Here is a 57,671-nt window from a genome sequence, read left to right on the forward strand (position 1 = left end):
TTGCTGTTTGAGAATCTCGTTGATGGTCTCTTGAAGGATCTTGTCCTGGTTCGCTTCGTTCTGCTCTATTTCGGCCTTGGCTTCTTTCCAGGTTGTCCAAGATTCTTCGCCGCTGTGCCAGACCAAAGTAGAATTCGTTATCTTGCCTTCCTTGACAAAATTCTGGATTTCCTCGATGGAAAAAGGGCCTTGCCTTCGTTCGCCGTCAGTTATGCTTTCGTCTATGTAAAACCATTTCATATTCTGCGTATAATTTAGCATTTCCAACGTCGGGGGTATGCCGAAATTACCAAAAAAAACTAAATTGGGGCAATATGATAGTATTTGTGCCCGGCCAGCGTTTTATTAGCCAACTGGAACCCGATTTAGGATTAGGAATTGTCACCGAAATTCAGGGAAGGACCGTCAAGTTTAATTTCCCCGCAGTAAATCAATGCCGTATGTACAGGACGGATAGCGCTCCTGTCGACAGGTACGTGTTGCAACCGGGAGAGACCGCCAAGAGTGAAAAAGGCGTGTCGTTCGCGGTGGAGTCTGTTCGCGAAGCGGGCGGACTGATTGTCTACGTGGGCCGTGCCGGTCGCGAGATGAAGGAATCCGAACTGAATCCCAAGGTCACGACTAGGCCAGCAGACTTTTTCAGGGCACTCGCCAACAGCGAAACCTATTCTTGCAAGGAATTTGCCCGCCGCGAAAGTGCTATGAAGCTTTCGTGCAAGTGGCAGTCTTCCATAGTGCGCGGAATGATTGGCCCGCGTGTGGACATGATCCCGCACCAGTATTACTTGTGCTACCGAGCCTGTTCAAGTTCCAGCCTGCCGAGGCTCATGCTCTCCGACGAAGTCGGCTTGGGCAAGACTATCGAGGCCGGTATGATTTGGCATGCGCTCCGGGCCCGCAATAGGGTTTCCCGCACGCTGATTATTGTTCCCGAAACCCTGAAGCACCAGTGGATGATCGAAATGAAGCGCCGCTTCAACCAGTTGTTCACCCTGGTCGACGAAGGTTACGTCCGTGGCCTGTTTATTTCTGTGGACAAGGAAGACGAGAAGCCGAACCCGTTCCTGCAGAGCAACGACATTATCTGCTCTATTGACTTCTTGATGGAACAGCCCGCCCTTATCGAGGATTTGCTCAAAACCAATTGGGACATGACTATCATCGACGAGGCGCACCACCTGGTTTGCGAAGACGGCTTTACCAGCCGCGAGTACATGCTCGCCAACGCGATTCTTGCAAAGTCCAAGGGAATCCTTTTGCTGACGGGTACTCCGCTCCAGCTGCATCCGGAATCCCAGTTTAACCGACTGCGCATGCTGGACCCGGCCCGCTTCTCGGATTACAACGAATTTATCAAGTCCCAGGAATCTTACCGCAAGCTCGTGAACGACTTGAGCAAGTTGCCGACGGACCCGAATCACCACATGAGCTGGGACGACCTTTACGAATCTGTCCCGAAAAATTCTCCGATCCGTCCTTGGCTCGAACAAGAAAATTCGAAGAGCATGCCTGCCGGGGAATGGATGCGCCGCATTGTCGACGCCATGGGCACAGGCTCGGTCGTGTTCCGCAATACCCGCAAGGGCGTAGGCGGCTTCCCGAGCCGCGTCCTCGACGAAATCCGCCTGGAACCGGATCCCCGCTACCGCGAGATGGTGAATATCGCTGCCGAGAAAAACCTGGACGCTTCGACCGATATCCAGGAAAACGGCCTCCTCTGTACTCAGTATTCCGATGCCTGGAGCATGGACGAGCGCTTTGTGTGGCTGAAGGATTTCTTGAAAGAATACAAGAACGAAAAGATTCTCCTGATTTGCGAATCAATCGATGTCGTGCTCGCTTTGGGCCAGTTGTTGACGGATTATCTAGGCGAAGGGACGTTCTCCATGTTCCATGAAGAAATGACCATCATGGCGCGTGACAAGGCTGCTGCGTGGTTTAGCCGCCCGGATGGAGCGAACCTCCTCATTGCATCTGAAATCGGTTCCGAAGGGCGCAACTTCCAGTTCTCGCATCATTTGGTGCTTTTTGACTTGCCTTTGGATGCCGCTTTGGTGGAACAGCGCATTGGCCGTCTCGACCGAATCGGGCAGACGAAGGATATCGTGGTCCATGTGCCCTATGTCGCTGGTTCTGGCCAAGAAGTCATGTTCCGCTGGTATAACGATGGCCTGAATGCCTTCGGTGCTCCGCTCATGAGCGGGGGTGAACTGTTCCTCAAGTACACGGACAGCCTTATCGAGGCATTGGCCGACCCGCAGGGTTGCCTCAAGAAATTTGTCGCGAACGTCATTCCTCAGGTGAAAAAAGATTGCGAACAGATGCGCAAGAATATCGAGAAGGGCCGCGACAAGTTGCTGGAATTCAATTCCCGCAATCCCGAAAAGGCTAAAGAAATTACGGATGAAATCAGGCAAATTGACGAAAATCCGGAACTCCAGAATTTGATGGTGGAATCCCTCCGCGACAGGGGCCTTTACGTGGAACCGAGCGCAATCCCGAATTGCTGCGTCGTGACCATGGGGCCGCAGGTGGAGGCGGGAACCGTCCCGGGCATGCCTACGCAGGGAATGGTCGCTGTTGCCGATGCCGAAGAAGAACAAGGCTCGGAAAATATTTCGCTTACGGTGACGTTTGACCGTGCGACGGCAATGATTCACGACGAAATTGATTTTGTCAGCCTGGAACACCCTCTTGCCCAAGGCGTCATTGACTTTGAAACCGGACTTTCCCATGGTGCCATAGCCAGCTGTATTTGGCAGAACTCGGGTATGCGCGGGCTCTTGATGCAGTACAACTTCTTGGTGGAATTGCCTGTTCTCGAGGAATGGGGCGTTGCCGATATTGCCGGGCCCAAATACGTGAGCGTGGTGATTGATTCCAAGGGAACGGACCTTTCTAACTTGGTGGAACAGCTGCAAGGCGCCCAGTTCAAGGATGTCGGTGTGCCGCAAGGGAATTCCGCCGTGGACATGACGCTCAAGTTCTTTGCAAAGGAAGGCTTTGCTGCCGCTCGCCGTATAGCGATGGTTTCGGCCAAGGAATATGCGGAAAGTGCTTCGGCTGCTGTCGAAGCAAGGTGCGAACAGGAATACCAGCGCATGAACCACTTGCTGACTATGCGTGGCAAGGGAGGTAACAGCGCTCAGCTCCAGCAACTGCGCAAGAACGTGCAGGAATGGAAGAAGACGGTTTCGAACCCGCAAATTCGCTTGGATGCAATCCGACTGCTTGTTTGCAGGTAGTACAACGCTTTTTTATTTGTATATATAAAATTTCTCCTTTTTCTACAAAATAAGGCTATATTTTGCGTGGCCTTTTTTGGACTTTATTGGAGGAATTGTTTATGAATAAATGGCTTTGCCTTTTCGTACTTTTTTTGTCGGTACTTTCTTTTGGACAAATCACTGTCGAAGTGAACGATGAGCAGGTCTACAATGCGTCAATGCTTGGCTTGCGCATGCGCGTTGTCAATAATTCGGGGCAAAGCTACGATAACGTAACGGTCGATTTTTACTTGAAAAAGAATCCTTCCGAGACGTTTGCCTTGGATTCCTACTACACGGAAGATTGGACGATTTGGATTGCGGAACAGTCTGGCGAAAATGTCATCATCCGTGCAACGATCCCGCATTTGGGGGCAGGGACTTCTCCGAATTCCAGTGGAGTGAGCGTTGGAATCCACCGCACCGACTGGCAGCCCATTTCTAAAACGAGTGCCAATGGATTCCCGTTGGGTTCAACCTTTACGACCGCCCTCAACTATAATGTATTCCAAGGGAATAACTTGATTGGCGGAAGTTCTTATATCGATCCGAGTTTGATTGTCCCGAGTCTTCGTTTTGTGGGGTTGCAGCCGACGCCTTATGGAAATATTCCTTCTTGGATAGAAATAGAAAACTATGGAACGACTCCGGCTAATTTAAGCAACATATCACTAAAATGGGCCACAAGTACGGGGACTAGCTCGAGCTCGGTATCGAGTGCTGTGTTGGAACCTGGTAAAAGGTTGCGAATCTGCCCTACTCAGTTAAATTGTCCGGATGACGATCTTGTTGCTGCTGTGCCTATGTTGCAGGACGTGCAAGGGGAAATTCTTCTCCGCTACAATACAACAATCATGGACTATTTGTCTTGGGGCTATAATGATGGAGTTCTAGCTTCAGATGCGCGGTTGGCGAATATTCAATATTCAAGGATTCGGTATGATTTTGGGTTCTACGATGAATATTGGCATAAGGTTGAACCTGGTATATTTTACAAAAAAATTGATGGAAAATGGTACAGCTATACGCCGGACTATGATGTGAATACGACGGATGTCCCAGATCCGATTGCGTACCATAATGAAGAAACGATATGCTTGGACTCCCCTGAAAATCCAAAATCGAAAAGAAACGTCCGTTTTGCTTGGCATCCGGTAGAAGGGGCGATTGGTTACAAATTGACGATAATAGAATCCGTGAGTGGGGATACTGTCTACAATGGAATGAAACATCGCGCTTATTATGATAAAGAATTGGAAGCGGGAACCTACGAATGGAGTGTCCGTGTTGTTTTTTGGAGTGATAAATACTCTGTGAGCAATCCATGGATAGATCACTATACCATTTGGAAGAGAAAAACTGTAAAGATATGCAATGATTTTAGCGATGAACACTATTTGCGAGTTCCTCAGTATGCAGTTCATAAAGATACGAGGATGCTTGTCCCTAACTGGGGGGAATTAGCGGAATTCCCAGAAATTTCATGGGACCATCCAGATGTATTTGTCTATAATCAAATCCCTTATGATAGTTACTTGTTCTTGCCTCGTCCTAATGATCTTTTCCTTGAGGTGTCTTGGCGTTGTTGGGTTGCAGGAGCTCAAATGCTTAATCATTTCTATAAAGGCAATTTGACTCAGGATGAGATAAAGTTCCATGGTAAGACGTCCGCTTTTGAAGATATTGAAATTAATGGGAATCACTACTCAAAACTTGAAAAAGACAAGATTGCGGGCGCATTTGGCTTAGGTGGGGCTGGATCGGGGGCTACTGCTGAATTGTTTGCCGTATTGATGTGGGCTTTGAATATAGAAGACCAATCCCAAATGGATTATTGGAGTACAGAAAAATGGGACTCGGAAGGAAATATTTACGATGAAATGGCTAGATCACTGACTGCAGATGATGTAGTGCCCTATATAAATGCTGGGCGCCCCATGTATGTTGGCCAAAATTTTCCGCGACATATAATGATTTTGGATGGTTACAGGTATTCAGGGAACGAATTCCAAATACATTTGGTGAATATATCCAATGGTGGAGAAGCGGAATGGGTTCCTAGCAGCAGTTACTCCATGTGCCTTTATATTGTTCCTCCAATTGTTTCTAATCCGAAAATGAGTGATCACCGTGTTCACATTGATTCTGATGGCGACGGTATTGTTGATTTTGACGAAGTGGAACGTTTTAAAACAAATCCCTTCAAGAAAGATTCCGATGGGGATGATATTGATGACAAGGTAGAAATATTCTCTTATACGATTAAGGAAGAATTTGTATCAAAAGAGACGTGCTTCAATCCTAAATCGGGATATGATGAATCTGTTGATGCCCATATAGGGGATTATATGAATCCATATGATGCATTGTTATGTCGTGTCGAAAAATATGCCGATATTGATGGTGATAGTGCTCGTGCCGAATTGGATGTGGATTCGGACCATCCGAATAATGACGGACTTCCAGATGGAGCCGAAGATTTGAATCATAATGGTTACGTGGATAACGGTGAAACGGATCCATATAATATTTCGGATGATTATTCTGCGAATTTCAACCCGGTGGAAACGGTTGAGTGGGATGCCCCGAGTCTCGTGGGTATATATGCCTTTAATGAAATCAATGTCGGAAATAATGTGACTTGCAATTCCGGAATGCATGGATATTGCCAGATTGCCTCTGAATATGCCTTGCCGTATGCAGTTTCTGTAGGCGTAAATTCCACGGTTGGGGATATTTTCTCGAAGGGAAATATCCAATTGCAAAACAATGCCCATGCCGTTGGTGATGTGCACATTTACTCTTTGCCGACAGCTTCGGTTTCTCCGGTTTTGTCTCAGGGAGCCTCTGTGACTGGAACAACGAGCGAGCATTATTTGGGTGAATGGCCCTATCTTGTTTCTGATGATGCTCACCATTCCTTGGATGGCAAGGAATTTTGGAATAATCTGATTGTCAATATGGGAGAAACGTTCGTTTTAAGTGGTGGTGAGTCGTATGGAAGCATCGTTGTGCATTCTGGTGGCACTCTCAAATTGGGAACCGGCACGATAAGGGTCGGAAACATTACCTTGAATGCCGGAAGCCGTCTGGAATTTATGAATCCGGGGCGCGAGACGGTGATTATTGCCGATGGAAACGTCATTTGGAATCCTCAAATTGTGAATTCGGACTTGCAAACCGTTGCGAAAGGATTTAAATTGATTGAGTACGCTCCTGGCTCTATCCATATTGAAGGGGATTGGGCCGGTACGATTCATGCTAGGTGGTGTGAATTGACTTTGGGTCAGGGCAAAAAGACCGCGTATGGTTCGTTTGTTGCTAAAAAGGTTAATCTGGGAGAAGGACTGACTATCTATCGGGTACATTTCAGTCCAATCCCATTGACGGACATGGTTTAACAAAGAAGGCGCAGCATGAAACCAATATTGATGTGCATCGTTTTCCTCGCCGCCTCGGCGTGGTCCAGCGTAAACCTTATTTGGACGGAGTTCCAGTTCGAAAAAGGGTATTTGGAAGTAGACACTGCAAAGATTTGCAATGTGGATACGACCTATATCAACTGCTCGCAGGACAGAGGTCTTGCGTACTATTCTACGATGGACACCACTTTCGCTGTGCTTTTCAATCCGTTAATCACAAAGGCGCAGCTTTTTAAATCCTTGAATGTGGACGAACAAAGACAAGCCGCCGCGGGATATGATTTCAAGATGACGGCAGTTCTGCGTTATGAGTTTATGAAGTGGCAGGAGTGGGGTATTATCAAGATGACAAAGGATAGTGCCCAACGTTTGCTGGATCGTATCCTACCGGAAGCGAGAGATATTCAGGGACGTAAGATTATCCATAAAAAGGTTTGTGACGAGGAAATGCTATCGGCATGCCAGGGAGAGGTTCTTTGGGGTGGGAGTGGTTCACCTGGGCTTACCGAAGAGGATATTTCGCGCCTCCCTCAAAAAAAAATTCTAGCAGAAATAGCGGAACCCGCTCCGGCAGACACGTCGGCAAAAGATCCGGTAGGTGAGCAGCCGAAGGACACTTCTGCCTCGGTGGGTGAACAACCGGCAGACACGTCTGCTTCGGTGAGTGATTCTTCGGGGGCTGCCGCGGATACTTCCGAGAAACCTTTGCGGATTTTTGAGCCGGCGGAATTTCTTGTGGAATCCGTTATGCCGGGAATGCGGTATCGCGTATTTGACTTGAACGGAGTCTATCTCTACGATGGTAGATGGCAGGGAATTTTCAAGGCGCAGGGTAAACCGGTTCTCGTCCGGTTTGAGAATGGCCAAACGGCTGTTTTCCGCTAGTTTTTCTGCGTCAACTTTTTTTGTCGCGCTGATACATTCTATTTTTTATTTGTATGAGTGAACTTCGTAAGAATATTTTAGATGAATCCCGCCGTATCGTGGTGAAAATCGGGTCCCGTATTTTGGTGGATTCCGAGAAGGGCGGTGTTCGTACTCGCTATATCCAGAAACTTGCCGATTCCGTTGCCCGCCTTATGGAAGCGGGCAAGGAAGTCGTGATTGTCACAAGCGGCGCCGTGGGCACCGGCATGAGCCAGCTGGGCTACAAGGAAAAGCCGACGGTGCTTGCCGAAAAGCAGGCCTGTGCCGCCGTGGGCCAGATCGACCTCATGTACGCTTACCGCGAAATGTTCCGCTGGATGCAGCTCTCGGTGGGGCAGATCCTTTTGTCTGCCGACGACTTCCGCGACCGCACCCGCTACAAGAACTTGCAGAACACCATCAAGGCTATGCTGGCGCGCAAGATTGTTCCGATTATCAACGAGAACGATTCGCTTGCTGTCGCCGAAATCAAGGTGGGCGACAACGACAAGCTTTCGAGCGACGTGGCTTTGTTCCTCGATGCCGACTTGCTTTTGATTTTCACGGACGAAGACGGCCTCTTCGACGACAACCCGAAGAAGAACCCGAACGCCCGATTGTTGCGCTTTGTGCCCGAGATTACGCCTGCCGTTCTGGCCCTTGCCGGCAAACCTGGCGAGACGGGTTCCGCGGTGAGCACGGGCGGTATGCGCAGCAAGCTCGAAGCTATCCGCAACGTGACGAAGAGCGGCTGCAACGCCTTCCTCGCGAGCGGCATGAAGGTGTTGCCGCACCAGGTGCTTTTTGAAAATGCGCAGGGTACGCTCTTTGTGGGCTCCAAGAAAAAGCTCAACAGCCGCCAGCGCTGGCTCAGCTTTATCACGACTCCGCGCGGGGCCGTGGTTGTGGACGAGGGCGGCGTGAAGGCGTTGCGCGAAAAGCATTCTAGCCTGTTGCCCGTGGGCGTGTGCGCCGTGAAGAAGCATTTCGACAAGGGCGACCTGATTGAAGTCCTGAGCCCGTCGGGTGATGCGGTCGCGCGCGGTGTCGCCGGATTCGACAGCGAAACGCTGAAGCTCGTGCTGCACAAGAAAACGGCGCAAGTGCATGAGATTCTGGGCGCGGATGTCCCGGACGAACTCATCCACAAGAACGACCTGGTCGTGTTCTAGTCATTATAACTGAAAGGGAATCATGGAAGAAAACCAGAACTTAGACGATTTGGCCGAGGAATCTGCGGAACTCCCGAAAGTGGAGAGCCGTGAGGACTTGGCGAGAATTATCCAGGCGCTAGTCTTTGCTTCGCCCGATATTGTGACCCTGAAAAAATTGCGCGAGATTCTCGGCGATTTCTTGGACGCGCGTACCGTCGCGGATGCGCTGATTCTGGCGAACGATTCCCTGAACAAGATTAATGCCCCGTTCGAGATTGTGGAACAGGCCGGAGGCTACCGCTTCCGCACCCGTGCCAAGTATTATCCGTGGGTCCGCAAGCTTTTCCCCGAGGCCAATGCCAGGCGACTTTCCCAGGCGGCGCTCGAGACGCTTGCCGTCATTGCTTACCAGCAGCCGATTACCAAGGCGGCCATCGAACAGGTGCGCGGCGTGTCGTCGGCGGACGGCCCGATCCGCAACTTGCTGGACAAGGGTTTTATTGCGCTGGGCGCACGAGCCGAGACTGTCGGCAACCCCTATACCTACGTGACCACGCAGGAATTCATGAAGTATTTCGGAATCAACCGCATTCCCGAAGATTTGCCGCGCCTGCGCGAGTTCAGCGAACTTCTGGAAGCGGGCGCTCTGGTTCCGCAGTACGCGAAGCAGGAGTCCGAACCCGAAGTGATGGCTCCGCCCGAAGAGAATCCTGAACAGGTGGAACTGTCCATGGGGGATGCGTAATGGCCGCAACCCCGTTGATGCAGCAATATTACGAGATAAAGAAACAGAATCCCGGCTGCATATTGTTTTTCCGCATGGGCGACTTCTTCGAACTTTTCGAGGACGACGCCGTCATCGCCTCCAAGATTTTGGGGCTTACGCTCACGAGCCGTAACAACGGCGCCGCCGGGGCCACGCCCTTGTGCGGGTTCCCGCACCATGCTGCCGAGCGCTACGTGCCCAAGATGGTGGCCGCTGGCTACCGCATCGCTATCTGCGAGCAGGTCGAAGATCCGAAGCTCGCGAAGGGGATTGTCAAGCGTGATATCGTCGAGATTATCAGCGCGGGCACCGCGATGAGCGAATCGAACTTGAACGCGAAGGAGGCCAATTTCCTTTGCTCGTTCATCCCCGAAAAAGACGGCATCTCGTTTGCGATTGCCGACGTGACGACTGGCTACCTGGCGGCTTGCAAGAGTTCGCAGCAGGCGTTCGAATGCGAGTTCTGTCGCCGTATGCCCAAGGAAGTCGTGGTGCCCGAAGGGACCGTGATTCCCTCTGGCGTGATGGACTTGATCCGCTCCGAGAATATTCTGGTGACGGAACTGCCGGCTTTTTTGTTCGGCGAAGATGCCGCGAAGGACGTTCTGTTCTCGCATTTCAAGGTGGAGGCCCTTGACGGGCTCGGCCTTGACGGGCGCATTGCCGAAACGCAGGTGACGGGGGCCTTGCTCCAGTACCTGATGGACCAGAAGAAGTCCGAACTTTCGCATTTTACGAACCTCGAGATTCTGAATCTCGACGACTACATGACGCTCGACCCGAGTACGCTCAGGAACCTGGAACTGGTGCGCCCGCTGAATGCCGATGACATCAGCAGCACGCTCTGTTACGTGCTCGACTTCACGGTGACGGCGATGGGCGGGCGAAACCTGAAAGACTGGGTGAGCCATCCGCTGATTTCGGTGGACCGCATCCGCGAACGCGAGGAAGCTGTCGAGGAACTGGTGAACAATCCGGTCGCACTCGACGAACTCAAGGAATCGCTGACGTCCATCCTCGACATGGAACGCCTGATGGGCCGTGTGGGGGCCGGACGCGCGAATGCCCGCGACTTGGCGGGCATGGGCCGTTCGCTTTCGCAGGCGTCCAAGGTGGCCGATGTGCTCGAGGGTTTGCGTTCCCCGATTTTTGAACCGATGAGAACGGCCCTCATTGCCGCCCGAGGCCGCGGCGAAGAACTTTTGAGCCAATTCAACGACGACCTGCCGCTGACCGTACGCGAGGGCGGCATGATTCGCGCGGGTGCCAATGCGGAACTCGACGCGATGAACGCCGATATCAAGGACCGCCGTGAATGGATTGCTTCGCTCGAAGTCCGCGAACGCGAACGCCTTGGAATCTCGAGCCTGAAGGTCGGTTACAACCGCGTGTTCGGCTACTACATCGAAGTGACCCGTGCCGCGATGGCGAAGGCCACGAGCCCGATTCCCGACGAGTACATCCGCAAGCAGACGACGGTGAACGCCGAACGCTACATCACTCCCGAGATGAAGGAATGCGAATCAGTCATCAGCAACGCGGAAGTGAACATCCATGCGCTTGAATACAAGATTTTCTGCGAACTGCGCGAGCGCGTGAATAGCTGGCGTGCCGAACTGCAGGAAATCGCGAACGCGATAGCCCGTGTCGATACGCTTTACAGTTTTGCCCGTGCCGCGCGCAAGTACAACTACGTGCGTCCCGAAGTCTTTGAAGGTTCGGGGATTGAAATCAAGGGCGGGTTCCATCCGGTGATTGTCGCTGTGAATCCGGACCTGGACTTTATACCGAACGATGTCTCGCTTTCGCCCGAGGCGACGCGACTCATGCTCATCACGGGCCCGAACATGGCTGGTAAATCGACTTACCTGCGTCAGACCGGCTTGATTGTGCTGATGGCGCAAATCGGATGCTTCGTGCCTGCCGAAAGCGCCCGCATCGGCGTGGTGGACCGCATCTTTACGCGTGTAGGCGCGAGCGACCGCCTGAGCCGTGGCCTCTCGACGTTCATGGTCGAGATGATCGAGACGGCGAACATCTTGCGCAATGCGACATCGCACAGCCTCGTGCTGCTCGACGAAATCGGTCGCGGGACGAGCACCTTCGACGGACTTTCTATTGCCTGGGCGATTGTCGAAACCTTGCACGACGAACCGGCCCGCGCTGCGATCACGCTGTTCGCGACGCACTACCATGAACTGACCGGACTCGTCGACAGCCTGGAACATGCCGGGAACTACCAGGTGGCTGTCCAGGAAAAGGGCGACAAGCTCGTCTTTTTGCACAAGATCTTGGCGGGTGCCTGCGATTCGAGCTACGGCATTCACGTGGCCGAGATGGCTGGGCTCCCGAACAATGTGCTGCGCCGAGCCCGCAAAATTTTGCTGCGCCTCGAAAAGCAGAAGATTGACCCGAGCGACGGAGCGACGCACAAGAAACTCATGGAAAAACCGCAGGTCGACTTGTTCGCACCTCCCGACGAATCCACGCAGTTGCTCAAGGAAGAAATCCGCCGCCTGAAACCCGAAGAAATGACCCCGCTCCAGGCACTGCAATGCCTGACCGAACTGAAGGAGAACTATGGAAAATAGTGTGAAGTGTGTAGTGTGGAATGTGTAATGTGTAATGAAAATCACCTCACACCCCACACCTCACATTACCCCTAACCACTAATCACTAACCATTTCTCTCAAAACTCATAACTCAAAACTCATAACTCAAAACTCACATTACCCCTAACCACTAACCACTGTTTACTAACCACTGTTTACTAACCACTTCCCATGATCGACTTCGCCGCCTTACAAGATTTCGTCTTCAGCAACCGGGTGTTCGACTCGAACATCCACGGTCTTGCGCATTGGCGGCAGGTAGAGTTCAACGGGGTAAGCCTTGCGAAGGTTACGCATGCGGACATTACGGTGGTGCGCCTATTCGCGCTCTTTCACGACAGCAAGCGCGAAGATGACGGCTACGACGGCGAACATGGCGAGCGCGGGGCGGAATTTGCCAAGCAGTGCTTCGAGGAAAAGCTCCTCGACATTACGCAGGAACAATTTGAAAAACTCTACCATGCCTGCAAGTTCCATACAAAGGAACGTTCTACGGGCGATGCGACCATAGACACTTGCTACGATGCCGACCGTCTGGACTTGGGCCGCGTCGGTTTTGAACTCAATCCGCACAAGATGGCGACCGCTGCAGGCGCAAAAATTGCCCGCAAGTCGTTGACTGCGGGCGTTGATGTTTACGAAATGCGTGAATGGCTTAAGACCGTCATGCCGTAAGGCTTAGAGAGCCTTAGAGCAGCCAGTCGTTACGTCCCGTGAATTTGGATTCGTCTGCGATGACCTGGAATATGCAGCTCAATTCGACGACTGCGTTTTTCGGGAGGCTCGAAACGCCAACGGCCGTACGCGCATGATATCCGTTCCTTTCGAAAATTTTCACGGCGAGGTTGCTCGCTCCGTTCAGGATGGCAGCCTGTTCGTGGAAGTCGGGGTCGGATTGGATGAATCCCTGCATCTGCACTAGCTTGAGCGTTTCACCGGGTTGCAGCACGGACATCGCCGCTGCGATGCTATTGAGCAGGCAGAGACCCGCTGCCCTAGCCGCCACTTCGGGAGACATGCTGGACGGAACGGACCCGACATACGATCCGAGGTCGCCCTTGATGGAGGGAAGCTGCCCTGAAACATAGATGAGGTTGTCGATACGGTTCGCGGGAACGTACGACGCTAGTGGTTTCGGGCATGCCGGTAAAAACAAGCCCAGTTCTTCGATTTTCTTTTGGATGTCCATAAACGTTCCTTTATTTTTTCTTGAATACCTTTGCAAAGCAGAAGGCGCATAGCCCGATAATTGCTGCCCACGAGGTGAGCATAAAGACGAGCCCGCCGGTTGTGAATTCTGCGTCCATGTTATGCCTCCTTAGTCGTGGTTTCGTCGGAATTGCCGATAGGCATCTTCTGGATGCCCGAGCTTCGCCCGCGTTCTGCGGTACCGCCTTTGCGCCAGGCGTAGGCGATGGCGACGTTCAGCAAGACCACCAGCAAAAGCAGGAATCCGCGGAAGCCCCAGGTGAAATACAGTTGCGAGAATTCCGAGCCGAGGAAGGTGACCTTCGCGTCGGCGGGAATGTTGCTCAGCGTGATGAGCGGGAGCCCGTCGGTCAGCGTGAACGACACGAGCAGTATAATCAGGTAGGCCGGGCAGACATATTGGATGATGGGCCTGAAGAAGCGGGGGAGCTTGAGCTGCGAACCTTCGTTCATCAAGGCGAATGCTTCGTTATCTTCGGAGCCGTCGTCGGTCTTCACTTTTTTGCGACCGAGGATGAACGAGAACAAGAGCGCCTGGATAGCGCCGAACACCACGAGCAGGAACGTGCCGCCCCAGAAGTCGAGTTCGTCGACCGTGCCGGCTGCAAGCCCGAAGATGGCGGTGAGGCCGCCGATAAAGGTGATGGTGCTAATCGTCGTGACGGACTTTCTGCGGCTGAACTTGAGGTCGTCTTCGCAGAAGCTGATGAGCGGCTGGATGATAGAAATGGCGCTGGTGATGCCCGCAAAGAAGAGCAGGGCGAACCATACTGTTTGCAGGACTCCGCCAAGCGGGAGTGTGCCGAACACGTAAGGCATGGTCTGGAAGCCGAGCCCGAAGGTACCGAGCTTCGCGCATTCCTCGATGTTCGCGCCCGCGATGATGACTGCGATGGGGATGACGACCGTGCCGCCGATGATGATTTCGGCAAAGCCATTCGTGGCGCTGGCCGTAAGTGAAGAAAGCACGAGGTCTTCCTTGGGCTTGAGGTAGCTTGCGTAGCACCAGATGATGCCCATGCCGAGGCTCATGGTGAAGAACACCTGGCCTGCGGCCGCCATCCATACCTTGGGATTGGCGAGCTCGCTAAAGTTCGGGTTCCACATGAAGGCAAGCCCCTTGCCGATATCCGGGAGCGTAAGCACGCGCACCACGAGGATGATGCCGAGGATAAGCAGGATGGGCATGCAAATCTTGTTCACGCGCTCGATGCCCTTGCGCACGCCGAAGGCGAGGACGACCATATTGCAGGCGAACGTGATGAGGAAGAAGAGAATTGCGACGGGGATGGGGCCTACGCATGTCTTGAGCATGATGAAGTCGCCGAAGAACTGCGTCACCGCGGCGCTGCCCTGGGCCGTGACTTCCATGAGCTTGCCCGTGAGCGAGTAGTAGGCGAATGCGAGGATCCACGACTGGATGAACACGTAGTAGAAAACGATGAAGATGGGTGGCAAGAGGCCGATGGACCCCAGGTGCTTTGCCCAGGGCTTCTTCTTGCCGAAGATGATGTGGAGCGTGCTCGGGGCAGTGCCGTAGCCTTGCCTGCCCGCATAGCGGCCGAGTGTCCATTCCATCCATGCGAGCGGGATGCCCAGCAAGAGGAAGGCGATGAGGTAGGGAATGATGAATGCGCCACCGCCGTTAGTGGCTGCCTGTACAGGGAATCTAAGGAAGTTGCCGAGCCCGACTGCCGAACCGGCGACAGCGAGGATGACTCCTATTTTGGAGCCCCAGTTTTCACGATTGTTTTGCATGCTTTAAAAATAAGACAATCTCAGCGGCATGGCAACTGCGGAGTGCCTATCACTGCTAATAAAAACCACCTTGAGGGCTCGTAAATGGTCTTTGTAATCTAGCGCAGACGCAATTTCTTTTGTGCGTAGATTGACTTGCCACCGTTACAGGCGTAGGCAATCGTGCATACGATGAAGAATGCGGGGAGCGTGTCGAATCCGAAAATTTCTGCGCCAACAAGGATGGGGGCGAACAGCGTGTTCGTAGCGCCGCCGAAGACGGCTGCATAACCGAGGGCCGCTGCAAGCGGGAAGGGGACGCCTACGATTGCAGCGACGACAGCGCCGAAGGTCGCGCCGATGGTGAACAGCGGGGTGACCTCGCCGCCTTGGAACCCGACCGAAAGCGTGACGACAGTAAACAGCAGTTTTAAAATCCAGTCGTAAGCGTAGATGCCGGCATCGTTTGCCGAAAGGGCCGCTGCGTTGCCAAAGCACAAGTCGGTGAGGTTCGTGCCGAGGCCGGAATAACGCCCTTGCCAGAACAGAAGCAGCAAGGCGCTCAGGGCAATGCCCATGATGGCGACGCGCTTGACCGGGTTCGGAAACTTGAGCGCGAAGAACTTCTTGGATAGCGGGAGGAGCCTTGCGAAACCGCCACCGACAATCCCGAAGAGGATGCCGAGTACCACGAGTTTGAGGATAAAGTAAATATCAAGGCCGGCTTCGCCGTAGAACAGGCTTGCGATATTCCAGTCGGGCGAGAAAGCGTTCAAATCTATTGAGAATTTTTCATAGCCGAGCATCTCGGATACTTTGTATGCGGCCACGGCCGCGACTGTTGCGGGGAGCAAAGCAGCCATTTCGAGGTGGGCGGCAAGAAGGATTTCGAGCGAGAGCGCAATGGCTGCCATCGGAGTCTGGAAAAGCCCGGCAAAACCGGCGGCCATGCCTGCCACGAGTAAAACTCGGGGGGCGTTCTCCACATGGATTTTTGAACTCATGTTGTGCCCGAGGGTCGCACCAATCTGCATAGCCACGCCCTCGCGGCCTGAACTGCCGCCAAAGAGGTGCGTGACCCATGTGGTCACCATGATGAGCGGAATGAGGCGGAGCGGGATTTCTCTTTCCTTGCCGTGTGCAACATCGAAAATGATTCCCATGCCACGTTCCGAACCGTTGCCGAACTTGCGGTAGGTGAGCACGATGGCGATGCCGCCCAGAGCGAGCGCCGGAATCCAGTATAGTGGGTTTGCATCGCGGATAGCGGTGACATTTTGCAGGATAGAACCGAAAAATGCGGTGAGCGCACCGACAATGGCTCCGAGGACCAGCGCAACCGCAATTAGGATTGGCTGGGAAAGCCAATGCATCACTTTTTCCTTGAGTTTGGCCTTCGCCATGTTCATGGCCTGTTCCTTCATCTCGGGGCTCATGTTCCGGAACATCTCTTGCCAATTATTAAAATTCATCGCATACCCTTTTTTTCGCCGCCAAATTTAGAAAAATACCCTCGCTTTCGCGAGGGTCATTTTACCGTTAAGTTCTGGCAACAAGAAACTTGCCGAAGGCTCGATTACTTGTTGTTCGCGCGGATGAGGTTGAGGGCGGAACCTGCCTTGAACCATGCCCACTGCTGTTCGTTGTAGGTGTGGCTGAGGGCGATGTTATCGACCGAGCCGTCCTTGTGGTGGGCGACGAGCGTGAACTCGGAACCCGGGGCGAACTTGGTGAGGCCAACGATGTCGAACACGTCCTGTTCCTGGACCTTGTCGTAGTCGGCGGCGTTCTTGAAGGTGAGGGCGAGCATGCCCTGCTTCTTGAGGTTCGTTTCGTGGATGCGGGCGAAGCTCTTCACGATCACGGCCTTCACGCCGAGGAAGCGCGGTTCCATGGCAGCGTGTTCGCGGCTGGAGCCTTCACCGTAGTTTTCGTCACCGATCACGATGGAGCCCGTGCCCTTGGCCTTGTAAATCTTGGCAAGTTCGGGGACTTCCTTGTATTCACCGCACTGGCAGAGGACCTTGTTCGTTTCGCCGTTGAAGGCGTTCACGGCGCCGATGAGCATGTTGTTCGAAATGTTTTCCAAGTGACCGCGGTAGTTGAGCCACGGACCGGCCATGGAGATATGGTCGGTGGTGCACTTGCCCTTGGCCTTGATGAGGATCGGGGCTCCGGCGATGTCCTTGCCGTCCCAGGCCGCGAACGGAGCGAGAGCCTGCAGGCGCTTGCTTTCGGGGTTGATGGAAACGGTAATCTTGGAGCCGTCTTCTGCCGGAGCTTGGTAGCCGGCATCCTTGACTTCAAAACCCTTCGGCGGGAGTTCGCACTGCTCCGGCGGGTCGAGCTTCACGGCCTTGCCTTCGTTATTCACGAGGGTGTCGGTCATCGGGTTGAAGCGGATGTCGCCGGAGAGGGCGGCGATCACGGCCATGAGCGGGCTAGCCACAAAGGCGTGCGTGTTCGGGTTGCCGTCGGCGCGCTTGGCGAAGTTGCGGTTAAAGCTGTGGACGATGGTGTTGAGTTCCTTCTTGTCGGCACCGGCGCGGTCCCAACGGCCAATGCAAGGGCCGCAGGCGTTCGTCATGATGGTGGCACCGAACTGCTTGAACAAGTCGATGAGGCCGTCGCGTTCGGCGGTGTAGCGCACCTGTTCAGAACCCGGGTTGATGAGGAGCGGGCATTTCGGGCTGAGACCCTTGGCGAGGGCCTGCTTGATCATGTTCGCGGCCATGAAGAGGTCTTCGTAGCTGGAGTTCGTGCAGCTGCCGATGAGGGCGGCGCTTACGACCGGAGTAGATTCCGGCTTCGTTTCGGTAGCCTTGAGGGATTCTGCCATGTCGGTCACGGCGAATGCACGGTCCGGGCTGAACGGGCCGTTGAAGTGCGGCACGAGTTCGCTCAGGTTGATTTCCACGACGCGGTCAAAGAACTTTTCCGGATTTGCTTCGACTTCGGGGTCGGCCTTGAGGTCGGCGGCAATCTTGTCGGCGGCGTCAGCGACGTCGGCACGGCCTGTGGCGCGGAGGTAACGGCTCATGGAATCGTCGTAGCTGAAGGTGGAGCAGGTGGCGCCCACTTCGGCACCCATGTTCGCAATCGTTGCCTTGCCGGTAGCGGAGAGGCTGCGTGCGCCTTCGCCGAAGTATTCGATAATGGCGTTCGTGCCACCCTTAACGGTGAGGATGCCGGCGAGCTTGAGGATGATGTCCTTGGCGGTAGCAAAGCCCTGGAGTTTGCCGGTGAGCTTCACGCCGATCATCTTCGGGTACTTGAGTTCCCACGGGAGACCGACCATGGCGTCCACGGCGTCTGCACCGCCCACGCCAATCGCGAGCATGCCGAGGCCGCCAGCGTTCACGGTGTGGGAGTCGGTACCGATCATCATTCCGCCCGGGAAGGCGTAGTTTTCAAGCACCACCTGGTGGATGATGCCTGCACCCGGGAGCCAGCAGTCAATGCCGTATTTGGCAGAGACGGACTGCAAGAAGTCATAGACTTCCTTGCTTTCTTCCTTGGCGCGGGGGAGGTCCTTTTCGACACCTTCGCGGGCGATAATCAGGTGGTCGCAGTGCACGGAGCTGGGCACTGCCACGCGGGCCTTACCGGCGGTAGTGAACTGGAAAAGGGCCATCTGGGCGGTAGCGTCCTGCATGGCCACGCGGTCGGGGTGGAATTCGGCAAAATCCTTGCCGCGTTCATAGGTCCTGTTCTCGGCGCCATCGATCAGGTGGCTGTAGATAATCTTTTCGGCGAGGGTGAGCGGACGGCCCAGCTGCTTGCGGGCAGCTTCAACGCGGGCGGGAATGCGGGCATACACGCCCTGGATCATGTCGAAATTGAAAAGCATAGTTTAGAGCCTAGGGGTTAGGGGTTAGAATCTAGGGGTTTTGGCGCCGGGGGCGCGTTTTTCGGGGGCAAAGATAGAAAAATGGCTCCGTTTAGTCGAGCCCTAGAGGGTTGATTTTGCGCTACCACGGCAAATTATACTGGAAATTGAGCCCCCAGCCGCCCATGAGAAAATTATCATCTCTGACATATGGATGTTCATTGTGATGGAATCCGTATGCGACATAGTGGTAGTTTGCCGTTAATCCAAGGAGGAATCTTTCGTTAATATTGTAGCCTAGACGGTATTCGTAGCCCATGGTAATGGGCTCGCCATCGTCATAGGATGTGTGAAGAAGAAGCTGATTGTCGTTATCGGTTAATCCGCTTGCGCCAAGCAACCTTCCCAAGTAGGGGGCTATTTCGAACATTACATTGTTTTTGGTTATGGAAAAGATAACCGGTTTGAGGTAGACTTCCCAAAGAGAGACGCTTTTGTCTCCATTGGAATGGGAATAGCCGAACCGGTCGATTCCGATGGCGAACTTGAAGTCGACGATGTCATCGGATTCGTTGAAAATCCCTGCTTCGAACGCACAGTGGATGATTCCTCCTGGCTTATATATTTTGTTTTCCGATTGTATGCGACTGTCGCCAATAGAGGTGGATATGTAAATTGCATTTGCCTGGGCTACGCAAAAAAAGAGGAACGCGAGGATTATTCTTTGCATAGCGTCCATCCTTTTTCTCCAAACCAATGGAAGTATTCCTCGTAACTGGTGTAAGTCCTGTAATTGTCGGGGCTTTCGTATTTATTCCAAATGGAAATGTTTTGAATGTAATAGCCGTCTTTTTGGGGCCCTATTATTGTAACGTTGGCCGAGCCGTTCTCGATGTGGTCAAATGTCCAGAAACCGCTCGTTAGAGTCGAGTCAGTTGTGTCGGGAACATTGCGAGGTCCTTTGTATACCTTTCTTTGAGAGAATTGAATGGAATCCCTGATGCAACGTTCTTCGCAGTACAGATGTGAATCTGAATAATCGTTTCTGCTGATATAGATTTCTTCGTTATACAGGCACCCCTGCAAATCATCTAGCGATATTTCATCGGCAGCCTGGTTCTCTCCGCCTGCGATATAGGGACATCCTTGAAAAAAGAATGCTATTATGAATAAAATTGAAAGGTCCCTTCTTTTCATACAGATAAAATATAAGTAAAAAAGGGCGACACCGGTTGGAATCGGCATCGCCCCTGTTATTAGGAGAGTACTGTTACATGTTGCTGAAGATTTGGAATCCGCTGTAGGATTCTTGTCCGTGTTCGCTTTGGTCGAGGCCGCGGAGTTCTTGACGTTCGGTAACGCGGAGGCCCATAGTCTTCTTGATGGCGAAGAAAATCAGGCTAGCAGCACCGAAGCACGGGACAGCGTAGGCAGCGACACCGATGAGCTGAGTGAGCACGCTGTAGTCACCAGTCATATCGAAGATGCCCACGGCGATCGTGCCCCACACACCGTTCACCAAGTGAACCGAGAGCGCACCGACCGGATCGTCCAAGTGCAGGCGGTCGAACAGGAACACAGCACCGACTACGAGCACACCAGCGATGGCACCGATAATCCAGGAGGAGAGCGGGGTCACCACGTCGGCACCGGCAGTGATTGCCACGAGACCGGCAAGGCATCCGTTGAGGGCCATGGTGGCGTCGGGCTTCTTCGAGACAATCCAGCTCGTGAGCGTTGCGGTAATGATGCCTGCAACAGCGGCGAGGTTCGTGGTCACAAGAATCCAGCTAGTAGCCTTCGGGTCGCCGGAGAGGGCAGAACCGGCGTTGAATCCCCACCAACCGAACCAGAGCATGAACACACCGACAGTTGCAAGCGGAATGTTGTGGGCCGGGATGGCATGAACCTTTCCGTTCACGTACTTACCGATACGCGGTCCGAGAATCATCACGCCGGCGAGAGCTGCCCAGCCACCCACGGAGTGGACGAGCGTAGAACCAGCGAGGTCATGGAAACCAGCCTTGCCGATGGTCGAAAGCCAGCCACCGCCCCATGTCCAGCTACCCACGATGGGGTAGACGAGAGCCACGTAGACGAGGGTAAAGACCAGGAAGGAGTTGAGCTTCACGCGTTCGGCAACAGCACCAGACACGATTGTCGCGGCAGTGGCGGCGAACATGGCCTGGAACAGCCAGTCGGCAAACAGCGTGAAGTGGCCGTTGTAGGCTGCGGTGAAGCTATTGGGGTTCGCCCAGTCACCGATGCCGAAGCCTGCGAAACCGAGAATTCCGTTGAAAGTTCCCGGGTACATGAGCCCGAAACCAATCAGGGCGTACATCGTGATACCTATGGCGGGGACCGCGATGTTTTTGAATGCCACGTTGGCGGCGCACTTGGCACGCACAAGGCCCGCTTCCACGCAGGCAAAGCCTAGACCCATGATAAACACCAGCATGGCGCTGATCATGATCCAAATGTTTTCTGTCATAAAGATGGCGTCGCTGACAGGTACGACTTGTGTAACTTCGTTCATTGAAAAAAATCCTTTTAAATAGTGAATAGGGGTTAGAGATTAGGGGTTAGGATCTAGTGGAGATAATGGCGGCGTTGCCGCCCTTATGAGACTCACGCATTGCGTAATCAAATCCCTAGTTTCTAGAACCTAGCCCCTATTCCCTTTTATCCAATTGCCTCCGGTCCAGTTTCACCGGTGCGGATTCTGATGCACTGCTCGAGGCTCGTGACGAAAATCTTGCCGTCGCCGATTTCGCCAGTACGGGCGCCTGCGATAATGCCTTCAATGCATGGCTGCACGAATTCGTCGTTCACCGCAATCTTCAAGCAAATTTTCTTAAGCAAGTTCACTTCGGTGACGACGCCACGGAAACGCTGGTTGTAACCCTTCTGCTGGCCACAGCCCAGCACATTGGTAACGGACATCTTGAATATGTTTCTCTCGTAAAGGGCTTGCTTCACGAGGTTTAGTCTTTCGGGTTGGATGTAAGCTGTAACGAGCTTCATGTTCCTATCCTTTGGTTGAGGTTATCTTGTTACGCCACACATTATGCAAAAGGCGTGCCAAAATTCCAATTTCACGAAAAATGGCGAAAAATGGCTAAAAATTGGTTTTTTTGGCGAATCATTACAAGTTTTTGTTTTCCATATTGTGAAACCACTCCAAAAAATGTAAAACGCGACTGTGCACGCTTTTTTTGGGGGTTTTTTGTAAGAGAATGAATCGTTTTTATTTTATAATTGGAAGAGAACCCCCTTAAGAGTGGAGAATAAAATGAGATTGACTGCATCTGGAGTATTTCTCTTTGCCTTGTCTCTTGTCGCGCTGACTGCTTGCGGTGACGAAGTTACCAAGGTGACGCAAGTTACCGAGGTCAAACAGGTCCCTATTACGATGGTCTCGTCCGAGAAGGACTTGCCCGATTGCGGCGAGGATATCAACGGTTCTTTCGTCATTACCAAAGACAAACAGAAAGTTTTTGTGTGCTACTCCGAGAAATGGTACACCTTGAATGCGGTGGACGGCAGTTCCGAAGGCAAAGCCGGAGCGGATGGCAAGAACGGTACAAACGGTACTAACGGGAAAAATGGAACCAACGGCAAGGATGGTTCCGATGGTGAAGATGGCGTGTCTTGTACGGGTGTCGCTTTTGAAAGCGGCGACAGCACGGGCTTCAAAATCGTGTGCGGCACGGATACGCTGGGCGTGATTCTGAACGGCAAGGACGGCGTGGATGGTGCCGATGGCAATAATGGCCGCCACGGGCTGGTGCCGGGCCTTGCGAAAAAGCTCGCGAAGCGGATGAAACGTGGCATTAACTCGATGGCATTCTACAGCCCTGGCGAGAGTTTCAAAGGCTTTAATGATGAAGAAATGGTTTCAGACTGGGGCTATGACGAGTCCTCTATCAGGAACAAGTTAAGGAAAAGCGATTTCAAGATGATTGCGGATAAGGGCTTCGACCATATTCGACTTGTAGTTCAATGGGATGTGCATTTTGTAGGCGATTCCAGCAAATGTAATATTGACCCGGAATATATGAAGCAGGTCCGCTGGGCGGTGGAAAACACCAATGCAGCCGGGATGATTGCCGTGGTAGACGAGCATAATTTAGTCTTTGAGATGAAGCCGGGAGTCGACTTTAAGGGGAACGGTTATACTTATGCGCAGGTTGCTCCCTGTGAAAAGGCAATCTATAGGCAGATTATCGAAGAAATGAAGGATGTTTCGCCAGACTCTTTCGTTGTCGAACTTCCTAACGAACCCTCTGTAGATGCGTTTATCACGGCTGAACAATGGAATAACCTTGTAGACAGCTTGATACAGATTATTCACGGGGTGGATCCGGCGAGGGTGATTATCGTCGGAAGCCGAAATTATTATAGCAGGGATTATTTGAGCGAACTCAATCTCGATAATTCGGATGGACTTCTGATGGCGAGTTTCCACTATTATGAACCGTACTCTTTTACGATGAATTGTGGGGCGAACACTGCGCTTAAATTTAAGGACGGAAAAAATGTATGGGACGATACTTGTGGTACAGAACTTTGGGAAGGAACGAAGACCCAGATGATGACCATCTATAATGACTTTGAGGTGGCCGCTCGATGGTCAAAGACTCATGGCGATATACCTATCTATTTGGGAGAATTCGGAGTTAGGGAATTTGTTCGGGACACTACCAGCTCAGAAAAATGGTTGGGTGCTGTTGTACAAATTGCGGATCATTTTGGATTTGCGACCGCCGTATTCAGCTTTGATAGCGACACCCACCTGTATCACATCAAAAAGGATAAATGGGATACATATAAACTCCGTGCACTCTTCGATACAAAGGACAAGTTTGTCATTGCTGACCGGCCCGACCTGGATACGGTTTCCAAAACGGTTCTTCTGGAAGATTTTGGAGAGGATTTCCCGATAAGCAGGTTATCTTCTGAGCTGGGCAATGTCGAGAAATGGGAATTTAGTAGCAATTGTAAAGATGATCCTGATTGCAAAGTGGTCGTAACTTCTAATGAAAGCGGAACCAATATCGAATCGACGACGTTGGCTTCAGTTACGACGGAGAACGGCCATACAGATGATGGTCTCTATATGAAGTTTGTGGCGGATGCCCCGAAAGGGGTTAACCCCTATTTCATGCTGCAAGTCAATTTTGTTCCCTATACGGGACGCAGTCCCACATACCTTGATTTTTCTGACATGAAGGCGGTGTCGTTCTATGCCAAGGGGCAAGGGAGAATCAGGGTTGTCTTGCTAACTGCTTACAGCGATTCCATTGCTACGGCGGAGGGATCTGATTGGAATGCGGGTTTCAATGTTGAATATGCCTTGAACGACGATTGGACACAATACGTACTCTGGTCCGATGCATTGATCCCTGAAAAAAATTCCGTTCTTGAAAAGAAAGGTGGCGAGTGGGATAAGGCTAAGGACAGGGTCTATAAGATTGTGATAAAGCAAGGTGTCGATGTTGTTAGCGAAGAAAAATCCATCGTGGAATGGTACCTAGACGATGTCACTATTTATGGCATGGATCTGCAAAATTTCCAGTAAAAGGGAGGTAACTTTATGAAGTATTTAAACCATGTCCTTGCTGCATCTATTGCTATTCCGCTGGCCATGCTTTCCGCCTGCGGTGACGAGGTGACCAAGGTGACTCAGGTGACCGAGGTCAAACAGGTCCCTATTACGATGGTCTCGTCCGAGAAGGACTTGCCCGATTGCGGCGAGGATATCAACGGTTCTTTCGTCATTACCAAAGACAAACAGAAAGTTTTTGTGTGCTACTCCGAGAAATGGTACACCTTGAATGCGGTGGACGGCAGTTCCGAAGGCAAAGCCGGAGCGGATGGCAAGAACGGTACAAACGGTACTAACGGGAAAAATGGAACCAACGGCAAGGATGGTTCCGATGGTGAAGATGGCGTGTCTTGTACGGGTGTCGCTTTTGAAAGCGGCGACAGCACGGGCTTCAAAATCGTGTGCGGCACGGATACGCTGGGCGTGATTCTGAACGGCAAGGACGGCGTGGATGGTGCCGATGGCAATAATGGCCGCCACGGGCTGGTGCCGGGCCTTGCGAAAAAGCTTGTGAAGCGGATGAAACGGGGGATAAATGCTTCGGCGTTCTTTTCAGGAAGAGAAAATTTTAGCGAATTCGACGACAATATTTTTATGAGTGATTGGCCTTTGTATACAGATACTAGCAATTACGACCGATTGGAAAAGAAGCATTTCAAGATGCTAGCAGACAAAGGCTTTGATCATATACGCTTCCAAATACGATGGGATACTCATTTTATAGGGAAAAAAGCTGAATGTTTGATAAATCCTGAGTATATGAAACAAGTTAGGTGGGCTGTAGATAATACCATTGCAAACGGCATGATTGCTGTTGTCGATGAACATGAACTTCTGATGAGCCAAAGGGTGACGGATAATAATAAGGCTTCTAATAGTTATACTTACAAGACGGCTTCACCTTGCGAGAAAAAGATATATCAGCAGATAACAGAAGAAATGAAAGATATATCTCCGGATTCATTGGTTATTGAGTTGCCTAATGAACCCACTACGGATGAGTATATCACGGCGACGCAATGGAATGATTTGGTGGATAGCCTTATCCAGATTATTCATGGGATAGATCCGGCTCGTGTTATTATTGTGGGCAGCAGAAATTATTACAGTAAAGACAATTTGAATGAACTTCAGTTGGATGACCCGAATGGGCTTTTAATGGCGAGCTTCCATTATTATGATCCGTATAAATTTGCATCGAATTGTGGGTCTGGTGCCCCGCCTGCTGATACTTGTGGGAAAGAAACATGGGAGGGAACTAATAACCAAAAAATGGCAATTTATAAAGACTTTGAACAAGTGGCTCTGTGGTCTAGCTCTCATGGCAACATGCCTGTGTATCTAGGTGAATATGGAACGATCTATTATATCAAGGATACTGCCAGCGTGGAAAAGTGGTTGACCTCCATTACCCAAATTGCAGACTATTTTGGTTTTGCGACGTCGATGCATAATTTTGGTGGCGATTACTATGTGTATTATTTTGAAAAGGATGAGTGGGTGGATTACAAGCTCCGTGCGCTGTTCAATCCGAAGGATAAGTTTGTCGCTCCCAATCGCCCTGACTTGGATGCGCTCTCGAAAATTACGGTCATCGAAGACTTTGGGGATGATTTCCCGAAAAGCAAGTTGTCCAGCGACTTGGATTTGAATTTCAAATGGGGCTTCTACAATAGCTGCGAGGGCCGAACAACTTGCGATACGGTTGTGACGACCAACGAAGCCGGAACCCGCTCCGAAACGGCGACGATGGCTTCGTTCAAGACGACGCATGGACATACAGGAGATGGCCTTTACATGAAACATGTTGTCGACCTACCCAAAGATGTTTCTCCGTATTGGGCTTTAAACCTCAATTTAAGTAATGGCGGCGATTATGTCGATCTCTCCAAAATGGAAGCTATTTCCTTCTGGGCCAAGGGGCAGGGAAAAATAAGGCTGGTGCTTTTTACAGCCTATAGCGATTCCCTTGCCGCAAAGTCTAGTGATCCCGGTTGGAAAGCTGGCTTCTATGGAGAATTCAGTTTGAGTGACGAATGGACACGCTATGTAGTTTGGGTGGATGCTTTACTTCCCGAAAGGTACTCCGGATTGGAAACCATCGGTGGGGAATGGGCCAAGGCCAAGGACCGTGTCTATAAGATTGAATTCAAGAATGGCGATGGCATTCTTCAAGGCATGAAATCCACCATAGAATGGTACTTGGACGACATCACTATCCACGGGATGAATTTAGAAGATTTCTAAAAAAATCGACCAGTTCGCGGTTTGTGCGGTCGTTCAGTGCATCGGCTTCTTGGACGGAGTGGTGTTCGTCGCCTGCAAAATCGCGGGCGCGCTCCCCGCAAATATCCACGCCGATAATTCGGCGGTCTTTTGCAATTTCGGTAATAATGGCTTTCATGTGCTCAAGGCGGAGCGAGCCTTGGTCCCAGTTGGTGGCTGCATCGGCATGGGAGAGGGCGTCTTTGTCGATGCTGATGTAGAGATTAGACGAGAGACGAGAGACGAGAGACGAGAGAGATATAATCTCGCTTTCGGGGATGAAGGAAACTTTGTCAATGCGTGCGCCCGAAGGGTGCGAAGCAATCTCGGACTTGATTTCATCAACGAGGTGGTCGGCGACTCCGATAATGACAACGTTGTCTATGAACTTGTTTTCGTCCAGGACTTTCTTGACCCAGCCTCCGCAACTTAGAATGTCTCCGAATCGCGGCGGTTGCATGTCTGGATGGTGGTCGAATACCACAAGCGAGAACGGCTCCTGCATCATGTCGGTCCAGATTTTGCTCATGTAGTGGTAGTTGCCGTTGTCAAAAAAATGGATTCCTTCGGCATTTTTGATGCCGGCATCGTCAATCTGCTTGCGTAGGGCGGCAGCGGCTTCGTCGTCGCAATAGCAATCTGTTCCCGAAATCTGTTTGCCGTCTAGCCAAATGACCTGTGTCTGTTTTTCTTCGACTGTGACGGAGCCGACATTCTTGGATGTCGGGGCTACATTATGTGATGAATCTCTCAATGCCTGCAAGAAGGGTTGATCGGAATAGACGCCACTGAAATCGTGAATTGTGATTTGCATTACAGAAAGATAGGTTAATTGAAGGATTTTTGTCTTGTCCTGCATTTTACAGGCCCGTTTTTTTATCTTTGATAATGGATTTTTTATAAAAGGATGTTGACGATGATCGATGAAATGTTGCTGAATGTCAAGACTGCCGCCATTTTTGGGCATGTTCGCCCTGATGGGGATTGCGTCGGTTCTGCTCTTGCTCTTTATAATTATATCAAGGATAACTTCCCGCAGGTCGATGTCAAGGTCTTTTTGGAAAAGTTCCCCGAGACCTACGGAATCCTCAAGGGTGCCGATGCGGTTTTGTCTGAATATTCCGAGAATGTTTTTGCAGACGGCTGCGATATCGCCTTCCTTCTGGATGCCCCCTCTTTTGAACGAGTCGGTGCAAATGGCGTTCCTTGTATCAATAGCGCAAAATTTACATGCAACATAGACCATCATGTCAGCAATCCGCAGAATTTGTGTACAAAGTGCTTCTTGGAGGCGCAATCCAGTTCAACATGCGAGACACTGTACTTCTTGATGGACAAGGATAAAATCAGCACCGAAACCGCAAGCTGCCTTTACCTGGGCATTGTCCACGATACGGGTGCGTTCAAGTATTCGTGTACGGGCAAGCGCACCATGAACGTTGTGGGCGACCTGATTGACAAGGGTGTCGATTTTGCAAAAATCGTGAACGAAACCTATTATACGCGCACTTACAAACAGACTCTGATTACCGGGTTTGTTTTGGAAAACTGCAAGATGGGCCTTGACGGCAAGGTGGTGTATTCCATCGTGACCGAGAAGGATATGGAAAAATTCGATGTCCAGCCGGTTGACCTGAGCAACGTCATCGACACACTTCGTGAAGTGGGCGGCACGGAAGTCGCCGTGTTCATCTATCCGGCCAATGGCAAGTACAAGGTTAGCCTGCGCAGCAATTACATCGTGGATGTCAACGCTATCGCCAAGACGTTTGGCGGCGGGGGCCATGTCCGCGCGGCTGGCGGCGATTTTGAGTCGAATCCTGAATTTGCAATCCAGAAAATTCTTATGCTGATTGACGACCAGCTTTAGGATTTTTTTCGGGAAAATCTTTTGCAATACGAGCACGCCTTGCATAATGGGTGGCGTAGCTCGTTTTGTGCGAACCCTTCGCGGAGTTCGCGGGCGAGGGGTGCTTCGAAAATTTCGGCGAGGTTCTGTTCTTGGATGTTCCCGAGCGTGATTTGCCCGCTATGATCGAGGCAGCAGGCGACAACCCGTCCGTCGTGGAGAATGGCGGCGTGTGTTTCGAGGGCATGGCATGTGCCTGCGGGGTATTTGCTGGCGGTCACTTCGGCGGGCTCAGTGACCTTGCTCGTTTCCGGCCACTCGAATCTTGAATCCTCGTGGATGTAAAGTCTTCCGATAACGGGGAAACTCTTGTGCCGGCTGCAAAAGTGCCCCGGCGTGACCTCGACTCCGAACGTTTCACGGATGCGGCCGAGCATGTAGCGGTTCCAGGGCGTGGCTTCGGTTGCCCCTACGTTCCACAGGCGCAGATTGATGTAGAGGTCCGGACGCTCGACGGCGGCAAGCTGGCAAAAGTCAAGGACGTTCTGCAAGTAACGCTCCGCTGCCTCGCGGGGGAGTTCTGCGTAAGCGTGGGTCGAAAAGTTGACCTGCCGCACCGCTGGGCTGGCAATAATACTGCGGCCTGTGCGTTCGATGGTGGTACCGTTGGTGGTGAGCGTCAGCTTGAGCGTCGTCTGTTCCAGTTTCTTGAGGTAATGTACGAAACCGGGATGCAGCGTCGGTTCGCCGAGGACATGGAAAAAGACATTCTTCGCGTCAATTTCTTGCGCTCCGGCGATGCACGCATCGAAAAGCGGAGTTGGCATGAAGTTGCGCAGGGATTCGCTAGTGTCGCCGCTTTGTGTGCGTGTTCCGCACGGGCAAAAACTGCAGCGCAGGTTGCAGGAATCCGTTATTTCGATGTACACGCTTTCCATCGGCCTACTCCATGTCGAGCGACAATACGGCTGCGTCGTATTCGCTCAGGTTTCCTGCTTTCTTGATTTTCTTGAAGGCCTTCTTGGGAATGCTTGGTTCCAGGTATTCCCAGAAACTCTTGATGTGCGAGAGAATCTGGCTGTCGCCTTGGTAGGTGCAGCGTGCGTGTTCGTACAGCCTGCTGTGCATTTCAAGAATTTTGCTTAACAAGTCGCTTTCGCTGATAGAACCGCTGACGGCGTTTGCATCGGATGTTGACTTGTATTCGGCCGCGAGGCTTGGGCGGGCGAGCATCCCGCGCCCGATCATGATGCCTGCCAGCTTGGGGTAGCCCGCTTCCATTTTGCGCATCTGGCTAACGCTCGTGATATCGCCATTGTAGACGAGGGGGTGGCGGCATTCGTCGTAGAATCGCACGAAGGAGGTGTAGTCGATGGCTCCCTTGTATTGCTGCCTGCCGAGCCTTGGGTGGAGCGTGATGTGGGCGAGCGGGGCGTCGTTCAAAATGGGCAGCAGCGCGAACGCTTCGTCGGGGGAGTCCTGCCCGAGTCGCATCTTGACGGAAAACTTTATGGAATTCTTGGCGGTAAACCGCGCGATTTCGTCCATGATGCTTTTGACGGTCTGGGTGTCGCTCAGCAGGCCAGCTCCGCGGTGGCGGCTGACTTGCATCGGGAAGGGACATCCCATGTTGAAGTCAATTTCCGTGAACCCTTTTTGCATGATGGCGTCGGCGAGAGTCTTGAATTCGTTGACGCTGTTCGCGATGATTTGCGGTACGGTTCTTGCGTCGGCAGTTAAATCGTGGTCGTCATCAATGTCGCGCAGGTCCTTTTCACGGGGGCGGCCATTTTCTATCCGCAGGAAGGGCGCGTAATAGGCGTCGACCCCGCCAAAGATTTCGGCATGGGCCTTGCGGTAGATGCCGGTAGTGTAACCTTGCAGCGGGGCGAACAGGACTTGCATGGCGCGGTTCCGTTGTAGGCGCTTTTGCCTGTGTTACTTGTGGAGAGCCTTTTTCAGTGCGCGGATGGCGTTGCCGCGGTGGCTGATGAGCTTTTTCTCTTCGAGTTCCATCTGCGCGAACGTGCGTGTTTCGCCATCGGGGACAAAGAGTGGATCGTAGCCGAATCCCATGTCGCCAACGGGGCCGTGGTTGATTTGCCCGCGGCATTCACCCTCGAATACGATGGGTTCACTGATGGCGAGGTTCCCGCTAGCATCCTTGGTGATGGTCTGGTAGGCGAGGGCGCAGAAGTAGCGGGCCTTGCGGTCGGCAATCCCTTCGAGCTTTTTCAGCAGAAGGTTGTTGTTCTCGTCGTCGTTGCCGTGGCCGCCGCTGTAGCGGGCGCTGTAGATTCCCGGTTCGCCGTTCAGGGCGAAAACCTCGAGCCCGGAGTCGTCGGCGAGTACGGTCGCTTCGATGCCGCGCTTGGCAAGCCAGCGGGCCGTGGTGCTCGACTTGATAATGGCGTTTTCGGCGAACGTAGTGCCGTTTTCAATGATTTCCTCGTCGAATCCGATGTCCTTCAATGTCTTGAATTCGTAGTGGTCCGTGCCCAGAATGTGGGCGAAATCCCTGATTTTTCCGCTGCTTGCGGTGGCGATGACGAATAAGTGTTTCATGGGGTAGTCTTGAATTGGGGTTCCTTTGCAGCGCAAATTTAGAAAAATCGAGCTTTTATGCCTACAAATGCACTTCTTGACGGAACCGCTTTACTTTTAAGTGTATCATGAAATTGTAAAATTTCGCATTTTTTGTTGTGAAAATTGCGAATTTTTAATAAAAATTAAATAATCGTATCATCACCTATTGACTTTGCTTTGAAAAAATATATATTCATCCATGTTATGAAGTCCATAATCGAATACGAGAATTACCGCACCTATATGCAGGATTTCTACGACCAGCGTAAGCGCTGCTCGGCGTTTTCTTGGCGTGAGTTTTCTCGTTTGGCAGGCTTTTCGTCGCCCATCTATATCAAACTGGTTTGCGAGGGAAAGAGCAACCTGAGTCAGATTGGGGTGGAACGCGTGGCCGCGGCCATGGGACTTGCCGGTTACGATCTTGTGTATTTCCGTTCTCTTGTGGCGTTTTGCCAGGCGAAGAAGGACGCCGACAAAATGCGCGCCTACGAAGAAATGGTAAAGGTCGCAAGCGCCAACAAAGTGCGCGAACTGGACAACGTCCCCTTGCTTTTTTACGAATCATGGAGAATTCCCGTGCTTCGTGAATTGGCCGCCCACATGCCGGGGGCGACTCCCGGCGATTTGGCCCGCCTTTGCTATCCGAAAATTTCGGCTGCGGAGGTGAAGGATTCACTTGCCTTTCTCGTGAAAGAAGGGCTTCTCAAGAAGACGTCGGAAAATTCCTACGAGCAAAGTGAAAAGCGCGTGAGAGTCTCTGGCGAGGCGATGCCGATAGCGGTGAGGGCCATGCATCGGCAGATGGCTGAATTTGCAAAAAATGCCGTGGACGAAGTTTCCCCCATGGAACGCAACATTTCCGGGCTCACCTTGGGCCTTACATCTAGGGCGTACCAGCGTGTTGTTTCGGAGTTGGAATCGTTCCGTCAAAAAATTATTGCCATCGCGACAGAAGAAGATGGCATGGACCAGGTCTATCGATTGAATTTGCAATTGTTCCCATTGACCCGAAATAAGAGAGAGGCGGTATGATGGAAAGCTTTTTGAAAATAGTCGGTGTGACGACACTTTTAATGTTGTGCGCTTGTTCGGACAAACTGGCTGGCGGTTCGTGGGAAGACACGAATGCGTCTAATGAGAATTTACCCACTGGTCTGCCTAATTCGTCCGATACTTCTGCAGAAACTCCGAACAGTTCTGTCCATAACTCCGATGCGCAAGTAGTCGCTTATTCTAGTTCCTCGAATGCAGATGAAGGTACATCTTCTTCGTCCGCCCCGTCAAATTCGGTTGTTCTCGTTCCGTATTCGGAATCAAATTCAACGGATTCGGTACCGACATCCGAGAATGAACTCCCGAAGGGAAACATATCTTCAAGTTCGTATGCAATGTCCCCAGGGCCCGCAGTTGGTGCAGCTTCATCCAGTGCTACAGCCATGCCTAGCTCATCTAATTCCCAAAATAAGGGTGCGGATACTACTAGTTGGGTGGATCCTTCTCCGGCACTGGACATTTCTGTGGAAACGATTAACGTAGGTTCGCAGGTCTGGATGAAGAACCTCGGGGCAGGCGGAGCCGCTCTTGATTGGGACAGTGCCATGGCTCCTGAGGCCTGTCCGAATGGCTTCCGCCTGCCGACCTATGGCGAAGCGGATACTCTCTTGCACATGAATGCCGACGGCACGTTTGCCGACAGGAGCGAAGACGGTATCGGTATCATTACGGGAGGCTCCAAGCGTGTGAGGGCTTTGGGCTGGCTACCCGAAAATAAAGCGGAAGGTGGAAAATTCTGGACGACAGAAGAATTTGGTGAAACGGGCGCGTACTACTTTGCAGTATCTGCTACAGATGACGATGCCCTATTGCATGGAGATCTTAGGACGAATGCGGCCTATGTCCGCTGTATAAAAAAATAAACGAGTGTCTTCTCTGACTGATCCACTGAACCGAAACCTCTCTCTACGGTTCAGTGGATTTTTTTATATTTGCGATGATGTTACTCGAACCGATGACTGCAAAGCTGGTTTGGTTAAGGTCCGTTGCCTTGTTGTCCGTTTTTGCCGCCCTTGCGCTATTCCTGGCATCTTGTTCGGATTTGTACACCGATTCTGCTAGCTCCCTTTTGCCTGACGAATTTTCCTCGGTCGGCGTTGGTCGCGATTCTCTTGACGAAGATATGGTCCTCGTTCATGCAAAAGGGGCTCACGTGACGCTCGGCACGGAAGATTCTGCGGTCAAGGTGAACGAGCGGACGAAAATGAGGGTGGAATTTGACTACGATTTTTCGATAGGCAAGCACGAGGTCACTTGCGGAGAGTTTAATAAATTTGCCAAGGCGAAAAAATCTGCGCTCAAGAACCAAGTGCCTTGCAAGTCGAGTAACCTGCCGGCAACAGAGATCACCTATTTTGATGCGGTGCTTTTTGCAAATGCCAAGAGTGCCGCGATGGGGGTGGATTCCGCTTATTCGTACCTGCATGCCATTTATGACGACGACGGAATTTGTGTTAACTTGGAAGGGCTTGTATTCAGGTCGGAAGTGAACGGCTATAGGTTGCCTACCGAGGCGGAGTGGGTACTTGTCGCAAGTCAGGGGTGGAATCCGTCGGAATCCTGGAATGCCTCTAATTCAAAATACCAAATCCATGAGGTCTGCAAAAAAAAGAAAAACGAATTGGGCCTCTGCGATATGGCAGGGAATGTCGTCGAATGGACGAATGATTGGATGGGAGCGTTCTGGGATACTACGGTAGTCGACTTTATGGGGGCCTCAGACCGGAACGGTGTCGGGGAGCGTGTTCTCAAGGGGGGCTGCTATAAGAACTATGCGGAAAATATTAACCTGTATGCTCGTGGGGATGTGTATACGGTGACGTCTTCGACCAAAGCGGAGTATGTCGGGATGCGCCTTGCGCGCGGTCGGGTGCCTTCGCCGGAGTGGCTAAACGCATCCGGAAGGGTGGAAGCGTCGAAGACATTCCTTGTCGCGAATTTTGCGACGCTGCGGAATGTCGTTAGCATGGACAAGATAAAATTGGTATTTCGTGATGATATTACAGGCAACTTGGTCTTTGTCGATTATTCGAGCGGCGCGTTGGCCTTGACCGAAATAAAGGATACCTTGAATGCGTATCATCCGGATATCTCGCCGGATGGCTCGAAGGTTGCGTTCTGTACGGGTTTGGAAGGTGTCGACGGTTCTTCTGGCATTTATGTCAGGAACCTGGACGCAAAGGGCTCGGGTTTGGTAAAGTTGGATGTGAAAAATGCTGCGGTCCCCCGTTGGCAAGTGACTCCGGACGGCGACACGGTAATTGTCTACGTGACGGATTCCGGTAACAACAAAAACGAGTCGGAATGGCGCTCGAAGAGCACGTGGAAGGTGAAGTTCAAGAAGGGGACCTTTGGAAAACCGGAAAAACTCTTTGACGGGGCGTATCATGGCGGGATTACCGAGGATGGCCAATTTGCCGTTACGGGCTCCCAACTGCTCAGGGTGAGGGTCGGTGGGCGCGATACGGTGTGGTACAACGGCGAGCAAGCTTGCAATGTCTCGCTATCGAGGGAACGTATCCGTCGTGTCCTTTTCCTTGATTTCGGATCGAAGACGGGGGAGGCTTTTGTCGGGGAGAACTATGACACGCATGAACGCTTGCTCGTCATGGATACGGCAGGAACTCTGGTGAATTCGTTTGCCGCTCCCGAAGGCTTTACGTTTGACCATAGCGAGTGGGCACAGAACTATGCGAACGACTGGAGACGCGAAATTGCGGTTGCAACGCTTGCCAACAAGAACGGGATGCATTCAAAAATTGTCGTGCTGAATATGGCCGACAGCAGCTTCACGGAACTTGTTAGCGGCACTGAACTGTGGCACCCGTGCTTGTGGATGAATGCTTCGTATTCCAGAACGAAAAAAACGGAATTTGATCCTGACAGTGCGGGAATTTACATGAATTCCCTCGATGACCCGAATGCCGTGATTTCTTTGCGGTACAAGATGGAACTGCTTTGGAAGTTCCGTGACATGGTGCAGGTTGCAATCATGGGGTCGTCGCGTCCCCTGTATTCCGTGTCGCCTTCCTTTTTGAGCAATGGCTATTTTGCCGTGAACCTGGCGCATACTCCAAATTCCATCTACGCGATTAGGGATTACTACATGCGCTATGTCAATCCCCATCTGTACAAATTGAAATTCCTGGTGGTTTCGCTAGATATTGATTTCTGGAATAAGATGGATAATTCCAAGGCCGACAACTTCTTTGCCAAGGAATACAAGCGTTATCCGGGATATGTGTACGACGAGAACCACAACTATTGGAAGGATAGCAATCCGCGGGAACTTTATACGTACACCTCGCAAGCCCCGTATGATGACACTCTTGCGCGGCGTATTTACCACACTGACCGGGGGCGTTTCATTGCGAACGGCTGCGCTTCGGATGGATGGGGTGGGAAAAAACCGGAAGTCGGGCAGGACTCTACATTGTACGACGACGCACCTGAATTGATCGATAACAGCATGGCCGCGTTGGATTCGATTATCCGGGTTGCCGCGAATAAGAACGTGACGGTAATCGGAGTTATTTTCCCGCAAAGCCCGGCATACAAGAAAACTGGTGCGTTTGGCCGTTACGGCATGCGCAGAAGCCTTGCCAAGAAGGTTATTCAAAGGATTGATGACTTGACGCGGGTCTACTCCAACTTTGTATTCTGGGATATAAACCAGATGGGAGACCATGATTTTGGTGATGATATGGCGACGGACTATGACCATTTGTGCAGTGAAGGGGCAATCCGGCTTTCTATAAAGTTGGATTCCGTGATTACCGCTATTGAGAAAAAGAATAGTCATTAAGTCATTTTATATATTATAAATGTGAATACAAGATACGCTTTCCCCCTATTATTTTCTGCAGTGGGAATCGCCGCTGCGTTGACTTTCATTTCTTGCGCATCGAGTGGCTCCGTGCCGCCCGCTGTCGAGGCTGCTCGTTCTGAGTTCGGACCGATCGGTGCTGATGTGACTCCGGAGTCGGTTTTCGAGATAAAGGTCGTCGATGCGGATCGCCAGGTGCGCGTCGTGAACAAGCCGACCCTGGCCGCGCTTGACTTTGCGGCGTATTCGAGCAATCCCATCCGCTTGGCCGGTAAGGACGAAGTTCCCGAGAACTACAAGGGCTCAATGGAAGGGGCGAACATTGCCGATTATCCGTTCCCAATGTTCGATACGATTCTTGCGTATATGCCGCAGGCCGTTGCCGGGGTTACTCCGATTGCTTGGGAACCGTTCTCCAAGATTCTGTACGCCCAGACGGGAACCGATTCGCTTGCGAGCGTCTTGAACTCCGTGGAAGCGGTCAAGTGGGGCGAGCCCGAAGTGTTCCGCGCTTTCCAAAGCGTCACCCGTTTGTGGGGCGTGAAGAAGGGCAATGCCGTGGAATGGTGGGCCGAGGTGCGGCCCGCTTCGTGGACCAAGCGCCAGGCTTTTTATGGCAAGCTGAAACTTGTCTCGGGTGGCGAAACGGCCGAGGTGCTCAACTATTATTTGACTGCCGAGATGAATTCCGAAGATGCCATGAACTGGGCCCGTACGCTTTCGTCTTACTGGTACCCGACTTTGAATACCGACCTCGAACCGCATGTTCCCGGCGATGTCTGGCTTGACAAGAATAATAGACCTTTTGCTGTGATGCGCGGAAACCCGATGGGCAAGCCGATGTGGGTTGCTTTTGAGGTGCCTGCGTTTAGGATGACGGACGAGGACATCTATGCACAGCGCAAGGCCGATTCCCTGCTCGCTGCAGGCGAGGTCGTGCCTGTAGACCGCACGCTGGATACGAACTCTGCTTCGAGGTTGGCAACGCTTGAATCAATGGAAAACAGTTGCCCTGCAAATGCCGAGACCGCCAAGTTCCAGAAGGCTTTGAAGGCCAAGCTCGACAAGTTGCCCAAGGAACAGAACGCCTGGTCCGACAACGGAATGCTCTGGTTCCGCCGCAACGCAAATTACCTGGTTGCTGACAAGATTAGCGCGCAGGATAGCCTGCACAATCCGCTGCCGCGCATGATCGAACTGAAACAGCACCTGGATTCCCTCAACATCCAGTTGCTTGTGGTGCCGGTCCCCGTGAAAGAAGAAATCTATGCCGACAAGATGATTGCCGGTACACCGGAAGACCTTTGCGTGAGCGTAAGTGGCCGTGAGTTTATGCGTGAGATGCTTGCCGCCGGCATTGACGTGCTGGATTTGTACCCGGCACTGAAGGCCGCCCGCTCCGGTGATGAACCTCCGCATTACAGTTACCAGCGCTACGACACGCACTGGGCGCTGCCCGGAATGCTTGCCGCTATGGAACTGCTTGCTGCCAGGGTGACGCAGTATTCCTGGTATGCGGAATCCGGTGCCCGCCCGGGAAGCCTTGTCATGAAGGATACGGTCGTGCTGCGCGAAGGTGACCTGGTGGCTCACCTGCCGGATGCCGAGAAGTCGAAGTATCCTGCCGACACGCTTGCCGGCATGAAGATTTACAAGGGCGACAAGGCCTACAAGGGCGACAAGAATGCCCCGATTCTCTTGATGGGTGACTCGTTCACCGGCGTGTTCGAATCCGTCGACCAGAAGAGCGGCGGCCCGGGCTCGCTGCTGGCCTACGCTGTCGGCCTCGACGTGCAGGTGGCGACAAGCTGGGGCGGCGGTCCCGGCGTGCGTAGCCGCATGATGAAGATGACGAAGGACATGCAGAGCAAGCGCCTGGTCATTTACATGATGACGGCCAGGGACTTCTGGCAGTCTCCCATGGAATGGGACAAGCTGTAATCCGGAGCGCCAGAACGATGTTAAAAAAACTGTTCTGGCCGTGCCTCGTGCTGCTTTTGACCGCGGCGCTCACCGCTGCCTTGTGGAGCGGTCGCACTGCCGAGCCGACGTATGCCGAGATGGCCTGCCTGTTCGAGGAAAAACCGACGGGGTGTGTCGACTCGATTGCGGATTGGAAATCGGGACTTGCTTTTTATGACAGTGCTGTGGCTGTGTCCAGGGATCCGCTCAAATCCTTGACGGCACTCCTTTGGGATTATTGGAATATTGAATTTGCCGGGGCGGGGGAGGCCGCCGTTTCGAAGGATGCGGTGCTCCCGTTGCAAGTTTTAAAGAACCGGAAGTCCGGCTGCATGGGCCTTGCCTGGCTTGCCATGATGGTCGCCGAGGCCAGGAATCTGCCATTGAACGTGATTCTATTGCCTGGTCATGTCTTTTTGCGTTACGGGAAATTGAACGGGCTGGAAGAGTTTGGCTTTGCGCGCAAGACGGTAAACCTGGAGCCGAACCGTCGCGGGTATTCGTACACGGACGAGGAATACCGCGAAAAGTACAAGAACGGCCCGTGGACAGGACTGGAGTTCAAGCCTTTGAAAACACGCGAATTCGTGGGACTTGCCGCATTTGACTTGGGAAACCTGTATATGGACTCCGAACCCCGCCGGGCGCTGGCCTGGTACCGAATGGCGGAAGAATTTTTCCCTGCGTATCCGGGCATCTCGGTGAATCAGGAAATTGTCAAGAAGCGATTGCCGAATTCATTGTAGCGAAAAATTTTTTTATTAGATTGAAAATATGAAATGGAGTATAGTTTTCACCTTCTTGGGAATTCTTTTTGCCGGATGTGGCTTTTTTGATGATTCTTCATCGGATCCTTCTGAGCCGGTTCCCAGCGCTGGTGATGAGTTCCCTGTGGAAATGCTTCAAAATGAGTTCCCTGTGGAAATGCTTCAAATAAAGTCATCCAATCAGCTTGTTTCGTTGGGGACGAACGATTGGATTGCGAAAGCCATTGAACGCCCGTTGATGCAGGTGCGTTTCGATTATGATTTTTCAATAGGTCGGCACGAAGTGACCTGTGGCGAGTTTAATAAACTGATGAATTTGACAACAGGCCTTGCGCTGCAATGTGCAGGTGAAAATCTCCCCGCCACTGATTTGACTTTTTATGACGCGGTCTTGTATGCCAATGCGCTGAGCAAGGCGAAAAACCTTGATACCGCTTATACCTATGCCTATGCGATATTCGATGCCGATTACCATTGCTTGAGATTGGAAAACTATGCTTTCCATCCCGAAGTAGAGGGCTTCCGTTTGCCGACAGAATCCGAATGGGTCTATGCGGCTGTGCAGGATTGGAACCCCGATTCAAGCTGGAATTTCAGCAATTCCGGTTCTCAATTGCACGATGTCTGTACTATCGCCGCTAAAGAGGATCTGCCCTGTGACATGGTCGGGAATGCGATGGAATGGGTGAATGACTGGCTCGGAAAATTCCGGGATACAACCGTGTCGAATTACGTAGGCGGCTTGGATATCGGTTCGCTGGGTGGGCGTATTGTGAAGGGCGACTGCTACTTTACGGATGCGGCCCATATGACCTACTATTCGCGTGATGATCTTGGCATGGTGCTCTCTTCGATGAAGGCTAATTTCATTGGTTTTAGACTTGCCTTGGGGAAAATTCCCAATGCATCGTTCACAGAGAATGCGGCGAATAGCAATGTGGTTCTTCTGCTCAATTCGTTGGAAGTCCGTTCTTTGGTGGGAGCGTCTCAAGTGAAACTAGCCTTCCGTAACGACATGACTCGGAATATGGTCCTAGTCGATTATTCGGGTGATTCCCCGTTGGTGGCAGAAATCGAGGATGATATCGATGTATTCCATTTGGATATTTCTCCTGATGGAAAGAGGGTTGCTTTCAGCACGAATCACGAGGGAATGGTGGGTGCTTCGAGCCTCTATGTGCGCGACTTCAATGCAGAAGGAACGAACTTGGTGAAGCTGGACGTGGAAACGGCGGCTATCCCGCGCTGGCGCGTCCTTGAAAATGGCGATACGGTTATCGTTTATGTGACAAAAACTTCCCTCAATGATGATGAAACGGAATTCAAGTTGGCCTCTACATGGCAAGTGAAATTCGCAGATGGCAAATTTGGAGTTCCCGAAAAAATCCTTGACGGTTTTTATCATGGCGGTGTTAGTATAGACAACTCGTTTGCCGTGACGGGTTCCCGTCTGCTTCGCGCCCGCATTGGCAATCGTGATGTGATTTGGTATAATGGCGAACAGGTTTGCAACGCTTCCCTTGCCAAGGATGGGAGCAAGCGCACGCTGTTCTTGGACCTTGTTGGAAAAATGGGACGGGAATTTTCGGGTGAAGCCTATAGAGGGCACGAAAAAATCCTGGTGGTCGACAGCACTGGAGCTTTGATTCAGATGGTTTCGGCCCCTGCGTCTTATGCATTTGACCATACCGAGTGGATTGCCGGCTTGAACGACTTTGTCATTGCGACTGTGGTGAATCCTGATGGCTTCCATGAAAAGATTGTTCTTGTAAACATGACCAATGGCGAAATTACGGATTTAGCCTATGGTGACGAACTTTGGCATCCTGCTCTTTGGGTGCAACGGGAACAAGATGGGTTCTCACGACTTGATGGGTTTGAAGGAATCATGAATCCTTAAGTGTGCTATTATTTTTTATCTTTAGTATATGAATCGTTGTCTGCTCAAAATGCCCCTGGTGCTTTTTTTGGCCTCGTGCGGTTTTTTTGACGATTCATCGTCGGGCCTTAATCCTGAAAGCGTTATTTTGGAAGATTCTCTGCCGGGAATGTTTCATGTGGTGGCAAATGGCCAACAAGTCGTTCTAGGGACAGATGTGGCTACCGCGAAAGCGAATGAACGTACGGAAATGCATGTTCACTTCGATTACGATTTTTTGATGGGGCGCAGCGAAGTCACGTGTGGTGAGTTCAATGGCCTGATGACGCCAAGGACAGGGCTTTTGCTACAATGTGCTAGCGATAATATCCCTGCGACGAACTTGACTTATTTTGATGCGGTTCTGTATGCCAATGAGCGGAGCAAGGTAGGTGGTTTCGATACCGCTTACACCTATGTCAATGCCGCATTCGATGCCGAAAAGCATTGTACGAATCTCGAGGGCTTCGCCTTCCATCCCGAAGTGGATGGATTTCGCTTGCCGACCGAGGCGGAATGGATGTTTGTTGTGGGAATGGTCTGGAATCCCAATTCGGGTTGGAATGCCGGCAATTCGGATTATAAGTTGCACGAAGTGTGTTCAATGGGAACGATTGAATACGGGTTCTGTGACATGGCTGGCAATGCGATGGAGTGGGTGAACGATTGGCTTGGCGGTTTTCGCGATACATCTCTCACAAATTATGTAGGACCACCCGATGGTGGCACGCTTGGAGAGCGCATCGTGAAAGGCGGTAGTTTCCGCAGCGAAGTCTCTTCCATGAAACTTTACAGTCGCGGCGATGTATATACGGTGACGTCTTCGACTTTGGCGGACTATGTCGGATTCAGGCTTGCGTTTGGCAAGATTCCCAATGCAACGTGGATGAGTTCCAGTGGGAAAGCCTCGTCGAGCCGCATTGTGCTTTTGGCCAATTCATCGACGATTCATTCCCAGACGGGAACGTTCCGCACGAAACTCGCATTCCGCAACGACTTGACCGGGAACTTGGCCTTTGTCGATTATTCTGGCGGAATCCTTTCGGCAACCGAAATCACAGATACTATCGATGTGTTCCATCCAGATATTTCTCCCGACGGCAAGAGGGTCGCTTTCTGCACAGGTCTCGAAGGCGTATCGGGGAAGTCGGCTCTTTACGTGCGCGACTTGAATGCAGACGGGACAAACCTCGTGAAGCTCGATGTGGAATCGGCGGCTATCCCGCGCTGGCGTGTACTTGAAAATGGAGATACAGCCATTGTCTACGTGACAGATGCCGGCAATAATGCGGATGAATTCGCATTCAAGGGGGCTTCCACTTGGCAGGTCCGGTTTGCTAACGGCGTGTTCGGTATGCCAGAAAAACTGTTTGACGGGGCGTACCACGGCGGTGTCAGCAACGATAATTTGTTTGCCGTGACTGGAGCGCGTCTCCTCCGAGCCAACGTTCTTGGGCAAGATGTGGTTTGGTACAATGGAGAACAGGCTTGTAACGCCTCGCTGGCTAAGGATTCCAGCAAACGGACCCTATTCTTGGATTTTGGCGGAACGACGGGAAGGGCTTTTGTGGGCGATGATTATGGAACGCATGCAAGACTTTTAGTGGTGGACAGCTCCGGAAACTTGGTCCAGACGGTCGCGGCTCCCAACGGTTACACATTCGATCATACTGAGTGGACGTCCAGTGGCAACTTGGCTGTGGCCACTTTGACAAACATCAATGGTGCCCATGAGAAGGTTGTCCTCATAAACCTTTCGGATGGTAGTGTTGTCGACCTTGTCGAAGGGGACGAACTTTGGCATCCCGCTCTTTGGGTGCAACGGGAAAATTTTGTGGCAAATGTCTTGCTCGATCCGGATAGTGCAGGAGTCTATTTGACCGTGACGGACGACCCTGCTGCGGCAATCTTGCGCTATAAATTGGAACTGCTTTGGACATATAAGGATTGGGCTAATGTCATTGTCCTAGGTTCTTCGCGCCCTCAGGGAGGGATTGTTTCGAATAACCTGCCCGAACCCTTTAGGACCTTGAATCTTGCGAATGTCCCGAATATGATGACCGTTTCGGATTACCTTGCCCGTAACTATGTTTTCCCGCATGTTAAAAACTTGAAGTACCTCGTAGTTTCTTTGGATATTGATTTGTGGCATAAAGAAGAACATAGTGAATACAATTTCTTCTATAAGAATTACAAGAAGTATCCGGGATTCGTGTACGACGAAAATCATGATTTTTGGAAGAATGGCTATCCCGAGGGTTTGGCGGAAATGACGACATATTCAATGGGGATGGAATACTACCAGAATGTCTTCATTCCTTCCCGGGGATACGATTATGCACAACCGGGAACTTGGGAGGAATTTCCTGCTGTTGAAAATGACAGTACATGGATGAGTTCCTGTTCGGAGAATTTTTACGCGGCTCTATCTCATCTAGAAAATATCTTGAAAATGGCGGAGAATCGCAGTGTTTACGTCATAGGGGTTGTGTTCCCGCAGAGCCCGAATTACCGGAATACGGGCTCGTTTGGCCGCTATGGAATCCGCAGAAGCGAAGCTCCGAGACTGTTGAAAGAAATCGAGAACCTTAAAACCGCCTATCCGCATTTTGTTTTTTGGGATGAAAATAAGATGGGCTTCCATGACTATACCGACATCATGGCATCCAATAGGGACCACCTGAGTGCTTATGGCGCGATACAGTTTACGGAGCGATTGAATATATTGCTAGATAGCCTCGAAGGAATCGTGCGTCCTTAAGTGTGTTATTATATTTGATTTTATTATGATGAGAATTTTCCGGCAGTTCTTTTTTGTAACCTTCGTTTCTTTGTATTGGGCGTGTACGGATTCTACGGAAAAACTTTCGCAGCCCAATATTCCGAATGTTCCAGAAGATTATGATTATACGGAAAATGATTTGCAACATCTGGGAATGGTGAAAGTCCATGCTGCGGGACATTCGGTTCTTTTAGGGACGAATGATTCGCTTTCGACATCTCGTGAACATCCGCAGATGAAGGTGGAATTCTCCTACGATTATTCCATTAGCGCACACGAGGTGACTCATGCTGAGTATGCCGAAGTGATGGGGGGGGCTGCCGACGAGATTAACAGGTTCCTGCCTATACGTAACGTGACTTATTACGATGCCATTCTAATGGCTAACAGGAAAAGCATCAAGGACGGGTTCGATACTGTTTATACTTATTCAAAAAAGAATCATAATGCTATCGGAAATTGCATCAACATGGCGGATCTTGTTTTCCACCCGGAGGTCGAAGGCTACCGTTTGCCGACCGAAGCGGAATGGGTTTATGCCGCCTCACTCGACTTTGTTCCGGAAAATTCTTGGAACGGTGGAAATTCCGGCTACGATTTGCACGATTATTGCTCCAAAGGAGTTCGCTCTTCGGGCCTTTGCGACATGGAAGGCAATGTCAAGGAATGGGTGAACGATTGGTTGGGATTTTTCCGCGATACGACGGTCGAGAATTATGTAGGAGCTCCTGATGGCGGGAGCCTTGGCGAACGCGTCCTCAAGGGCGGTTCCTATAGGGATGACATCGCGAATATCAACCTGTATTCCCGCGGCGATATCTATACAGTCACATCTTCGACGCTTGCACCGTATGTCGGTTTCCGTCTGGCTTTTGGCCCCATCCCGGATCCTGTCTGGCTCAGTGAAAATGGTATTGCGACAAGTTCTAGAGTGTTCCCCTCGGCAACATCGATGAATGTGCGCACGAAAACGGGAACGTTCCATTCGAAATTGGCCTTCCGTAACGAGACTTCGGGGAACATCTCCTTTATCGATTATATGAACGGGACGCTTTCTGTCTTGGAAATTCCCGACACGATAGATTCCTACCATCCCGACATTTCTCCCGATGGGAGCAAGGTGGCATTCTGTACAAAGGCCGAAGGCATTCCCGGAAATTCGGCCCTTTACGTGCGCGACTTGAAGGCTGTGGATTCCAAGGTGGTCCGGCTGGATGTGGAAAGCGCCGCTATCCCGCGCTGGAATGTGACGGCTGCCGGCGATACGGTCATAGTCTATGTGACCGATGGTGGAACCAACGACGATATGTCTGTCTGGAAATCCCAATCGACATGGCTGGTCAAGTTTGCCGGTGGCAAGTTCGGCAAGCCGGAAAAGCTCTTTGACGGAACGTACAATGGTGGAGTCAGTGATGACCGCAAACTCGCCGTTTCGGGAGCAAGGCTTTTGCGTGCATGGATGACGGACAAGGATTCCTTGTGGTTCGGCGGCAAGCAGGCCTGTAACGCATCGCTTTCCAAGGATGGCTCCAAGCGTACCGCATTCCTGGACTTTGGCGAAAAAACAGACGATAATTTTGTGGGCGAAACGTATAGGGCGCATGAACGCCTGCTGATTGTCGACAGTACGGGGCAGCTGATCCAGTCCGTCAAGGCCCCCGAGGGCTACACCTTTGACCATGTGGAATGGGTCTCGAAAACGAATTTGGTTGTGGGTACGCTGGTGACGCCTTCCGGAAACCATTCCAAAATTTCGCTGACAGATTTGAACGATTCCAGTACGATTATCCTTGCCGAAGGTGACGAACTTTGGCACCCATGCTTGTGGGTCAATCCCGATTTGTCCGTGAATGGGAACTCCAGTGTGAACATCGATAGTGCCGGAATGTACTACAGCGACCGTTTGCCCTATTACTCTGTGGAACTCCGTGTGAAAATGGAAAACTTCTGGACTCGCATGGATTCGGTCACGGCGGTGGCCATGGGCAGTTCCCGCACGTTGTTCGGCCTGTACGAGAAACAGTTTAAGTCGGTGAACATGTTGAACATGGCGTATTCTTCGGGTGACCTTTACGGTGCAGAATATCTGCTGAAAAATTACATGTTCAACCATCTGCCTCGTTTCAAGTACCTTGTCCTGGAAATCTCGCCCGACATGTTCTGGCGTAGCGCCGATGAATCGTGGAATCCGATTTTGGAACATGCGGTCGGTTATGCTTACGATGCCAACCACAATTTCTGGATGGACAGCATTCCGGACGGGTTCATGGAGGCTGTGAAAGATGCCCCGAAGCCCATTTCGGTATTGATGCACCCGTACGATTTCGAGAACTTCCTGTTGCCTTCGACTTCTTGGTACACACCGGATGTCGTTGCAGATACGATGGCGATGAAGCTTGACGATGAAATTGTGGGCGTGAATATGAAGGTGTTCGCATCCATTGTCGACATGTGCAAAAAACATGGCGTGACGGTTGTTGCTCTTGTAATTCCGCGCCATGCGGGGTACAAAGATACAGGTGCGTTCGGCATGTATGGGCCGAGCCGCTCGGTCACGCAGGATTTGTTTGATTCTCTCCAAAAATACGATGTCGTGTGGATGGACGAAAACAAGTGGGGCAAGCACGATTATCAAGATGAATCGATGGGATATAACATGGATCATTTGAGCTATATCGGCGCATATAAATTGAGCGAAAGAGTTGATGCCAAGTTGAAAAAGTTATAAGAGGGAATTTTGCGGATCAAGAAGAAAATAGGGATAGGATTTTTTTGTCTGCTTTTGTTGGCGTGTTCGACAAATGACCTTTCTTCTATAAATTCGGAAAATCCGCCTATAGGGAATGTGTTCAATTTGGAACAAGATTGGCGTCATGTCGATCTTCCCGATACTGTGGTCGTATTGGGTTCCGACATGCGCAATGTCCCTGCTAGTGAACGCCCGCAAATGAGAGTCTCGCTAAAAAATGATTTTTTCTTGATGCGCCATGAGGTGACTTGTGGCGAATTTAATGCGTTGATGAACCCGTCGCATGGCCTTGTCTTGAAATGTTCCAAAAAAGATGTCCCGGCAACGAATGTTACCTTTTATGACGCAGTGCTTTATGCGAACGAATTGAGCAAGAATCAAAATATGGATACGGCTTATTCGTATTCTGTCGCGGTTTATGATAAAGACAAGCATTGCGTGAATTTGGAAGGTTTTGTATTCCATCCCGAGGTCAATGCGTTTCGGTTGCCTACGGAGGCCGAATGGGTTTATGTCGCATCGAAAAACTGGGATTCGGCAAAAGGTTGGACTGCCGACAATTCAGAATATAAACTGCATCCGGTCTGTAGCCTTGCCTCTGAAAATGATTTCTGCGACATGATGGGCAATGCGATGGAATGGGTGAATGATTGGCTCGGAAATTTACAGGATACCATTGTCCCTAATTATGTGGGAGCTACTGACGGGGGCGCATTCGATCAGCGTGTTGTCAAGGGCGGGAGTTTCCGCAATGCCGCTGCGACTATCACTCTGTTTAGCAGAGGGGATGTGTATAAGGTGACGTCTTCGTCGCTTTCGGATTATCTGGGTTTCCGGTTGGCTTTTGGTTCTATCTCAAATCCGACTTGGATGTTTGGAAATGGTAAAATATCCGGTTCTAAAATAGTTCCGGTTGCAAGCTTGAATAAATTGCAGAGCTATATCTCTTCAAAGAACATAAAACTTGCATTCCGTGACGATTTATCTGGGAATCTAGCCTATATCGACTATATGGGGAGTGGCTTGTCTGTGTTCGAAATAGACGATTCCCTAGACGTTTATCATCCCGAAATTTCGCCCGATGGGAAAAAGGTGGCTTTCTGTACTGGAATCGAAGGTGTTTCTGGCGAATCTCAATTGTATGTTCGCGACTTGAATGCGGAAGGGGCAAATCTCGTAAAACTTGATGTGAAGAATGCTGCCATTCCCCGTTGGCGTGTCCTTGACAATGGGGACACAGTTATCGTATATGTGAGCGGTTCGGGGAATAATAGTGACGATGCGGAATTTAGTAAGTCTTCCACCTGGCAGGTAGCTTTTGCTGGAGGCCAGTTTGGTACGCCCCAAAAACTTTTTGACGGGGCGTATCATGGAGGAATTAGCGAAGACAACGGCCTTGCTGTTTCGGGCTCGAAACTTTTGCGCGCTCGAATAGCGGCTTCAGGGGCTACAGTTATGGATAATGCCCGTGATACAGTATGGTTTGGCGGGAATCAAGCTTGTAATGTGTCTTTGGCGCAAGATTACAGCAAACGTACTCTTTTCTTGGATTTTGCTGGAGAAGCGGGCAAGGCTTTTGTTGGTGAAAAATACGCAGTGCATGAGCGGTTGTTTGTCGCAGACAGTACGGGCAAGTTAATCCAGTCTGTTGCAGCACCTCCGGGCTATGTTTTTGACCATACGGAATGGGTCTTGAAAAACGGGAAATTTGTTGTGGCGACACTTTCGAATGCAAATGGAGCCCATTCAAAAATTGTATTGATGAACTTGTCGGACAGCAGCCACATTGAACTGGTTGAAGGCGATGAATTGTGGCATCCGAGTCTTTGGATCGACCTTGACAATTCTTCGTCTAGAGACACGGGTGACATCTCTGGAGAAACAATTGACCCCTCGCTGGATTTGGATAGTGTAGGCGTATATTTTACCGAAGGAATGGAGTGGACCCATGAAGTTTTAGCCATAAAGATGAAGATTCTTTTTGACTATATGGACGAAATAGAGTATCTCTGTGTGGGCAGTTCCCGTGTAGAAGATGGTATTTATGCGACGAAAATTACGTCGGGATTTGCGGTCAATATGGGGCATCCTGGGAATGATATGGATGCGTCCTTGTATATTGCTGAAAATTACGGATTTAACCACCTGAAAAAATTGAAGGCCGTGGTTGTGGCTTTGGATTTTGATTTGTGGCAGATGACAACGGAATTCACTGAAAAAATGTTCTGTTGCTTGCCCGGTTTTGTTTATGATGCGAATCATGCGTTCTGGCCGGATGGATTACCCACTGGATTTCATGTAGCTAGGGACCGGTCGTACAAAGTTTCTCAGGCGGGGCATTTGCTGTATTACGGATCCCGCGGGTACCTCATGAACAATCCGGCGGAATGGGGGAGTGTGCTTGTTGAATCGGATTCTACATGGGCCGATCGGAATTATGCAGCAGTACAATGGAATTTGGACAGACTTTCTGCGTTCTTGTCACAGGCTATTTCTAAGGGAATTTATGTGGTGGGGGTTGTTTTCCCGCAGAATCCTGCATATAAGAATACAGGCTCGTTCGGCCGTTATGGGCCTTCTCGGAGTGTTGCAGAACGGATCATGAAAGCCCTTGCCGACATGGAACAGTTGTATCCCAATTTCGTTGTGATGGATGAAAATAAGATGGGGAATCATGATTATACCGATTCCATGGCTTTGAATTCTGACCATTTGAGTGCATTGGGTGCTGAATTGGTATCTTCTCGGTTGGACTCTTTACTTGAATCGATAATAAAGTAACGCTGATTGAAATGCTCGGTTTTAAATAGGAAAACTGTTTTTGCGGTCGCATTTGTTGCGGCTCTGTTTTCCATATTCCCGCTGACCGATACGGATATCTGGTGGCATTTGGCTTGCGCTCGCGAGTGGGTGCAGACTTGGACTCCGTCCCGTTCGCCGGTGGTGAATGTCCACGAATACTTCCAGAGGGTGGTGGGCTTTGTCTACGGCATTGGTGGTGCCCCGCTCCTCGTTGCGTTCAAGGCGGTTTTGTGGGGCATCGTTTTTGCGCTTTTCCTGTTGCCGCATAGGGAACGTTGTGCAGAAAGCCAAAGTAAGCCCGCTGCGCTTGTTGGCGCTACGCTTGCTGCACTAGTCCTTTTCGTTTTCCGCTACCACTTCGAAATCCGCCCCGTGCTCTTTTCGCTATTGTTCCTCGGAATCTACTGGAACCTCCTTCCCGAAATTTTAAATTCATCGTCCCATTCTTCTCAAACTTCGCGCCTCGAGCCTCGAACCTATTTCCTTCTCCTTTTCGTCCTAGTCATTCAATGGTTCTGGTGCAAATGCCAAGGGCTCTACATCTTGGGCCCGCTTTTTGCGCTGGCGGTACTGGTTTCTGCATGGCTCGGTGCTTGGCGGTTGAAAATAAAGTTGCCGAAAAAGGTCCGGCTATTCCATGTGGGCGTTGTGCTTGCCCTGTTTGCAATGCCGTTTTTGCACAGCGAAGGGCTGAACTTGTTCCTCTATCCGTTTGGCCTCTTGGACCGCCTTGTCGGAATGAGCCCGTCGGCTAGCGTATTTGCAAGCGAAATCGCCGAGAACCGTTCTCCGTTCACGTTGTTGTTGGCGGGGGAGAATGCTTTGGAATGTGTGGTGATGATTGCCCTGTGTGTCGCCGGGCTTGTATTTGCCGTTTGGAATATGCTCAATGGCCGGCTCGGCTTGATGCCAATCTGCCTTTTTGCGACCGCAGCCCTTGCGCTCATCGCCGAACGCAACTTCGTGCTGTATATGCCAGTGTTGCTGTATGGCACGGTCGCGTTCTCCACTAACCACCAACCACCAACCACTAACCACTTCCTACTGTCTACTTCCTACTTCCTACTGTCTACTGTCTACTTCCTACTCTTCTTCCTTCTCGGCCTCTGGGCGCGTTCTCTCCTCGCTTACGATATTTCCATGATTGCTTCCCAACGTGTCCCGGTAGATGCCGCCGCCTGGATGGCCGCTCACCCGCACGAAGGCCATCTGTTCAACGACGACCGTGCCGGTGGCTATCTCGAATTTGTGAATCCTTCGGACCCTGTCTACATCGACGGACGCTTTATCCTCAAGACGGCGGATTTCTTTGAACGCTACCTGCGTTATGCCGACGATCCGGCCCTGTTCATGCACGATGCCGATTCGTTGCATTTTGGCCGCGCCATTTTCCCGCTCCGCTATTATGCCCGTTGGGGGAGCCTCCTCTCGGTGCTCGAAGCGCAGGAAGACTGGAATGTTGCGTACCGTGATTCTCTCTACATTGTTCTAAATCACGATATTTGGAATTTTGTCAGTGAAAGGTAAGTTTTTATTTTGGGAAAAAGTGATGTTGAACACGTATGGCTTTGGGGCTATGCCCTATTTCCCGAAATATTCATTATTTTTAATAAGAATGTTTGATGAATGTTGCATCAGGCGAAAAACCTTTTAAGGAATGCTTATGAATGGTTTGGTAAAAATTGCTATGGTATCGACGTTTGCTTTTGGCTTGGCCCAGGCAACGGTCAATTTCCCGTACCCGCAGAGCACCAACTATGGTGGAAACGGGATTGTGCTTTCGAATCCGACGGAATCGGCTGCACAGTTGAAGGCTGCGTTTGACTACTACTTGAAGAACAAGTACAAGGAAAACGGTTCGTATGCCGCTATTGAAAAAGACCCGGGTAGCTATGTCTCGGAAGGGACTGGCTACGGCATGTTGATGATGGTCTATTTCAGTGACAATACGACGAGCTATCAGTCCCAGTTCGATAAACTGTGGGCGTTCTACAAGGCTGGCTCCAATGAGCATGGGCTCATGAACTGGGCGTTTGGAACTTTGACTCCGTCGGACAACAAGGCCAACGCTGCAACGGACGCCGAAATGGATGTCGCTGCTGCCTTGATCATGGCCTCGTATCAGTTTGGCGATGAAAAGTATCTCGACGAAGCGCGTACTCTTTTGAAAAACGTAAAGAAGTACGAGTTTGAAGACAACGGATTGCACAAGCCGGGCGATGCGTGGAACGACAAAAAGAACCCTTCGTATGCGGCTCCTGCATATTACAAACTGTTTGCCGAAGTGGATACGGAAAATGCCGAGTTCTGGAAAACTACCGCGCTGAATGCCAACTATACTTTACTCGAAGCCAATTCGGCGGAATACTCTACGGGGCTTTTTGACAACTGGTGCGATGCCAGCGGAAAGGGTATGGATAAGTACTATGGGTACGATGCTGCCCGTACGCCTTGGCGCCTGGCTCAGGACTTTTACTGGTTCGGTGAGTCAAAGGCAAAGACGATGCTCGACAAGCTTGGAAAGTGGGTGAGTGGCAAGGATCCTGCGAATATCAAAGGAACGATTGAACGTGGCGGAGAGCAGATGTGGAATGACCACAATAGTACGTTTGTTGCAACGTTGATGACCTCTCTAGTTACGGATGCTTCGAATCAGGGCAAATTGGACGCCTATTGGGCAGAAGCAGTTAGTTTGGGCGATGAAGCTTATTTTGAACAGTCCATGAAGGTCCTTTGCGGTCTCCTCGTTTCGGGAAACATGCCGAACTTTGCCAATCCTCCTGCGGCACCGCAGAGCTCCAGTGCCGGGCCTGAATCTTCGGCAGTCTCTTCGTCGAGCGGGGTGGGGCCTGGCTCGGGTTCCAGCAGTTCTGGGCCGGTACAGAATGGGTCTAGCAGTAGTGCTATCGGCCCGAAAACGAGCAGTTCCGCTGCCGATGCAATTGCCGCCCCGGCCTTGCTCCCGGCAGAATCGTTCGCTTTGCATGGCCGCGTACTCCAGCTGAACTTGCATACGGCTGCCCATGTGGACGTCGCTTCCGTGACGGGTGTCGTTGTCAAGTCGTTCCGTGCCGGTGCGAATTCTACGAGCGTCTCGCTGGCAGACTTGCCTTGCGGAACTTATCTGGTCCGCGTCCAGTCTGCGGGTATGGCCCGAATCCGGACATTCACAATCAAGTAATGCGATTGAGGACGAAGAAAAGTAAAAACGGATTTTGATAATCCGTTTTTTTTGTATTATTCTTTTCAAAGAAAAAGGTTTATTTATGAAGAAATCGCTTTATCCTAAGTTTGCTGCTACGGTGCTTTTTGCCGTGACTTCGATTTTTGCCCAGCAGGGTGCCCCGACGGGAGCTGCTGTTGATCCGTCTGCCGACGAGCAGAAGGCGCTTTCTGCCTTGAAGGGTAAACTTGAGGGGGCGATTGTATGGGCGACGAGCCGTGCCAATTCGCATCACGATATTTGGATTATGAACGCCGACGGCACGAATGCCCGTGCGCTTACCCAAGGCGACAATGTGGACTGGTTCCCGCGCATTTCTCCGGATGGCTCTACGGTGCTGTTCAACCGCAGCAAGGGGGGCTGGGTTCCCGAAAACGACGCCAACTACCCTGAAAAGTGGGACTTGTGGATGGTCGACATCTCGGGCGAGAATCCGCGCAAAGTCGTGGACAACGCCACGTGGGGTACCTGGAGGCCCGATGGCAAGTCTATCGTGTTCAGCCGTGCCGGTAAAGTCTTCACGATGGACCTTGCGAGCAAAAAGGAAACGCTCGTACTCGATGGCGAAAAGGCATTCAACAAGTCTGGCGTGATTCTGCAAGAGCCCAACATGAGTCCCGACGGCAAGCATGTGGCGATTACGCTCCGCGGCTCCATGCGCGAAACGGGCGTGTGGGATTTGGAAAAGTCCGTGTGGACCAAGTCCGGCGATGGTTGCCAGATTGACTGGAATTTTGACGGCTCCAAGCTCTACCGCGTGAACCCGACGGGTAATGGCGGTACCGCTGCTCCGAGTGAAATCCTGTGGTTTAGCGCCAAGGATGGCAAGCAAGTCGAGAAGGTCGGCTTCTTCGGCATCCCGAAGAATGTGAAGCTGATGGATTTGCCCGGCCGCCGCAGCCATGAATATTTCCCGCGCCTCACGCCCGATGGCAAGTGGCTTGTTTGGGGTGCGACCGACAAGGGCCACGACCACGACCTGTTCGACTACGAACTCTATATCTGGAAGATTGGAGAACCGGTGGAAACTGCGACCCGCATTACTTACCACACGGGTAACGACCGCTGGCCGGATATCTGGCTTGGCAAGGTCCCCGTGAAAGAAACTCCGAAGCCTGCGGCCCAGGCTGCCGCAGCTGTCGCGAATGTCCCTGCCGCTGTTGCCGGTGGCGTGAGCGAAGCCAAGATGGATGAACTCATCCAGGCGATTGACCGCCTCACCGAGGCAGTGAAGTCGCTTGCGAAATAGTAGACGGTAGACAGTAGGAAGTAGACAGGTATAAGACTTCCTACTTCTAACTTCCTACTTCCGACCTTATCTTAAAACACATAATGGCGAATGCCCCGGCGACATTCATGCTCGCCTTGCGGCCTGCCATGGGGATTGTCACTTTCATCGTCGCCTCTGCCATCAGTTCGGGGGCGATTCCTAATTCTTCGTTTCCGAGGATGATGAGACCCTTTTCGGGCCATGTTACGTTGTTTATGCTCGGAATGTCTTCGCCGGTTTCGAGTGCGATGATCTCGTAGCCGTTTTCCTTGTGCCACTTGACGCAATCGAATGGGCTGTCCCAGCGCTTAATGGGGATCCATTCCTGGCATCCGCGGGCGGCGCTTTTTACGGTCACATGATCGGGACCGCAACTGTAACCGCTCAGGTGTACCCCTTCGAGCCCAAAACAATCCGTGCTCCTGATGATGGAACCCACGTTGAATGCGCTGCGGAGGTTGTGGACGAGTACGGCGAAGGGGAGGGGAGCTTCGTTTGGCGTTTCACGATCGCCCGGTTCTTGCTCTAGGTAAACATCTCGTTCGAATCCGAGTCCGGCGCGGGTACGGAATGTCTTGTAGAGGTCTATCATTTGTGCCTGATTTTTACCGGTAAGACGCTCGCTTTCGGGGAGTTTCATCCATTCGGCATAGGTGTCGAATTCACGCTTGGCGCGGGGCACGTCGTCGCCCAGTTGCAAGATGATGACACGCAATAATTCGGCCATGCGTTTGGCCTTAGAGGTGTCCTTGGTTGCCAAAAATTTTTTCTCGGAAAACATGCTGAAAATATAGTTCTATTTGGCGTGAAAAGGCTGTGTTCGGAGGCCTGAATCTATGCGCGACTTTTACGCTTTTTACTATCTTTATATTACATGCAAGAAGCACAGAAACCGCGTATCCTCATCACGAATGATGATGGAGTGAATAGCGCGAACATGCACGCCCTCGCTGGCGCTCTTTCTCCCTATGGGGAGGTTTTTGTGTTTGCGCCGAAATCGGAACAGAGCGGTGTTTCTCATGCCTTTACGGTACGCCGTGGCCTCCAGGTCGAAGAAGCCCCTTCCGAGGCCGGTTACAAGGTCTTTTCGATGGACGGGACCCCTGCCGATTGCACGAAGTTTGCCTTGGGGCATTTTGCTTCCTATGGCTTGGAGGTAACCGCGGGGCATGGTCCGGGAGCTTTTGACGTGTGCTTCTCGGGCGTGAACGTGGGCGAAAATTCCGGAGTGTCTTCGCTTTATTCGGGGACTGTCGCCGGAGCGCGTGAAGCGGCCCTCTGGGGGGTGCCGGGCATTGCGCTTTCGCTGCGCGGGATGAATGCCTCCCTCTTGCCTGTTGCAATTGATTTTGCCGTGAAAACTGTCGAGAAACGCCTGTTCGAAAATATTCCCGCTGGTGTTTTCTGGAACGTGAATTTCCCAAAGGCCACTGCCGAAACCTTCAAGGGTTTCAAGGCGACGAGGATGGCCCTTGGAATGTTTACGGACCACTACTCCCACGATGGGGGCTTGTGGCAACTGGACGGTGACAAACTGTGGGACGAGCAGCCCGTGGATAGCGATGATTATTTGCTGAATCAAGGCTATGCGACGGTCACTCCCCACCGCATCGACCAGACCGATGAGAAAAGTTTGAAAAAAATAAATGAAATGATTGCAGGAGGTGAATGGTAGATTTGCGCTTTGAGCTATGAGGTCGCTCGTAAACTCGCTTTGAGGTCGTGCTCATACCTCAGAGGGAACCATAGGTGACCGACCTCAAACCTTCCTACTGTCTACCTCCTACTGTCTACTAATTTGAGGTTAACTAATGTCAGAAGAAATGGTACCAGGCTCGCAGTTCAAGTCCCTCATCGAGAAGGACATGCAGGATTGCTACCTCCGCTATTCCATGAGCGTGATTGTGGCGCGTGCGCTGCCCGATGCGCGCGACGGCTTCAAGCCCGTGCATCGCCGCGTGATGTTCAGTATGCACAAGCTGGGCGTGGTGCCCAACAAGGGTACGGTCAAGTCCGCCCGTATCGTGGGTGACGTCATCGGTAAGTACCACCCGCATGGCGACTCTGCCGTGTACGAGACGCTTGCGCGTATGGCCCAGGATTTCTCCCTGCGTTACCCGCTGGTGTTTGGTCAGGGGAACTTCGGCTCCATCGACGGCGACAGCCCTGCTGCCATGCGTTACACCGAAGCCAAGATGAACAACCTCGGCGCGCTCATGCTCGAAGACCTGGAAAAGGATACCGTCGACATGGGCCCGAACTACGACGAGTCTCTTGAAGAACCGCTGGTTCTGCCTTCGGCACTCCCGAACATGATCGTGAACGGTACCTCCGGCATTGCCGTGGGTATGGCGACCAACATGGCTCCGCACAACTTGCGCGAAGTCGGTGCTGCAATACACGCCTTGGCCGAAAATCCGGACCTTCCGGACGAGAACCTGATGGACTACATCAAGGGCCCGGACTTCCCGACTGGCGCTGTCGTCTGTGGCCGTTCCGGCATCCGCGAAGCTTACCTCACGGGCCATGGCCGCGTGCGCGTGCGTGCCCGCACCGAAATCGAGACGGATTCCAAGGGCAAGCCGCGCATCATCGTCACTGAAATCCCGTACATGGTGAACAAGGCGGAACTCTGCAAGAAGATTGCAGACCTTGTTCGCGAAAAGCGTGTCGACGGCATTACCGACATCCGTGACGAATCTAGCCGCGACATTCGCATCGTTATTGAATTGCGCCGCGACGCTGTGGGTGAGGTGGTCTTGAACAACTTGTTCAAGTACACACAGTTACAGACAACGTTTAGCATTTACAACCTGGCCCTCATCAACAACCTGCCCAAGGTCCTCACGATGAAGGAACTGCTGCAGGTTTACATCGATCACCGCCTCGATGTGATTACGCGTTCGACGCAGTTCGATTTGAAGAAGGCCGAAGCCCGCCTCCACATTATCGAAGGCCTGCGCATCGCGACGCAGAACATCGACGAAGTCGTTCAGATTATCAAGGCGAGCAAGACGACCGACATCGCGAAGGCGTCTTTGCAGGAACGTTTCAACCTCGACGAAATCCAGTCGCAGGCCATCGTGGACATGCGCCTCGGCCAGCTCACCGGCCTCAACCTCGAAAAGTTGGAAGCCGAATACAACGAGCTCGTGGCGACTGTCGCCGACTTGAAGGACATTCTCGAAAAGCGTGAACGCCGCATCGCCATCATGCTCGAAAAGCTCGATGCCGTCGTGGCGAAGTACGGTGACGAACGCCGCACCACCATCGGCGAAGCTATCGACGATAGCGACGAAGAAGACCTGATTGCCGAAGAGGAACAGGTGATTACGCTCAGCCGCGAAGGCTACATCCGCCGTCTGCCTATCGACACGTTCAAGGCGCAGAACCGCGGTGGCAAGGGCATTATCGGTGCCGGCCTCAAGGACGAGGACAACGTGGAGCAGATCTTCACGGCGAGCACGCACAGCTACCTGCTCGTGTTCACCAACAAGGGCCGCGCCTACTGGACCAAGGTCTACCGCCTGCCCGAAGGCACGCGCAACGGCAAGGGCCGCCCGATTGTCAACTTTGTCGGGCTTACGGACGGCGAAACCGTGCAGGCGATTGTGCCGGTACGTAAGTTCGGCGGTTTCTTCTGTCTCGTGTTCGTGACCAAGAAGGGTATCATCAACAAGATGGACCTCAAGTTGTTCAGCCGTCCGCGCAAGGCGGGCGTGAACGCCATCAGCTTGGATGAGGGCGACGAACTCGTGAAGGTGCAGCTCGTGGGCATGACCGAAGAAGAATACAAGGCTTCCCTGAACGCAGGCGATGTCGAAGATGCCGCCGATCAGTCTGCCGAGACTGCCGAACCGGCCGATGGTGAGGCCGAAGGCGATGATGCCGAAAATCTGGAAGCGCGCCCGATTCCGAATGACCTGCTGATGATTGCCACCCGCAACGGCCAGGCGGTCACGTTCCCGATCACCTGCTTCCGCCCGATGGGCCGTGGCACTCATGGTGTCCGTGGTATCAAGCTCTCCGAAGGTGACGAGGTCATCTCGCTCCTGTGGCTCAAGGCGGGCAACAAGGTGCTCACCATTACCGAGAAGGGCTACGGCAAGC

The 57,671-nt window shown here is 51.7% G+C and carries 38 protein-coding genes (2 of these 38 only partly in view); 24 read left to right on the top strand and 14 right to left on the bottom strand.

The window, feature by feature from the left end; all coding sequences use genetic code 11:
• Positions 1-240 carry the start of an RDD family protein gene (locus tag Q0Y46_RS01000; protein WP_297943828.1) on the bottom strand. Its footprint begins 513 nt before the window's first position, so the window shows 240 of its 753 coding nt (coding positions 1-240); the start codon lies at positions 238-240; its stop codon lies off the left edge, out of view.
• Between the two features lie 74 nt (positions 241-314).
• Here Q0Y46_RS01000 and rapA point away from each other — a divergent pair, with 74 nt between their 5' ends.
• The 7 genes from rapA (at position 315) to Q0Y46_RS01035 (ending at position 12,801) form a co-directional block, all read left to right on the top strand.
• Positions 315-3,245, top strand: coding sequence for an RNA polymerase-associated protein RapA (rapA, locus tag Q0Y46_RS01005; RefSeq protein WP_295682938.1), 2,931 nt, complete (start codon positions 315-317; stop codon positions 3,243-3,245).
• A gap of 101 nt (positions 3,246-3,346) precedes the next feature.
• Complete coding sequence (locus Q0Y46_RS01010; RefSeq protein ID WP_297943831.1) at positions 3,347-6,667, top strand: hypothetical protein; 3,321 nt, start codon at positions 3,347-3,349, stop codon at positions 6,665-6,667.
• Between the two features lie 15 nt (positions 6,668-6,682).
• Positions 6,683-7,573: a hypothetical protein gene (locus tag Q0Y46_RS01015; protein WP_297943834.1), complete on the top strand. Its 891-nt coding sequence runs from the start codon at positions 6,683-6,685 to the stop codon at positions 7,571-7,573.
• 53 nt (positions 7,574-7,626) lie between these two features.
• Positions 7,627-8,766, top strand: coding sequence for a glutamate 5-kinase (proB, locus tag Q0Y46_RS01020; protein ID WP_295682946.1), 1,140 nt, complete (start codon positions 7,627-7,629; stop codon positions 8,764-8,766).
• 22 nt (positions 8,767-8,788) lie between these two features.
• Positions 8,789-9,493 (top strand): SMC-Scp complex subunit ScpB, encoded by a 705-nt coding sequence (gene scpB, locus Q0Y46_RS01025; protein ID WP_173843222.1) that lies wholly within the window; start codon positions 8,789-8,791, stop codon positions 9,491-9,493.
• Entirely contained in the window at positions 9,493-12,105 is a 2,613-nt protein-coding gene (gene mutS / locus Q0Y46_RS01030; protein ID WP_297943837.1) for a DNA mismatch repair protein MutS, read from the top strand. Before scpB ends, mutS begins: the two co-directional genes overlap by 1 nt.
• Positions 12,106-12,297: 192 nt before the next feature.
• Positions 12,298-12,801, top strand: a complete 504-nt coding sequence (locus Q0Y46_RS01035) for a hypothetical protein (RefSeq protein ID WP_297943840.1) — start codon at positions 12,298-12,300, stop codon at positions 12,799-12,801.
• A gap of 13 nt (positions 12,802-12,814) precedes the next feature.
• Here Q0Y46_RS01035 and Q0Y46_RS01040 read toward each other — a convergent pair whose 3' ends face one another.
• From Q0Y46_RS01040 to Q0Y46_RS01075, 8 genes are all read right to left on the bottom strand, one after another.
• Positions 12,815-13,315, bottom strand: coding sequence for a RidA family protein (locus Q0Y46_RS01040; protein WP_173843219.1), 501 nt, complete (start codon positions 13,313-13,315; stop codon positions 12,815-12,817).
• 119 nt (positions 13,316-13,434) lie between these two features.
• Positions 13,435-15,093: a sodium-dependent transporter gene (locus tag Q0Y46_RS01045; RefSeq protein WP_297943843.1), complete on the bottom strand. Its 1,659-nt coding sequence runs from the start codon at positions 15,091-15,093 to the stop codon at positions 13,435-13,437.
• 98 nt (positions 15,094-15,191) lie between these two features.
• Positions 15,192-16,475 carry a chloride channel protein gene (locus Q0Y46_RS01050; RefSeq protein ID WP_366522465.1) on the bottom strand — a complete coding sequence of 428 codons (1,284 nt, stop codon included), beginning with the start codon at positions 16,473-16,475 and terminating at the stop codon, positions 15,192-15,194.
• A gap of 173 nt (positions 16,476-16,648) precedes the next feature.
• On the bottom strand, positions 16,649-18,922 hold the full coding sequence (locus Q0Y46_RS01055; RefSeq protein WP_297943849.1) for an aconitate hydratase: 2,274 nt from the start codon (positions 18,920-18,922) through the stop codon (positions 16,649-16,651).
• Positions 18,923-19,043: 121 nt separating this feature from the next.
• Complete coding sequence (locus Q0Y46_RS01060; RefSeq protein WP_297943852.1) at positions 19,044-19,631, bottom strand: hypothetical protein; 588 nt, start codon at positions 19,629-19,631, stop codon at positions 19,044-19,046.
• Positions 19,619-20,098, bottom strand: coding sequence for a hypothetical protein (locus Q0Y46_RS01065; protein ID WP_297943855.1), 480 nt, complete (start codon positions 20,096-20,098; stop codon positions 19,619-19,621). The genes Q0Y46_RS01060 and Q0Y46_RS01065 overlap by 13 nt, the downstream gene beginning before the upstream one ends.
• A 73-nt stretch (positions 20,099-20,171) precedes the next feature.
• Positions 20,172-21,437, bottom strand: a complete 1,266-nt coding sequence (locus tag Q0Y46_RS01070) for an ammonium transporter (RefSeq protein ID WP_297943858.1) — start codon at positions 21,435-21,437, stop codon at positions 20,172-20,174.
• Positions 21,438-21,583: 146 nt separating this feature from the next.
• Complete coding sequence (locus Q0Y46_RS01075; protein WP_290927376.1) at positions 21,584-21,925, bottom strand: P-II family nitrogen regulator; 342 nt, start codon at positions 21,923-21,925, stop codon at positions 21,584-21,586.
• A 268-nt stretch (positions 21,926-22,193) separates the two neighbouring features.
• Between Q0Y46_RS01075 and Q0Y46_RS01080 the strand changes: the two genes are divergently transcribed.
• Positions 22,194-24,482 carry a cellulase family glycosylhydrolase gene (locus Q0Y46_RS01080; protein ID WP_297943861.1) on the top strand — a complete coding sequence of 763 codons (2,289 nt, stop codon included), beginning with the start codon at positions 22,194-22,196 and terminating at the stop codon, positions 24,480-24,482.
• 15 nt (positions 24,483-24,497) lie between these two features.
• Positions 24,498-26,756, top strand: coding sequence for a cellulase family glycosylhydrolase (locus Q0Y46_RS01085; protein ID WP_297943864.1), 2,259 nt, complete (start codon positions 24,498-24,500; stop codon positions 26,754-26,756).
• On the opposite strand, the gene Q0Y46_RS01090 is transcribed toward Q0Y46_RS01085, so the two are convergent.
• A complete protein-coding gene (locus tag Q0Y46_RS01090; protein WP_297943867.1) occupies positions 26,725-27,588 on the bottom strand; it encodes an arginase family protein in 864 nt (287 codons plus the stop codon). The genes Q0Y46_RS01085 and Q0Y46_RS01090 overlap by 32 nt on opposite strands.
• Positions 27,589-27,690: 102 nt before the next feature.
• Here Q0Y46_RS01090 and Q0Y46_RS01095 point away from each other — a divergent pair, with 102 nt between their 5' ends.
• Positions 27,691-28,644, top strand: a complete 954-nt coding sequence (locus Q0Y46_RS01095) for a bifunctional oligoribonuclease/PAP phosphatase NrnA (RefSeq protein WP_297943870.1) — start codon at positions 27,691-27,693, stop codon at positions 28,642-28,644.
• Here Q0Y46_RS01095 and Q0Y46_RS01100 read toward each other — a convergent pair.
• The 3 genes from Q0Y46_RS01100 to rdgB are packed head-to-tail and all read right to left on the bottom strand — an operon-like array spanning position 28,641 to position 31,188.
• A complete protein-coding gene (locus Q0Y46_RS01100) occupies positions 28,641-29,561 on the bottom strand; it encodes an SPASM domain-containing protein (RefSeq protein ID WP_297943873.1) in 921 nt (306 codons plus the stop codon). The genes Q0Y46_RS01095 and Q0Y46_RS01100 overlap by 4 nt on opposite strands.
• A 4-nt stretch (positions 29,562-29,565) precedes the next feature.
• On the bottom strand, positions 29,566-30,528 hold the full coding sequence (locus Q0Y46_RS01105; protein ID WP_297943876.1) for a tRNA-dihydrouridine synthase family protein: 963 nt from the start codon (positions 30,526-30,528) through the stop codon (positions 29,566-29,568).
• A gap of 33 nt (positions 30,529-30,561) precedes the next feature.
• Complete coding sequence (rdgB, locus tag Q0Y46_RS01110; protein ID WP_297943879.1) at positions 30,562-31,188, bottom strand: RdgB/HAM1 family non-canonical purine NTP pyrophosphatase; 627 nt, start codon at positions 31,186-31,188, stop codon at positions 30,562-30,564.
• A 225-nt stretch (positions 31,189-31,413) separates the two neighbouring features.
• On the opposite strand from rdgB, the gene Q0Y46_RS01115 reads away from it, so the two are divergent.
• The 12 genes from Q0Y46_RS01115 (at position 31,414) to Q0Y46_RS01170 (ending at position 53,540) form a co-directional block, all read left to right on the top strand.
• The gene (locus Q0Y46_RS01115) at positions 31,414-32,241 is read left to right on the top strand and encodes a TIGR02147 family protein (RefSeq protein WP_295682005.1); all 828 of its coding nucleotides are present in this window, start codon (positions 31,414-31,416) and stop codon (positions 32,239-32,241) included.
• Positions 32,238-33,125: a hypothetical protein gene (locus Q0Y46_RS01120; protein WP_297943883.1), complete on the top strand. Its 888-nt coding sequence runs from the start codon at positions 32,238-32,240 to the stop codon at positions 33,123-33,125. The genes Q0Y46_RS01115 and Q0Y46_RS01120 overlap by 4 nt, the downstream gene beginning before the upstream one ends.
• 74 nt (positions 33,126-33,199) lie before the next feature.
• Complete coding sequence (locus tag Q0Y46_RS01125) at positions 33,200-36,067, top strand: TIGR02171 family protein (protein WP_297943885.1); 2,868 nt, start codon at positions 33,200-33,202, stop codon at positions 36,065-36,067.
• A gap of 21 nt (positions 36,068-36,088) precedes the next feature.
• Positions 36,089-38,029 carry a hypothetical protein gene (locus Q0Y46_RS01130; RefSeq protein ID WP_297943889.1) on the top strand — a complete coding sequence of 647 codons (1,941 nt, stop codon included), beginning with the start codon at positions 36,089-36,091 and terminating at the stop codon, positions 38,027-38,029.
• Between the two features lie 17 nt (positions 38,030-38,046).
• A complete protein-coding gene (locus tag Q0Y46_RS01135) occupies positions 38,047-38,796 on the top strand; it encodes a transglutaminase family protein (RefSeq protein ID WP_297943893.1) in 750 nt (249 codons plus the stop codon).
• Between the two features lie 28 nt (positions 38,797-38,824).
• Entirely contained in the window at positions 38,825-40,717 is a 1,893-nt protein-coding gene (locus tag Q0Y46_RS01140) for a TIGR02171 family protein (RefSeq protein ID WP_297943897.1), read from the top strand.
• Between the two features lie 28 nt (positions 40,718-40,745).
• Positions 40,746-43,496, top strand: a complete 2,751-nt coding sequence (locus tag Q0Y46_RS01145) for a TIGR02171 family protein (protein WP_297943900.1) — start codon at positions 40,746-40,748, stop codon at positions 43,494-43,496.
• Positions 43,497-43,521: 25 nt separating this feature from the next.
• A complete protein-coding gene (locus Q0Y46_RS01150; protein ID WP_297943903.1) occupies positions 43,522-46,245 on the top strand; it encodes a TIGR02171 family protein in 2,724 nt (907 codons plus the stop codon).
• Positions 46,246-46,302: 57 nt separating this feature from the next.
• On the top strand, positions 46,303-49,047 hold the full coding sequence (locus Q0Y46_RS01155; protein WP_297944009.1) for a TIGR02171 family protein: 2,745 nt from the start codon (positions 46,303-46,305) through the stop codon (positions 49,045-49,047).
• Positions 49,048-49,053: 6 nt separating this feature from the next.
• Complete coding sequence (locus tag Q0Y46_RS01160) at positions 49,054-50,595, top strand: hypothetical protein (RefSeq protein WP_297943906.1); 1,542 nt, start codon at positions 49,054-49,056, stop codon at positions 50,593-50,595.
• Between the two features lie 136 nt (positions 50,596-50,731).
• Entirely contained in the window at positions 50,732-52,249 is a 1,518-nt protein-coding gene (locus tag Q0Y46_RS01165) for a glycosyl hydrolase family 8 (RefSeq protein WP_297943909.1), read from the top strand.
• A gap of 85 nt (positions 52,250-52,334) precedes the next feature.
• Positions 52,335-53,540 carry a hypothetical protein gene (locus tag Q0Y46_RS01170; RefSeq protein WP_295682029.1) on the top strand — a complete coding sequence of 402 codons (1,206 nt, stop codon included), beginning with the start codon at positions 52,335-52,337 and terminating at the stop codon, positions 53,538-53,540.
• A 46-nt stretch (positions 53,541-53,586) separates the two neighbouring features.
• Here the strand turns inward: Q0Y46_RS01170 and Q0Y46_RS01175 are convergent, their stop codons facing one another.
• Complete coding sequence (locus Q0Y46_RS01175; protein ID WP_295682032.1) at positions 53,587-54,342, bottom strand: TrmH family RNA methyltransferase; 756 nt, start codon at positions 54,340-54,342, stop codon at positions 53,587-53,589.
• Positions 54,343-54,435: 93 nt separating this feature from the next.
• On the opposite strand from Q0Y46_RS01175, the gene surE reads away from it, so the two are divergent.
• A complete protein-coding gene (surE, locus tag Q0Y46_RS01180) occupies positions 54,436-55,236 on the top strand; it encodes a 5'/3'-nucleotidase SurE (RefSeq protein ID WP_297943914.1) in 801 nt (266 codons plus the stop codon).
• Positions 55,237-55,372: 136 nt separating this feature from the next.
• On the top strand, positions 55,373-57,671 hold the 5' portion of the coding sequence (gyrA, locus tag Q0Y46_RS01185) for a DNA gyrase subunit A (RefSeq protein WP_297943917.1). The gene runs 392 nt beyond the window's last position; the window shows 2,299 of its 2,691 coding nt (coding positions 1-2,299); its start codon is at positions 55,373-55,375; its stop codon lies beyond the right edge, outside the window.

The organism is uncultured Fibrobacter sp. (assembly GCF_947305105.1).
Taxonomy (GTDB): domain Bacteria; phylum Fibrobacterota; class Fibrobacteria; order Fibrobacterales; family Fibrobacteraceae; genus Fibrobacter.

Excerpts from the sequence above, each read along its gene's own strand:
- rapA (WP_295682938.1), top strand. The coding sequence starts at position 315 with ATGATAGTATTTGTGCCCGGCCAGCGTTTTATTAGCCAACTGGAACCC.
- Q0Y46_RS01010 (WP_297943831.1), top strand. The coding sequence starts at position 3,347 with ATGAATAAATGGCTTTGCCTTTTCGTACTTTTTTTGTCGGTACTTTCT.
- Q0Y46_RS01015 (WP_297943834.1), top strand. The coding sequence starts at position 6,683 with ATGAAACCAATATTGATGTGCATCGTTTTCCTCGCCGCCTCGGCGTGG.
- proB (WP_295682946.1), top strand. The coding sequence starts at position 7,627 with ATGAGTGAACTTCGTAAGAATATTTTAGATGAATCCCGCCGTATCGTG.
- scpB (WP_173843222.1), top strand. The coding sequence starts at position 8,789 with ATGGAAGAAAACCAGAACTTAGACGATTTGGCCGAGGAATCTGCGGAA.
- mutS (WP_297943837.1), top strand. The coding sequence starts at position 9,493 with ATGGCCGCAACCCCGTTGATGCAGCAATATTACGAGATAAAGAAACAG.
- Q0Y46_RS01035 (WP_297943840.1), top strand. The coding sequence starts at position 12,298 with ATGATCGACTTCGCCGCCTTACAAGATTTCGTCTTCAGCAACCGGGTG.
- Q0Y46_RS01040 (WP_173843219.1), bottom strand. The coding sequence starts at position 13,315 with ATGGACATCCAAAAGAAAATCGAAGAACTGGGCTTGTTTTTACCGGCA.
- Q0Y46_RS01045 (WP_297943843.1), bottom strand. The coding sequence starts at position 15,093 with ATGCAAAACAATCGTGAAAACTGGGGCTCCAAAATAGGAGTCATCCTC.
- Q0Y46_RS01050 (WP_366522465.1), bottom strand. The coding sequence starts at position 16,475 with ATGGCGAAGGCCAAACTCAAGGAAAAAGTGATGCATTGGCTTTCCCAG.
- Q0Y46_RS01055 (WP_297943849.1), bottom strand. The coding sequence starts at position 18,922 with ATGCTTTTCAATTTCGACATGATCCAGGGCGTGTATGCCCGCATTCCC.
- Q0Y46_RS01060 (WP_297943852.1), bottom strand. The coding sequence starts at position 19,631 with ATGCAAAGAATAATCCTCGCGTTCCTCTTTTTTTGCGTAGCCCAGGCA.
- Q0Y46_RS01065 (WP_297943855.1), bottom strand. The coding sequence starts at position 20,098 with ATGAAAAGAAGGGACCTTTCAATTTTATTCATAATAGCATTCTTTTTT.
- Q0Y46_RS01070 (WP_297943858.1), bottom strand. The coding sequence starts at position 21,437 with ATGAACGAAGTTACACAAGTCGTACCTGTCAGCGACGCCATCTTTATG.
- Q0Y46_RS01075 (WP_290927376.1), bottom strand. The coding sequence starts at position 21,925 with ATGAAGCTCGTTACAGCTTACATCCAACCCGAAAGACTAAACCTCGTG.
- Q0Y46_RS01080 (WP_297943861.1), top strand. The coding sequence starts at position 22,194 with ATGAGATTGACTGCATCTGGAGTATTTCTCTTTGCCTTGTCTCTTGTC.
- Q0Y46_RS01085 (WP_297943864.1), top strand. The coding sequence starts at position 24,498 with ATGAAGTATTTAAACCATGTCCTTGCTGCATCTATTGCTATTCCGCTG.
- Q0Y46_RS01090 (WP_297943867.1), bottom strand. The coding sequence starts at position 27,588 with ATGCAAATCACAATTCACGATTTCAGTGGCGTCTATTCCGATCAACCC.
- Q0Y46_RS01095 (WP_297943870.1), top strand. The coding sequence starts at position 27,691 with ATGATCGATGAAATGTTGCTGAATGTCAAGACTGCCGCCATTTTTGGG.
- Q0Y46_RS01100 (WP_297943873.1), bottom strand. The coding sequence starts at position 29,561 with ATGGAAAGCGTGTACATCGAAATAACGGATTCCTGCAACCTGCGCTGC.
- Q0Y46_RS01105 (WP_297943876.1), bottom strand. The coding sequence starts at position 30,528 with ATGCAAGTCCTGTTCGCCCCGCTGCAAGGTTACACTACCGGCATCTAC.
- rdgB (WP_297943879.1), bottom strand. The coding sequence starts at position 31,188 with ATGAAACACTTATTCGTCATCGCCACCGCAAGCAGCGGAAAAATCAGG.
- Q0Y46_RS01115 (WP_295682005.1), top strand. The coding sequence starts at position 31,414 with ATGAAGTCCATAATCGAATACGAGAATTACCGCACCTATATGCAGGAT.
- Q0Y46_RS01120 (WP_297943883.1), top strand. The coding sequence starts at position 32,238 with ATGATGGAAAGCTTTTTGAAAATAGTCGGTGTGACGACACTTTTAATG.
- Q0Y46_RS01125 (WP_297943885.1), top strand. The coding sequence starts at position 33,200 with ATGATGTTACTCGAACCGATGACTGCAAAGCTGGTTTGGTTAAGGTCC.
- Q0Y46_RS01135 (WP_297943893.1), top strand. The coding sequence starts at position 38,047 with ATGTTAAAAAAACTGTTCTGGCCGTGCCTCGTGCTGCTTTTGACCGCG.
- Q0Y46_RS01140 (WP_297943897.1), top strand. The coding sequence starts at position 38,825 with ATGAAATGGAGTATAGTTTTCACCTTCTTGGGAATTCTTTTTGCCGGA.
- Q0Y46_RS01145 (WP_297943900.1), top strand. The coding sequence starts at position 40,746 with ATGAATCGTTGTCTGCTCAAAATGCCCCTGGTGCTTTTTTTGGCCTCG.
- Q0Y46_RS01150 (WP_297943903.1), top strand. The coding sequence starts at position 43,522 with ATGATGAGAATTTTCCGGCAGTTCTTTTTTGTAACCTTCGTTTCTTTG.
- Q0Y46_RS01165 (WP_297943909.1), top strand. The coding sequence starts at position 50,732 with ATGAATGGTTTGGTAAAAATTGCTATGGTATCGACGTTTGCTTTTGGC.
- Q0Y46_RS01170 (WP_295682029.1), top strand. The coding sequence starts at position 52,335 with ATGAAGAAATCGCTTTATCCTAAGTTTGCTGCTACGGTGCTTTTTGCC.
- Q0Y46_RS01175 (WP_295682032.1), bottom strand. The coding sequence starts at position 54,342 with ATGTTTTCCGAGAAAAAATTTTTGGCAACCAAGGACACCTCTAAGGCC.
- surE (WP_297943914.1), top strand. The coding sequence starts at position 54,436 with ATGCAAGAAGCACAGAAACCGCGTATCCTCATCACGAATGATGATGGA.